Source organism: Tardiphaga sp. 215_C5_N2_1 (assembly GCF_052076055.1).
GTDB classification, from domain to species: domain Bacteria; phylum Pseudomonadota; class Alphaproteobacteria; order Rhizobiales; family Xanthobacteraceae; genus Tardiphaga; species Tardiphaga robiniae.
In genome coordinates this window covers 797,198-853,354 of sequence record NZ_CP197240.1, presented here as the reverse complement: position 1 = coordinate 853,354, position 56,157 = coordinate 797,198, and the positions used below count along the sequence as shown (strand labels likewise).

The 56,157-nt window shown below is 61.5% G+C and carries 57 protein-coding genes and 1 tRNA gene (2 of these 58 only partly in view); 31 read left to right on the top strand and 27 right to left on the bottom strand.

The window, feature by feature from the left end; translation table 11 throughout:
• Positions 1 to 987, bottom strand: partial view of a polysaccharide deacetylase family protein gene (locus AB7828_RS03915; protein WP_441229459.1) — the 5' portion only. Its footprint begins 51 nt before the window's first position; the window shows 987 of its 1,038 coding nt (coding positions 1-987); it begins with the start codon at positions 985 to 987; the stop codon falls past the left edge of the window.
• Positions 988 to 1,113: 126 nt separating this feature from the next.
• Between AB7828_RS03915 and AB7828_RS03910 the strand changes: the two genes are divergently transcribed.
• The gene (locus tag AB7828_RS03910; RefSeq protein ID WP_441229458.1) at positions 1,114 to 2,295 is read left to right on the top strand and encodes a GNAT family N-acetyltransferase; all 1,182 of its coding nucleotides are present in this window, start codon (positions 1,114 to 1,116) and stop codon (positions 2,293 to 2,295) included.
• 194 nt (positions 2,296 to 2,489) lie between these two features.
• Here AB7828_RS03910 and AB7828_RS03905 read toward each other — a convergent pair whose 3' ends face one another.
• Entirely contained in the window at positions 2,490 to 4,793 is a 2,304-nt protein-coding gene (locus AB7828_RS03905) for a GumC family protein (protein ID WP_441229457.1), read from the bottom strand.
• Between the two features lie 233 nt (positions 4,794 to 5,026).
• Here AB7828_RS03905 and AB7828_RS03900 point away from each other — a divergent pair, with 233 nt between their 5' ends.
• The 3 genes from AB7828_RS03900 (at position 5,027) to AB7828_RS03890 (ending at position 9,138) form a co-directional block, all read left to right on the top strand.
• Entirely contained in the window at positions 5,027 to 6,160 is a 1,134-nt protein-coding gene (locus AB7828_RS03900; protein WP_441229456.1) for a glycosyltransferase family 4 protein, read from the top strand.
• A 108-nt stretch (positions 6,161 to 6,268) separates the two neighbouring features.
• Complete coding sequence (locus AB7828_RS03895) at positions 6,269 to 7,807, top strand: undecaprenyl-phosphate glucose phosphotransferase (protein ID WP_439071491.1); 1,539 nt, start codon at positions 6,269 to 6,271, stop codon at positions 7,805 to 7,807.
• A 62-nt stretch (positions 7,808 to 7,869) separates the two neighbouring features.
• Positions 7,870 to 9,138: an O-antigen ligase family protein gene (locus tag AB7828_RS03890; RefSeq protein WP_441229455.1), complete on the top strand. Its 1,269-nt coding sequence runs from the start codon at positions 7,870 to 7,872 to the stop codon at positions 9,136 to 9,138.
• Between the two features lie 64 nt (positions 9,139 to 9,202).
• On the opposite strand, the gene AB7828_RS03885 is transcribed toward AB7828_RS03890, so the two are convergent.
• Positions 9,203 to 9,448 (bottom strand): hypothetical protein, encoded by a 246-nt coding sequence (locus AB7828_RS03885; RefSeq protein WP_089264595.1) that lies wholly within the window; start codon positions 9,446 to 9,448, stop codon positions 9,203 to 9,205.
• Between the two features lie 68 nt (positions 9,449 to 9,516).
• Here AB7828_RS03885 and AB7828_RS03880 point away from each other — a divergent pair, with 68 nt between their 5' ends.
• Together AB7828_RS03880 and AB7828_RS03875 are read left to right on the top strand one after the other, a co-directional pair.
• Positions 9,517 to 9,804: a hypothetical protein gene (locus tag AB7828_RS03880; RefSeq protein WP_184520300.1), complete on the top strand. Its 288-nt coding sequence runs from the start codon at positions 9,517 to 9,519 to the stop codon at positions 9,802 to 9,804.
• Positions 9,805 to 10,150: 346 nt separating this feature from the next.
• Positions 10,151 to 10,432, top strand: coding sequence for a hypothetical protein (locus AB7828_RS03875; protein WP_184516113.1), 282 nt, complete (start codon positions 10,151 to 10,153; stop codon positions 10,430 to 10,432).
• Between the two features lie 121 nt (positions 10,433 to 10,553).
• Here the strand turns inward: AB7828_RS03875 and AB7828_RS03870 are convergent, their stop codons facing one another.
• Entirely contained in the window at positions 10,554 to 10,691 is a 138-nt protein-coding gene (locus AB7828_RS03870) for a hypothetical protein (protein WP_165826964.1), read from the bottom strand.
• A gap of 641 nt (positions 10,692 to 11,332) precedes the next feature.
• On the opposite strand from AB7828_RS03870, the gene AB7828_RS03865 reads away from it, so the two are divergent.
• The 12 genes from AB7828_RS03865 to AB7828_RS03810 all read left to right on the top strand — a co-directional run bounded on the left by AB7828_RS03865 (position 11,333) and on the right by AB7828_RS03810 (position 21,204).
• The gene (locus AB7828_RS03865; RefSeq protein ID WP_441229454.1) at positions 11,333 to 12,709 is read left to right on the top strand and encodes a tyrosine-type recombinase/integrase; all 1,377 of its coding nucleotides are present in this window, start codon (positions 11,333 to 11,335) and stop codon (positions 12,707 to 12,709) included.
• 349 nt (positions 12,710 to 13,058) lie between these two features.
• Positions 13,059 to 13,271 (top strand): hypothetical protein, encoded by a 213-nt coding sequence (locus tag AB7828_RS03860; protein WP_441229453.1) that lies wholly within the window; start codon positions 13,059 to 13,061, stop codon positions 13,269 to 13,271.
• 139 nt (positions 13,272 to 13,410) lie between these two features.
• The gene (locus tag AB7828_RS03855; protein ID WP_441229452.1) at positions 13,411 to 14,052 is read left to right on the top strand and encodes a hypothetical protein; all 642 of its coding nucleotides are present in this window, start codon (positions 13,411 to 13,413) and stop codon (positions 14,050 to 14,052) included.
• A 2-nt stretch (positions 14,053 to 14,054) separates the two neighbouring features.
• Positions 14,055 to 14,810 carry a hypothetical protein gene (locus AB7828_RS03850; RefSeq protein ID WP_441229451.1) on the top strand — a complete coding sequence of 252 codons (756 nt, stop codon included), beginning with the start codon at positions 14,055 to 14,057 and terminating at the stop codon, positions 14,808 to 14,810.
• A gap of 110 nt (positions 14,811 to 14,920) precedes the next feature.
• Positions 14,921 to 15,232, top strand: coding sequence for a hypothetical protein (locus AB7828_RS03845; RefSeq protein ID WP_441229450.1), 312 nt, complete (start codon positions 14,921 to 14,923; stop codon positions 15,230 to 15,232).
• Between the two features lie 26 nt (positions 15,233 to 15,258).
• On the top strand, positions 15,259 to 15,564 hold the full coding sequence (locus AB7828_RS03840; RefSeq protein ID WP_441229449.1) for a hypothetical protein: 306 nt from the start codon (positions 15,259 to 15,261) through the stop codon (positions 15,562 to 15,564).
• A complete protein-coding gene (locus tag AB7828_RS03835) occupies positions 15,561 to 17,681 on the top strand; it encodes a phage tail length tape measure family protein (protein WP_441229448.1) in 2,121 nt (706 codons plus the stop codon). Before AB7828_RS03840 ends, AB7828_RS03835 begins: the two co-directional genes overlap by 4 nt.
• A 129-nt stretch (positions 17,682 to 17,810) precedes the next feature.
• A complete protein-coding gene (locus AB7828_RS03830) occupies positions 17,811 to 18,068 on the top strand; it encodes a hypothetical protein (protein ID WP_441229447.1) in 258 nt (85 codons plus the stop codon).
• A 13-nt stretch (positions 18,069 to 18,081) separates the two neighbouring features.
• Complete coding sequence (locus tag AB7828_RS03825; RefSeq protein WP_441229446.1) at positions 18,082 to 18,885, top strand: hypothetical protein; 804 nt, start codon at positions 18,082 to 18,084, stop codon at positions 18,883 to 18,885.
• 7 nt (positions 18,886 to 18,892) lie between these two features.
• Positions 18,893 to 19,081 carry a hypothetical protein gene (locus AB7828_RS03820; RefSeq protein WP_441229445.1) on the top strand — a complete coding sequence of 63 codons (189 nt, stop codon included), beginning with the start codon at positions 18,893 to 18,895 and terminating at the stop codon, positions 19,079 to 19,081.
• Between the two features lie 144 nt (positions 19,082 to 19,225).
• Positions 19,226 to 20,053: a hypothetical protein gene (locus tag AB7828_RS03815; protein WP_441229444.1), complete on the top strand. Its 828-nt coding sequence runs from the start codon at positions 19,226 to 19,228 to the stop codon at positions 20,051 to 20,053.
• Positions 20,050 to 21,204, top strand: coding sequence for an AAA family ATPase (locus tag AB7828_RS03810; protein WP_441229443.1), 1,155 nt, complete (start codon positions 20,050 to 20,052; stop codon positions 21,202 to 21,204). Before AB7828_RS03815 ends, AB7828_RS03810 begins: the two co-directional genes overlap by 4 nt.
• Before the next feature lie 33 nt (positions 21,205 to 21,237).
• Here the strand turns inward: AB7828_RS03810 and AB7828_RS03805 are convergent, their stop codons facing one another.
• Positions 21,238 to 21,594: a hypothetical protein gene (locus AB7828_RS03805; RefSeq protein ID WP_441229442.1), complete on the bottom strand. Its 357-nt coding sequence runs from the start codon at positions 21,592 to 21,594 to the stop codon at positions 21,238 to 21,240.
• Positions 21,595 to 21,822: 228 nt separating this feature from the next.
• On the opposite strand from AB7828_RS03805, the gene AB7828_RS03800 reads away from it, so the two are divergent.
• From AB7828_RS03800 to AB7828_RS03785, 4 genes are all read left to right on the top strand, one after another.
• Positions 21,823 to 22,011 carry a hypothetical protein gene (locus tag AB7828_RS03800; RefSeq protein ID WP_441229441.1) on the top strand — a complete coding sequence of 63 codons (189 nt, stop codon included), beginning with the start codon at positions 21,823 to 21,825 and terminating at the stop codon, positions 22,009 to 22,011.
• Complete coding sequence (locus AB7828_RS03795; RefSeq protein WP_441229440.1) at positions 22,008 to 22,598, top strand: hypothetical protein; 591 nt, start codon at positions 22,008 to 22,010, stop codon at positions 22,596 to 22,598. The genes AB7828_RS03800 and AB7828_RS03795 overlap by 4 nt, the downstream gene beginning before the upstream one ends.
• 194 nt (positions 22,599 to 22,792) lie before the next feature.
• Entirely contained in the window at positions 22,793 to 23,398 is a 606-nt protein-coding gene (locus tag AB7828_RS03790; protein WP_441229439.1) for a hypothetical protein, read from the top strand.
• An 8-nt stretch (positions 23,399 to 23,406) separates the two neighbouring features.
• On the top strand, positions 23,407 to 24,666 hold the full coding sequence (locus AB7828_RS03785) for a DNA-packaging protein (protein ID WP_441229438.1): 1,260 nt from the start codon (positions 23,407 to 23,409) through the stop codon (positions 24,664 to 24,666).
• Here AB7828_RS03785 and AB7828_RS03780 read toward each other — a convergent pair.
• From AB7828_RS03780 to AB7828_RS03745, 8 genes are all read right to left on the bottom strand, one after another.
• Positions 24,663 to 26,096, bottom strand: a complete 1,434-nt coding sequence (locus tag AB7828_RS03780) for an SEFIR domain-containing protein (RefSeq protein WP_441229437.1) — start codon at positions 26,094 to 26,096, stop codon at positions 24,663 to 24,665. The genes AB7828_RS03785 and AB7828_RS03780 overlap by 4 nt on opposite strands.
• Before the next feature lie 559 nt (positions 26,097 to 26,655).
• A tRNA-Pro gene (locus AB7828_RS03775) sits at positions 26,656 to 26,733 on the bottom strand.
• Between the two features lie 80 nt (positions 26,734 to 26,813).
• Positions 26,814 to 27,629, bottom strand: a complete 816-nt coding sequence (locus tag AB7828_RS03770; RefSeq protein ID WP_441229436.1) for a MerR family transcriptional regulator — start codon at positions 27,627 to 27,629, stop codon at positions 26,814 to 26,816.
• Positions 27,630 to 27,666: 37 nt separating this feature from the next.
• A complete protein-coding gene (locus tag AB7828_RS03765) occupies positions 27,667 to 28,002 on the bottom strand; it encodes an integration host factor subunit alpha (protein WP_068730933.1) in 336 nt (111 codons plus the stop codon).
• Between the two features lie 145 nt (positions 28,003 to 28,147).
• The gene (locus tag AB7828_RS03760; RefSeq protein ID WP_441229435.1) at positions 28,148 to 29,125 is read right to left on the bottom strand and encodes a beta-ketoacyl-ACP synthase III; all 978 of its coding nucleotides are present in this window, start codon (positions 29,123 to 29,125) and stop codon (positions 28,148 to 28,150) included.
• Positions 29,122 to 30,183, bottom strand: a complete 1,062-nt coding sequence (gene plsX, locus AB7828_RS03755) for a phosphate acyltransferase PlsX (protein ID WP_093759130.1) — start codon at positions 30,181 to 30,183, stop codon at positions 29,122 to 29,124. The genes AB7828_RS03760 and plsX overlap by 4 nt, the downstream gene beginning before the upstream one ends.
• A 202-nt stretch (positions 30,184 to 30,385) precedes the next feature.
• Positions 30,386 to 30,976 (bottom strand): YceD family protein, encoded by a 591-nt coding sequence (locus AB7828_RS03750; protein ID WP_093758804.1) that lies wholly within the window; start codon positions 30,974 to 30,976, stop codon positions 30,386 to 30,388.
• Entirely contained in the window at positions 30,973 to 31,515 is a 543-nt protein-coding gene (locus AB7828_RS03745; RefSeq protein ID WP_184516102.1) for a ubiquinol-cytochrome C chaperone family protein, read from the bottom strand. Before AB7828_RS03745 ends, AB7828_RS03750 begins: the two co-directional genes overlap by 4 nt.
• Before the next feature lie 140 nt (positions 31,516 to 31,655).
• Here AB7828_RS03745 and AB7828_RS03740 point away from each other — a divergent pair, with 140 nt between their 5' ends.
• The gene (locus AB7828_RS03740) at positions 31,656 to 32,126 is read left to right on the top strand and encodes an outer membrane protein assembly factor BamE (RefSeq protein WP_420882329.1); all 471 of its coding nucleotides are present in this window, start codon (positions 31,656 to 31,658) and stop codon (positions 32,124 to 32,126) included.
• Between the two features lie 157 nt (positions 32,127 to 32,283).
• Positions 32,284 to 33,288 (top strand): Bug family tripartite tricarboxylate transporter substrate binding protein, encoded by a 1,005-nt coding sequence (locus tag AB7828_RS03735; protein WP_175367122.1) that lies wholly within the window; start codon positions 32,284 to 32,286, stop codon positions 33,286 to 33,288.
• A 74-nt stretch (positions 33,289 to 33,362) separates the two neighbouring features.
• Here the strand turns inward: AB7828_RS03735 and AB7828_RS03730 are convergent, their stop codons facing one another.
• The 4 genes from AB7828_RS03730 to AB7828_RS03715 form a co-directional block, all read right to left on the bottom strand.
• Complete coding sequence (locus AB7828_RS03730) at positions 33,363 to 33,605, bottom strand: DUF2171 domain-containing protein (RefSeq protein WP_089264607.1); 243 nt, start codon at positions 33,603 to 33,605, stop codon at positions 33,363 to 33,365.
• 82 nt (positions 33,606 to 33,687) lie between these two features.
• On the bottom strand, positions 33,688 to 33,843 hold the full coding sequence (locus AB7828_RS03725; RefSeq protein WP_165826963.1) for a hypothetical protein: 156 nt from the start codon (positions 33,841 to 33,843) through the stop codon (positions 33,688 to 33,690).
• A gap of 88 nt (positions 33,844 to 33,931) precedes the next feature.
• Positions 33,932 to 34,765: an arylamine N-acetyltransferase family protein gene (locus tag AB7828_RS03720; protein WP_441229434.1), complete on the bottom strand. Its 834-nt coding sequence runs from the start codon at positions 34,763 to 34,765 to the stop codon at positions 33,932 to 33,934.
• 1,161 nt (positions 34,766 to 35,926) lie between these two features.
• Positions 35,927 to 36,727 (bottom strand): hypothetical protein, encoded by an 801-nt coding sequence (locus tag AB7828_RS03715; RefSeq protein WP_441229433.1) that lies wholly within the window; start codon positions 36,725 to 36,727, stop codon positions 35,927 to 35,929.
• Positions 36,728 to 36,885: 158 nt separating this feature from the next.
• Between AB7828_RS03715 and AB7828_RS03710 the strand changes: the two genes are divergently transcribed.
• The 3 genes from AB7828_RS03710 (at position 36,886) to AB7828_RS03700 (ending at position 40,382) form a co-directional block, all read left to right on the top strand.
• A complete protein-coding gene (locus AB7828_RS03710) occupies positions 36,886 to 37,368 on the top strand; it encodes a YaiI/YqxD family protein (RefSeq protein WP_093758808.1) in 483 nt (160 codons plus the stop codon).
• A 9-nt stretch (positions 37,369 to 37,377) separates the two neighbouring features.
• Positions 37,378 to 39,189 (top strand): ABC-F family ATP-binding cassette domain-containing protein, encoded by a 1,812-nt coding sequence (locus AB7828_RS03705; protein ID WP_184516090.1) that lies wholly within the window; start codon positions 37,378 to 37,380, stop codon positions 39,187 to 39,189.
• Positions 39,190 to 39,302: 113 nt separating this feature from the next.
• On the top strand, positions 39,303 to 40,382 hold the full coding sequence (locus tag AB7828_RS03700; RefSeq protein ID WP_441229432.1) for a D-TA family PLP-dependent enzyme: 1,080 nt from the start codon (positions 39,303 to 39,305) through the stop codon (positions 40,380 to 40,382).
• Between the two features lie 127 nt (positions 40,383 to 40,509).
• Here AB7828_RS03700 and AB7828_RS03695 read toward each other — a convergent pair whose 3' ends face one another.
• The 9 genes from AB7828_RS03695 to AB7828_RS03655 form a co-directional block, all read right to left on the bottom strand.
• A complete protein-coding gene (locus AB7828_RS03695; protein ID WP_439079917.1) occupies positions 40,510 to 41,694 on the bottom strand; it encodes an NAD(P)/FAD-dependent oxidoreductase in 1,185 nt (394 codons plus the stop codon).
• An 84-nt stretch (positions 41,695 to 41,778) separates the two neighbouring features.
• Positions 41,779 to 42,696, bottom strand: coding sequence for an SDR family NAD(P)-dependent oxidoreductase (locus AB7828_RS03690; RefSeq protein ID WP_231080845.1), 918 nt, complete (start codon positions 42,694 to 42,696; stop codon positions 41,779 to 41,781).
• A 12-nt stretch (positions 42,697 to 42,708) separates the two neighbouring features.
• A complete protein-coding gene (locus AB7828_RS03685; protein WP_439076970.1) occupies positions 42,709 to 43,170 on the bottom strand; it encodes a MaoC family dehydratase in 462 nt (153 codons plus the stop codon).
• 107 nt (positions 43,171 to 43,277) lie between these two features.
• Positions 43,278 to 45,020, bottom strand: a complete 1,743-nt coding sequence (locus tag AB7828_RS03680) for an AMP-binding protein (protein WP_175366052.1) — start codon at positions 45,018 to 45,020, stop codon at positions 43,278 to 43,280.
• Positions 45,021 to 45,033: 13 nt separating this feature from the next.
• The gene (gene mmsB, locus AB7828_RS03675) at positions 45,034 to 45,921 is read right to left on the bottom strand and encodes a 3-hydroxyisobutyrate dehydrogenase (protein ID WP_441229431.1); all 888 of its coding nucleotides are present in this window, start codon (positions 45,919 to 45,921) and stop codon (positions 45,034 to 45,036) included.
• Positions 45,922 to 46,003: 82 nt separating this feature from the next.
• Entirely contained in the window at positions 46,004 to 47,074 is a 1,071-nt protein-coding gene (locus AB7828_RS03670; protein WP_441229430.1) for an enoyl-CoA hydratase/isomerase family protein, read from the bottom strand.
• Positions 47,071 to 48,216, bottom strand: a complete 1,146-nt coding sequence (locus AB7828_RS03665) for an isobutyryl-CoA dehydrogenase (protein ID WP_175366055.1) — start codon at positions 48,214 to 48,216, stop codon at positions 47,071 to 47,073. Before AB7828_RS03665 ends, AB7828_RS03670 begins: the two co-directional genes overlap by 4 nt.
• Before the next feature lie 88 nt (positions 48,217 to 48,304).
• Positions 48,305 to 49,801, bottom strand: a complete 1,497-nt coding sequence (locus AB7828_RS03660) for a CoA-acylating methylmalonate-semialdehyde dehydrogenase (RefSeq protein ID WP_120290210.1) — start codon at positions 49,799 to 49,801, stop codon at positions 48,305 to 48,307.
• Between the two features lie 163 nt (positions 49,802 to 49,964).
• Positions 49,965 to 50,660, bottom strand: a complete 696-nt coding sequence (locus tag AB7828_RS03655) for a TetR/AcrR family transcriptional regulator (protein WP_441229429.1) — start codon at positions 50,658 to 50,660, stop codon at positions 49,965 to 49,967.
• A gap of 176 nt (positions 50,661 to 50,836) precedes the next feature.
• Between AB7828_RS03655 and AB7828_RS03650 the strand changes: the two genes are divergently transcribed.
• From AB7828_RS03650 to fabF, 4 genes are all read left to right on the top strand, one after another.
• A complete protein-coding gene (locus AB7828_RS03650) occupies positions 50,837 to 51,607 on the top strand; it encodes an enoyl-CoA hydratase (protein ID WP_441229428.1) in 771 nt (256 codons plus the stop codon).
• A 109-nt stretch (positions 51,608 to 51,716) separates the two neighbouring features.
• Positions 51,717 to 52,913 (top strand): acetyl-CoA C-acyltransferase, encoded by a 1,197-nt coding sequence (locus tag AB7828_RS03645; RefSeq protein ID WP_441229427.1) that lies wholly within the window; start codon positions 51,717 to 51,719, stop codon positions 52,911 to 52,913.
• Positions 52,914 to 52,987: 74 nt separating this feature from the next.
• Positions 52,988 to 54,271 carry an MFS transporter gene (locus AB7828_RS03640; RefSeq protein WP_441229426.1) on the top strand — a complete coding sequence of 428 codons (1,284 nt, stop codon included), beginning with the start codon at positions 52,988 to 52,990 and terminating at the stop codon, positions 54,269 to 54,271.
• A gap of 50 nt (positions 54,272 to 54,321) precedes the next feature.
• A complete protein-coding gene (gene fabF, locus AB7828_RS03635; RefSeq protein ID WP_441229425.1) occupies positions 54,322 to 55,584 on the top strand; it encodes a beta-ketoacyl-ACP synthase II in 1,263 nt (420 codons plus the stop codon).
• Position 55,585: 1 nt separating this feature from the next.
• Here the strand turns inward: fabF and AB7828_RS03630 are convergent, their stop codons facing one another.
• Positions 55,586 to 56,157, bottom strand: the end of a protein-coding gene (locus tag AB7828_RS03630; RefSeq protein ID WP_184516056.1) for an acyl-CoA carboxylase subunit beta. 985 nt of this gene lie beyond the right edge of the window; 572 of the gene's 1,557 nt are visible here — the last part of the coding sequence; its start codon lies off the right edge, out of view; the stop codon is at positions 55,586 to 55,588.

Below are 56,157 nucleotides of genomic sequence, written 5' to 3'. Positions count from 1 at the left end.
GGCGCGCAACGATTGTCGGCGGCCGTCCCAGGCGAGCCGCGGCAGCGCATGCGCGTCCGATCCACCATTGGCCTCGATGATACCGGGGAGCGATGTCACGGCGCTGGCAAACCCGACTTGCGCCACCATCGCGACGTGACGCCTGTCGAACGAAGCCCCATGACCGAACGGATAGGCGAAATGCCGTGGCTCATAGGGCAGCGCAGCCTGTGCCACGGCCCGCCCCATGGCGATCTCGCGCGACGCCGCGCTGTCGCCGAGATTGGCGAGCGCCGGATAGTTGACCGTGCTGCTGCCGATCGTCGCCCGCGGATTGCCCGCGAACGTTGCCACATCGTCCCAATGCATCGCCGCATGATGTGACAGGGTCGCACTATCGACCGAATAGCGTTTGCAGAGATCGTCTGTCGCAACGGCCAGTTCGTGCGGCGGCAGCGTCCGCAGCCAGCTATCGAGATAGTAATAGGCGCGATATTTGTCGGCGACCGAGGCGGTTTCGAAATGCCGCTGCCGGTGATCGATGATCAGGCTGATGCGATCATGCGTCGCGATCGCCTGCTCCAGCGCCAGCCACCACATGGCACCGAGCCCGTCGGCAAAGGCGCTCGGCAGATAGAGCGTGAACGGCACCTCATGCGCCGCCAGCAGCGGATAGGCGAAATCGACGAAGTCGCGGGTGCCGCCATCGAAGGTCAGCGCAACGAAGCGCCGTCCCGCACGCGGCGCGCTGGCGCGGCGACACACCTCGTCCATGCCGACGATATCGACGGGCCAGCGCTTCAGCGCGCGGATCGTGCGGTCGAGAAACCACGGCGTGATCTCGTGGGCTTTCAGCGGCTGGAATGCATCCTGCCGGGGCGGTCGCACGCGTTCGAATTTGAGGATGATACCGGCACCGCCGTGGCTGCGTTCTAGCAGACGGTGCATGCCGCTGAGATAAGTCAGCTCTAAGCCCAGCGCTGCGCGCCAACCGGTCTCGTATGACACCGCAGATTCCCCCAAGCGGCGTCATGCCTCTCGCCAGTCGGCTATTGTCATTACTGTTTGTTGACATTTCTTTGCAAAGGTCGGCCCAAACCTAAAAATCTAAACAAAATCTGAAACAGGCTCGCGATGACCATGGCTGCTGTGATGGAAACACCTGTGGCGATGGCAACTGCGAGCTGCATCGTACGCGTCGATGTGATCAGCGATTTCAGCGCCGCCGAAGCCATCTGGCGCAGCCTTGAGACGTCCGAACAGCTCTCCACGCCCTATCAGCGCTTCGACTTCCAGTCGGCCTGGCAGACCCATATCGGCATCCAGGAAGGCTTGAAGCCCTTCATCGTCGTCGCCTATGACGCCGCGCATCAGCCGCTGATGCTGCTGCCGCTCGCCGTCAGCCGCGAAAACGGCATGCGCGTCGCCGGCTATCTCGGCGGCAAGCACGTCACCTTCAACATGCCGCTGTTCCGGCGCGACTTCGCGGCGCAGGCGACAAAGGCAGATATCGACGCGCTGCTACGGGGAATTCAAAAGCACACCGAGACGGTCGACGTTCTCGCGCTGGTCCGTCAGCCCAAAAGCTGGATCGGCATTGACAATCCGCTCGCGCTTTTGCCGAGCCAGGCCTCGACCAATGACTGCCCGGTGCTGAAGATGGTGCCCGGCGAAGCGGCGACCGATCGGATCAGCAATTCGTTCCGCAAGCGCCTGAAGACCAAGGAAGGCAAGTACCGAAATCTTGCCGGCTATCGCTACATGCACGCGAAGACGGAGGCCGAGGTCAAGCGCGTGCTCGACGCCTTCTTCGCCATCAAGCCGCTGCGCATGGCCGAACAGAACCTGCCCAACGTATTCGCCGAGCCCGGCGTCGAAGCCTTCATCCGCCAAGCCTGCGCGACGCCGCGGGCGGATGGCTACACCATCGATATCCACGCGCTCGCATGCGACGAGGAAGTGATCGCGATGTTCGCCGGTGTCGCCGACGACAACCGCTTCTCGATGATGTTCAACACCTACACCATGTCGGAGAATGCCAAATACAGCCCCGGCCTGATCCTGATGCGCACCATCATTGATGCCTATGCCGAGCGCGGCGTGACCTCGCTGGATCTCGGCATCGGCGGCGACGATTACAAGCGGATGTTCTGCAAGGATGACGAACCGATCTTCGACAGTTTCGTGCCGCTCACCACGCGCGGCAAGCTCGGCGCCATGGGCCTGTCATCCTTCGCCCATGCCAAGCGGATCGTGAAGCAGACACCAGCCCTGCTGCAAATGGCACAGATGCTGCGCCACGCATTTCAGCGGTAGGAGGCTCGGCCTTCCTTACCTCTCCCCGCTTGCGGGGAGAGGTCGAAACCAGAGCGAAGCGAAGGTTTCGGGTGAGGGGCGGCCAGTGAGACTCGCGAACTCCCCCTCACCCGGATTACTCGCTACTCTCGCAATCCGACCTCTCCCCGCCCGGCGAAGCGAAGCTTCGCTAGGCGGGGCGAGGTAAGTAAGCATTACGCCGCAAACACGCGGCCACCCGGCCCGACCGGGTCGTTGGCCGGCGGCGCAGAGCGCAACATCTTCACATCCGCAAAGCCCACGGCCTTGAGCTGTTCGGCCATCAGCTCGCGTGCATCCATGCTCATCGTCACTTCCGGCACCACCACGGCGCGGGCCTGATCGGTCAGAAGTCCCGCCGGCAGATCGGCGGCCGTACCGGCATCCAGCAACACGTGATCGTAGACGCGCAGCAGCGCATCGAGCGCCATGGTCAGGCGCGGCGACTGCAACAGCGAACGATCGGCGCCGGCGCGGCCGGCGGCGACCATATGCAGGCCCGACATCCGGTCCTTGGTGATGACCTGGCCGAATGACGCCTCGCCCAGCATCAGTTCCGCCAGTCCGGGGGCACGCGGATCGTTCGACACCGCTTCCAGCGTCGGCGACGACGCGGCCAAATCGACCAGCACCACTTTCGCGTCGCGCGACAGGATGCGCGACAGCGTCAGCGCGGTGAGCGCGATGTTGTCGTTGTGGCCGGTGCCGAGGATCGTGATCTTGCGCGCCGATTTGCCAGCCGCACGGAATTCCTGGGCAAGCTGTTCGATTTCGCTGACGCCAGCGGCCAGTTCGGGATGGGTATCGCGCACCACGGGCTGCGGCACGGCAACGGGAGCCGGCTCAGGCACGATGCCCGGCGCAACGACAGTGTCCGGCTCACGCACGGCAACAGGCACCTGATCCACGAACGGCTTGAACGCCGGCTCGGTGACGCGAGCCTGTGCAACAGGCGCCATCGACGCAGCACCGCGCGGCGCGGTCATGCGCAGCAGCTCGCTGGTCACGATGCCACCGGCGGTCAGCATCAGCGTCGCCAGTGTCGCGATCAGCACGATCGGGAGTTTCTTCGGATAGGCTGGCGTGTTGGAGACGATGGCGCGGGAGATGATGCGACCATCGGTCGGTGCCGCCTCGATATTCTCACGCGTGGACGCCTCGCGGTATTTCGCCAGATAGGATTCGAGCAGATCGCGCTGCGCCCTCGCCTCACGCTCCAGCGCCCGCAACTGCACGTCCTGGCCATTGCTGGATGTCGCCTGGCGCTTCAGCTGTTCGAGATTGTTGGTGAGGCCATCGACGCGGCCGCTGGCGATGCGCGCATCGTTCTCGAAGATGCGCGACAGTTTTGCGGCTTCGTCACGCAATTGCTTGTCGAGATCGCCGAGCTGGGCCCGCAGCTCCTTGATGCGCGGATGCGCGTCGAGCAGCGTCGAAGACTGTTCGGCGAGCTGCGCACGCAGCGTCACGCGCTGCTCGGACAGCCGGCGGATCAGGTCGGAATTCAGCACTTCCGAAAATTCGATCGGCTTGCCGGTCTGAAGCATGTCCTTGATGAGCCGCGCCTTCGATTCGGCATCGGACTTCAGCGAACGCGCATTATTGAGCTGGCTGTTGATCTCGCCGAGCTGCTGGTTCGAGAGCGACGTATTGTTGGTGCCGATGAACAGGCTAGACTTGGAGCGGAATTCCTCCGCGCGCGCTTCCGCCTCGACGACCTTCTTGCGCAGGTCATCGATCTCGCCGGACAGCCATTGCCCGGCCGAGCGTGCCTGGTTCTGTCGCGCATTCTGCTGCATCACCAGATAACCGTCGGCGATGGAATTGGCGACGCGGGCGGCAAGCTCGGGATCGCGCGACTGGAATTCAACGACCATGACGCGCGACTTGTCGACCGCATAGGCCGTCAGACGCTCGTAATAGGCATCGAGCACGCGCTCTTCAGGTGTCATCGAGAACGGATCGCGGCCAATGCCCATCAGGCCGAGCAGCGACCGCCATGGCTGCGCGCCCTGCAACACCGGATCGAACTCCGGGCGCTCCGCGAGCTTGTTCTTCTTGATGATCTCCCGGGCGAGATCGCGCGACAGCAAGAGCTGCACCTGGCTGGTCACGGCTTCCGCATCGAGAGAGGTGCGCTCTTCGTTGCGCTCGCCGCTTGGCCGCAGGAAAACGTTTTCACGCCCGTCAATCAAAATGCGTGCTTCCGACTTGAAGCGCGGCGTGATCATGTTGACGATGACGAGCGAGCCGACAAGTGCCAGCACCGTCGGAACGAGGATCCACATCTTGCGGCGGATGAGCGCCTGCCACAGCGCGCGCAGATCGAGGTCGCCGAGATCGGGCGCCGGCGCTGCGATCACGCGCTCTGCTTTCTTCTCCGGATTTTTGCGAGAAACCGGGTTTGGCATGGTTGGCGCCTTGATGGCCCGTTCGACCGACGCATCGCCCTTGCCTGCACGCCAGAATGCCAAACGCATCGCCTACCCCACCCAAACGCCACTGCGTCTACTCAACGGAATCGATTAAAGACGATTAAGGTTGCCGCGCGGTTAATTGGCAGGCTGATACCGGGACGTTGCAGTGGAAGCCTGAATCCACACGTTTTTTTAACGACGAAGGCTCTTATTGGATTCAATTGCTTCAGGGATTTTCCGATGTGCGTTCCAGCTCCCGGCGACGCCCTCCTCGTCAGCGAATGCCGATTCTGATCATGAGCGCACCTTCGGACAAGCCGCTTCGCATCCTGCACGCTGTCCGCGCGCCGGTCGGCGGCATCTTTCGCCACATCATCGATGTCGCCAACGGCCAGGCCGATCGCGGCCATGAAGTCGGCATTGTCGCCGACAGCCTCACCGGTGGCGACCGCGCCCGCGATGCACTGGCCGAGATCGCCCCGCGCCTGAAGCTGGGCACCTATCGCCTGCCGATCCATCGCGAGCCACATCCGGGCGACGTGCTGGTCTGGATGCAGTTCATGCGCCTCGTCAGCCGGCTGAAGCCAGACGCGCTGCATGGCCACGGCGCCAAGGCCGGCGCCTTCGTGCGCCTGAAGGCAAAGTCGAGCAACGTCATCCGCATCTACACGCCGCACGGCGGTTCGCTGCATTATCCGCAAAATACGGCGAAAGGCGCCTTCTACAGCCGCCTCGAACGCGCCCTGATGAACCGCACCGAACTGTTCCTGTTCGAGAGCGCATTCGCCCGCGACACCTATCAGCGCATGATCGGCACACCGTCAGGCCTCGTGAAATGCGTGTTCAACGGCGTAACATCTGGCGAATTCGACCCCGTCGAGCCCGCCGATGACGCCACCGATATCTGCTATGTCGGCGAGTTCCGCCGCATCAAGGGCGCGGATCTGCTGGTCGATGCCGTCGCGCGCCTGCGTGCCGACGGCCAGCCCGTCACCTTGACGCTGGGCGGCGACGGCGAAGAGACCAGCGCATTGAAGGCTCAGATAACGCGCCTCGGTCTCACCGACGCCGTACGCTTCATCGGCCATGTCAAACCGCGTTACGGGTTTTCGAAAGGACGCCTGCTGGTGGTTCCATCGCGCGGCGACTCGATGCCCTATGTCGTGATCGAGGCCGCCGCCGCGGGCATTCCGATGATCGCCGCCAATGTGGGCGGCATCCCAGAAATCTTCGGATCGCACACCTCCGCCTTGTTCCAGTCGAACAATGTCGATGCCATGGCCGCGGCGATCAAAACTGCTCTCGATGACATCGCCGCCGCGCGCGCCCGTGCACAATTGCTCCGTGAGCGCATCGCGGAACATTTCTCGCAGGACGCAATGGTCGAGGGCGTCATCGAAGGCTATCGCAGCGCATTTGCGAAACGTTAACTCTCCTTAACCTGTAACCAAATCTTCCGATTTGTCCGGTAATTCTCACGAAAAGCGGTAGGCTTGACGTGCGACATCGCATGCCAGCGCAACAACGGACATTTCACCTTGGACCCGATCAACGCACGCTCAATGATCGACGCGGCCGCGACGGACGCGCCCGGCGAACGCCGGTTCGAACGTCGTCGCAGATTGACGCCCGCGGCGCTCGCCGTCGCCGATCAGAAGGTGCGCGCCGCCTACTCGCCCGTCGTCATCACCGGCGTCGTGCGCGTGGTCGATTTCCTGATGCTCAGCATCATCGGCATCGCGCTCAACCTGCTCTATGTCGCGCCAGAAGCTGGCTTCAGATGGGAATACTTCGCCGCGATCGTCGCGATGGCTGCTGCTGCCGTGGTGTGTTTCCAATCTGCCGACATCTATCAGGTGCAGGTCTTCCGCGGCCACATCAAGCAGCTCACGCGCATGATGTCGGCATGGGCCTTCGTGTTCCTGCTGTTCATCGGCGTCTCATTTTTCGCCAAGGTCGGCGGCGCGGTGTCGCGTGTCTGGCTGTCCTCGTTCTTCTTCGTCGGTCTCGTCGCCCTGATCGCGGAACGCGCCGTCGTGCGTGCGCTGATCAAACGCTGGGCGCATCAAGGTCGTCTCGACCGCCGCACCATCATCGTCGGCGCCGATTCCAATGGCGAGGCGCTGATCAGGGATCTCAATGCCCAGGAAGATTCCGATATCCAGATCCTCGGCGTGTTCGACGACCGTAACGACAAGCGCTCGATGGACACGATCTCGGGCGCGCCGAAGCTCGGCAAGGTCGATGACATCATCGAATTCGCACGGCGCACCCGCGTCGATCTCGTGCTGTTCGCGCTGCCGATCTCGGCCGAGACGCGCATTCTGGAAATGCTGAAGAAGCTGTGGGTGCTGCCGGTGGATATCCGCCTGTCCGCGCATACCAACAAGCTGCGCTTCCGCCCGCGCTCCTACTCCTATCTCGGCAAGGTACCGACCCTCGACGTGTTCGAGGCGCCGATCACCGACTGGGATCTGGTGATGAAATGGCTGTTCGACCATATCGTCGGCGGCCTGATCCTGATCGCCGCACTGCCCTTCATGGCGCTGGTCGCCATCGCCATCAAGCTCGACAGCCCGGGTCCGGTGCTGTTCCGGCAGAAGCGCTTCGGCTTCAACAACGAGCGCATCGACGTGTTCAAGTTTCGCTCGCTCTATCACGACCAGGCCGACCCGCTGGCCAAGACCGTCGTGACCAAGGGCGACAAGCGCGTCACCCGCGTCGGCCGCTTCATTCGCAAATCCTCGATCGACGAATTGCCGCAACTCTTCAACGTGGTGTTCAAGAACAACCTGTCGCTGGTCGGCCCGCGTCCCCACGCCGTTCAGCAGAGGGTGCAGAGCCAGCTGCTGGACGAGGCCGTCGACGGCTATTTCGCTCGCCACCGCGTCAAGCCCGGCATCACCGGCTGGGCGCAGGTCAATGGCTGGCGCGGCGAAGTCGACAGCGAGGAGAAACTGCAGAAGCGCGTCGAGTTCGACCTCTACTACATCGAGAACTGGTCAGTGCTGTTCGACGTCTACATCATGCTGAAAACGCCGGTTTCAATGCTGACGAAGAACGAGAACGCGTATTGAGGCAGGCCTCAGCCTCTACCCTACACCACTCGTCAACCCTGCCTGCGTAGAGTGATGCCGCCATGAGCACTCACGCCACTGCCGATCACTACATCGCCTCACCTGCGGCGCCTCCCGCCGTGGTGACGCTGCAGCGCGCGCTGCTGTGGGCGATGGGTTTTGGCGGCGCCATCGTCTTCATCGAGCCGAGCCCCTTCGAGATCGCCACCCTCACGGCGATGGTGGTGTTCTTCGCGTCGGGCCTGCGCATGCGGCTGGTGTTCATGCCGCTGCTGCTCATGCTGTTCCTGGTCAATCTCGGCTACACGATCTGCGCGGCCTATCTGCTCGACAAGGCGCCAATCGTGAACTGGATCCTGACCTCCTGGTACATGGCCATCATGGCGATCTTCGTCGCACTGGTGATGTCCGAGGACACGCTGGCGCGCATCGATCTGCTGCGCCGCGGCCTGATCGTCGGCGCACTGGTGACATCGCTGGCCGGCATCCTGGGCTATCTGCATCTGATCCCCGGCGCGGAGATGTTCACGCTCTACGGCCGCGCCGCCGGCACGTTCAAGGATCCCAACGTGCTCGGCGCCTTCCTGGTGCTGCCGGCGCTGTTCTGCCTGCAGAGCGTCGTCAGCGACGGTTTCGGTCGCTCGCTCCGCAGCGCCATTGCGCTCGGCATCATTGCGCTCGCCGTCCTGCTCGCTTTCTCCCGCGCCGCCTGGGGCCTGCTGGCGATCACCTCGGCCTTCATGCTGATGCTGATGGTGCTGACCAGCCAATCCAACAAACAGCGCTCGCGCATCATCATCATGGCACTGGCCGCCGTCGCCGTCGTGGCGCTGGTGATCGTGATCCTGCTGCAGTTCGACTTCATCGCCGACATGTTCAAGCAGCGCGCCTCGTTCGATCAGAAATATGACGAAGGCCGCTTCGGTCGTTTCGGCCGGCACGTGCTCGGCGCGCAGATGGCGCTCGATCTGCCCTTCGGAATCGGCCCGCTGCAATTCACGCGCTTCTTTCCGGAAGACACCCACAACTCTTATCTCAACGCCTTCATGTCCGGCGGCTGGATCTCCGGCGTGTGCTATCCCGCGCTGGTGTTCATCACCGCCTTGCTCGGCTTCCGCTATATTTTCGTGCGCGTGCCATGGCAGCGCGCCTATCTCGCGGTGTTCGCAGCCTATCTCGGCACGGTCGGCGAGGCCTTCATCATCGATACCGATCACTGGCGCCATTTCTGGATGATGCTCGGCATCATGTGGGGCATGTTCGTCGCCACGCAGCAATACTTGGCAACGGCGCAATTGCGTGCGGCCTCCGCGCCGCCAGGCAGCGTCTGACAAGCTCGCAAACGAAAACAGCCCCGCTTGCGCGAGGCTGCTTTGTTAAGACGACCGATTGCTGTTAGCGAACGATCACAGTCTTGGTGCGCGAACCCCGGCGATCCCAGCCGTGATGGCGGTGCCCGTAGTCGCGGCGCACATAGGCGCGGCTCTGGCGATAGCCATGACCGCGATGATAGCCACGATCCTGATGGTGATAACCACCGCCGCCGATCTGCACATTGATGCCCTGCGCAGACGCGGGGCCTGCGGGTGCTGCGACATAGAGAACGGCCGCAGCCGCCAGCAAAGCCAGTTTCTTGATCATGACAATTTATTCCTTCCTTTAAAAGTATCGCGGGACAAGCCATTACCGCCCGGAAGGTTCCGCACGAAATGAAGCACATCGACAAAGGACCCGCGCATGTTCGAGCCGTGCCCGATTCTCTTGTGATTTGCGATGGACATCCATCATCAAAGGGAACACGCGAGGAACTGAGCCGTTCTCTTTGCATGACACAGCAAGCAAAGAACCGCGCCTTCGACAAACAGCCGAAGCCCGATCAGAAAATTCCGCCGGCCGGCCCGCACGACAAGCCGGAACTGACCGACGAGAACAAGACGCCCGGCAGCGGCGTCTTGCCTGACAAGGATCACAAGGAAGTCGAAGGCCCGACGGGATGACCGCGATCGGTCATCATGTCGTCACGCATCACCGTTAGACATTTATTAACCTTCTCGACTCACTGTGGAGTCAAGGAAGCGCAGACCGGATGTACGTCTGCGTTTGATGGCCCGGAGTTCGCTCCGGGCCATTATCTTTTCTGGACCCACCATGAGCTGCGAGATGATCGACGCTGCACGCGCATCTCGCTTTCGGTTGCAACGCGTAAAGCGGAACGCCGCTCGCTGATCACGCGATATTATTCGTTCCCCCATCGCGGCAAAATTTGTGGTCGATATGCCGTGAATTGGAACTGAACCTTCAAAACACCGACACGTTGACTTCTCGATACGAAGGAGAAGCAGCATGAAGAAGACAGCACTTATTCTTGCCACCGTCGCTGCCGTCGGCGCGGCGTCGATCGCATCGAAACCCGCAGAGGCCCGTGGCGGTCGCGGCGCCGCGATCGGACTCGGCATTGCAGCCGGCGCATTGGCGGCCGGTGCATATGGCGCTTACGGCCCCGGTTACGGATATGGTTATGGCCCGCGCCATTACGGCCCGCGTTATGCCTATGGTCCGCGCTACGGTTACGGCGACGGCTACTATGGCGGTCCCCGCTACTATCGGAGCTACGGCTACTACTAACCCCGGCTGACTGAATTGACGAAGGCCCGGAGCATATGCTCCGGGCCTTTTTCGTCACCATCATTCAGCGTTCGCGCGCATCGCTGCTGCGTTGTCGCAAGGGCTTCAGTTACGCAGTGGGCTAGATACCAAACAGCCAAACAGCCGTGATGGTCGCAACCACCGCTAACCCGCTGATGGTCCAGCCACCGTAGTAGCCGATATCATCGTCATGCCGGATCTCCGACGGGCCATCTGCGGTATGCCAGTGACTTGCCATGCGAGCCTCCTGTTTTCAGGATAATCGGTTCGATGGCGAAGGGTTCCATTGGCGCAAAAACGACACATCCGGTGCCACTCCCTGCCGCTATTCCAAACGCGACGTCGGCATCTGTGGCCAAAGGGTCACGACGGCAAGGATTCATTAAGGAGTGCGGCCGGGGCAATTGACGGAACCCGGAGCCGGGAGAAGTCTAATGTTTTCAGCGTAGAGTAGATATTATGTTAGAGATTATTGTCCTCGGCTTCCTTGCCTGTGCAGCGGCTTATGTCGGGCTTCTCTGGTTCGCCGGACGGAAAGACGACGTGATTCACGGTGATTTCGTCGAACCGAAATCGTAACGCCTGCGTCGCGCGCGCTTGATCGAGGCCACCCTATTCAGGCGGCACCGCTCGCGTGCGAGACCACTAATATCTTGAAATGATTTGGAAAAATGGTCGGAGCGAGAGGATTCGAACCTCCGACCCCTAGTCTCCCAGACTTAGCTGATAACGTAACGAACCGTAACGAGACTAAACGTCCGGCCGCCAACAAACCCCTAAAAGTATTGATTTTATTAGGTTTGTGAGATATCGTTATCCCCGCGGGGTAACATACCCTAACGGTGACTAATCGTTACCCCGCCTACTCTCGGGGTAAACATGGCTGGCCTAACTGGCAAGGCGATCGAACAAGCAAAACCTACGGCAAGCCGATACGAGAAGCCGGACTCCGTCGCAGGGCTTTACCTGGTAGTACAACCGAGTGGCGCGAAATCGTGGGCACTTCGGTTCCGCTCGCCAGTCGAGCGCGGCAAGGATGGTCAACGGAAGGCGAAGAAGCTGACGCTGGGCACGCTGGCTCTAGGGAGTTCCAACGGTAAGCCACAGATCGGCCAGCCCCTCACGCTTACCCAAGCCCGCATGCTGGCGACTAGCGCTCTTGAATCAGTCCGCCAAGGTGTGGACCCGACCGCGACACGACGAGTCGAAGTGGCCAAAGCCAAGGAAACTGCAATCGCAGACAACACCGTCGATGCGGCGATGATCGAGTTCCTAAAACGCTACAAGGGGAAGAAGAAACAGGGCCTGCGAGACTCGACGCGCAATCTCACCGCCACCTATTTTGGCCTACGGGCGGATCCCGACAATAAGGGGGGTTGGAAAAAGACAGGGAGCGGCGTTCTGAAGCGTTGGTCGGGCAAATCGCTGGCCTCGATCACGAAGCACGATGCAATCGTCTTGCTGGATAAGCTGGTCGACGCGGGACAAGGCGTCACCGCAAACCGAACCCTGACAGTATTGAAGACCTTCTTCGCGTGGTGCGTACAACGCGACATGCTCGCCGCCTCCCCCGTTGCCGTTCTAAACGCTGTTGCTGAAGAACACAGCCGCGAGCGCATTCTTTCGGATGTGGAACTCTTGGCCCTTTGGCGCGCCGCTGAAGCCGAAAGCTACCCCTTTGGGAAGCTCATGCAGATGCTGGCCCTCACCGGCTGTCGTCGCGATGAGGTGCGAAACGCCCCCTGGTCCGAGTTCGAGATGGAATCCGCTTCGATCCCCCTGCCCAATGGTCAAACCTGGCGCGGGCCGCTCTGGGCGCTGCCGGCGCCGCGCACAAAGAACAATCGCGACCACTTGCTGCCGCTTACGCCGTTGACTGTATCGGTTTTGCAATCGCTGCCGTCGATCGGCGAGAACAAGCTATTATTCACCCTCACCGGCATCACGCCTATCAGCGGGCTATCAAAAGCAAAGCGACGATTAGACGAAGCCATGGTGGCCGAACTGAAAAAGATCGATCCCGGTGCGACGTTCCAAAGCTGGTCCCCGCACGATCTTCGCCGCACCCTTTATTCCGGGCTTCAACGTCTCGGGTTTTCGATCGAAGTCGCCGAAGCTTGCGTCAATCACAAATTGGGAGGCGTCGCTGGCGTCTATGGCCGCCATCAGTACCTAGCCGAGAAGACCGCCGCGTTCGAAGCGTGGTCCCGGCACGTAGACGGGTTGGTCAACGGCAATGCCGGTGCGCGGTCATGAGCAAGCGCCCGGGTCGACCGTCTCGCAATATAATCGTGCCGCACCCTTTGAAGGGTGACCAATGGCTGCAGGTCGGCGGATACGACCAGCATTGGCCAGCGGTCAGTCGTTATTGGATTCTTGTGCGTGAGGGTGTCTCTCGGAAGGACGCTCTGATAAAGGCCGCCGCCGAGTTTAAAGTGGAAGAGCAAAGCATTGTCGACTGGTTGCGGCGATCTCGCAAGCGCGGTCCGATTGCTCAGTCCGAATATGGTCCAGATGATTAACTGCTGCAAAATCGGGAATTAGCTGTTGGCTACATTCCCGATGATCCGTGGCCTACTGCTAACGTAAGAGCAGGAGTTACCACATGTCGGGATCCGACGACGCGACCCTAATCCCTACGGCCCGTTTGCGCGCTCGCTTCGGTGGCGTCAGTCACATGTGGGTCGAGCGTCGTTTGAAGGACGACCCTACCTTCCCCAAGCCGATTTACATCACTAACCGACGTTTTTGGCGCGTCTCGGATTTGGTTGTCTGGGAACGCGGACAGATCGCGCGTCCGGTCATGGCGGCCGCGTAATCGGCGCCGCCCGAAACGAACTACCCCACAACCCCGGCGAAGATCGTAGCGGCACAGCGGAGACGCTTGTCAGCTCAGGAGAAGTCATGCCCGCAATCAACGACCACGGACGTCCTGGCGTCGAACAAGGGGCGCCTCAATGAGCGTGACTAACATAATCGGTCAGTCCAACGCGGTGCATGTCATCACGGATGGGCTGATGAAGCGTGAAGACGGCACGTTCGCGAACGTCAGCAAGGCGGTTGCGCTCCCCACGTTGAACGCGGTCGTTACGGTCAATGGCAACTGTCTGGGACCTGGGTTCTTCGCGGCGGCGATCAACGTCGAATGCGCGTCGGTCGCGACGCTGCAGGTTGATATGCTCCGAGCTGTCAAAAAGATGGTGGATCTGGCGCCCTTCCTTGTCGAGGGTAGCGGATTCTCTATCACCGTGACCGGCTGGGGAGACGGCGAGGCATTCGGCTACGGGCTGTCGACCAATGCAAACTTCGGTACGCCGTGGGAAGTCACGCCGCTGTCGGTTCACAAAAGGATCGTCATGCTGCCGTGCTCGGAAGAATGGGCCGGGGACGTGAGAAAGATATTCCCGAGCAAGGTCGACGTGGACCAGATCGATGTTGATCGCGTCGCAAATGAAATTGTTCTGATGCAGCGGCGCCGTGAGCCTGACGGCGAAAACGTCATCGGCGGCATGGTCTCTATCGCCTCGGTTTCGGCGGCCGGCATCCAAACCAGAATCACAACCCGATGGCCAGGCCATCTTAAGCAGCTGAGGAACTAGACATGAAAATTTCCAAGAGCATTCAGGGTATCGCGTTTGCCGGCGCGCTCGCGCTATGCGCCGCTTCCGGCGCTTCGGCCACTACGACGGTCGGTGATGGCTGGGGCCGCGACATCAAGAATATGTCGACCGGCGTTTGGACAATTGATCCGAGCGGCTCGGAAACCGTGAACGGGCAGGCAACATTCAACGTGTATCCGGGCGAGAGTTTTCGGCTCATCTGCGACGGAACTGGATTTAGTTTGATCGGCCTCGGAACCGGGCTCGTCCTGATGGATACGAAGGTCGGGAGTGCATCAGCCGCACTGGACTTTACGCGCTTCGACTCCAACAGATTTGCGAAGTACGAGTTCATTTTCGACGGCGTTTATCCGGTCACGGCTGGCGACGGACTGTGGATGCGAGCTTCCACTAACGGCGGAAGTTCGTTTGACACCGCGGCAAGCTACGCGAGCGGCATTCTGTATGCGCTTGGTACTGCCAACGGCGCACTGCAGAACTTAGCTCAGACGAAAATCGACCTTACGACAACTCAAGGAAACGATCCCGGCTATGCGATTTCGGGGCGGGTTGGCGTCAGCGTACTCGCGGCATGGACTTATATTGATAGTACCCATGTGTCAGTCGATAACACTTCGCTATCCAGGCGAGAAATCCAAGTATCAGGCCAGTATTCAGGCGCCGCGAACGCATTGCGGTTTCTATACTCGACCGGAAACCTCAACGGCACCATCCGGCAATATGGCTACACGAAGTAGCGACCCACAATCAATTCAGTCGCGCCTCGGACGTACAGGCCGGCAGATAAGCGAGCGAACTGTTTCCCCTCGGTTCGCTCGCTCCACTTTCTCCAACGAAGGACCGACAAATGGCAGATCTCGATATCAAATTGAACGACAAGACCGTGACTCTCAAGTGGAAACTGAGCGTGCAGAAGAAGATCAGTACCGAATTCGGCGGACTTTTGCCCGCGCATCGCGCCATCATGGAATTCGACCTCGACGCTTTCGCTAAGATCGTGGCGATCGGCACCGAAAAGGTTCTGCCCGACTCACTCGACGAAGTCTGCGGCGATGTGTTCGCCACCGGGATGGAAACACTGCAACCCGATCTGCTCAAGTTTCTGAACCGCCTGGTCAGCGGCGGCAAGGATCCCGAACCTGCCGCGATTGCGGCCTGATCAAACAAGTCGCGGATATCTCGTCGATGGCCAAGTTCAAAATCCAAATCGAAACTGTCGGCGAGATTGATCTGCGCTTCACGCTCGACGCCTTTCTGACTATCGGTAGTGACTTCGGCGGTTTTGAAGGCGCACTGGCGAAGGTCGTGGCGTGCGACCTGGACACAACCCACCGCATCATTGCTGCGGCTGCTGATCAGTCCCCTTCTCAGCAGGCAATCTTCGCGACGGGCGTGCTCACGCTGCGCCCGCGCATCCTCGAATATCTCGAACTACTGCAGGGCGGATCAGTTGCGCGGCAAGCCGCGGGATACGCGGAGACGACCGTTTGAGCGACATAGCAACTCTTGGTCTCGCTTTAGATTCCCGCCCCATTGTCGCGGGTACCAAAGCGCTTGACGGTTTCACGGCCGCGGCGAAGCCAGCGCAAGCTGCTACCACTGCGCTGGAAAAGGCGGTGGCCGACGTTGGTAAAGCTACCAGCGCGCTTGGTGGGAAGCTCAAGCCCACGAACGATGTGCTGACGGCGGTCACCAAGAACGCAGGCCTCTCAAGTAACGGTCTGCTCAATCTGTCGCGACAGTTCCAGGATGTTTTTGTATCGCTGCAGGGAGGCCAATCACCTCTCACAGTCATAGCGCAGCAAGGTTCGCAGATATATGACGTGTTCGCATCGTCCAAGACGGCGACTGTTGGCGGCGCACTGAAACAAATCGGTAGCGGTATCGCGTCTGTTCTCACACCCGCGCGCCTCCTGGTCGGCGGCGTTCTAGCGATCGGCGCCGCAGGTCTTTACACCGCAAATGCCCTTGGTAAGAGTGCTCTTGCCGCTGCCGACCTCGCCAAAGTTTCCGGCACGAATATTGGTAGCGTGCGCGGCTTTCAGACCGCAGCAAACTACAAAGGCATCGGCGACGACGAGTCGTCGAAGGCGATGGCGCAATTTGCGCGCAATGTCTACGATGCCAAGAACAACATGGGCGGCCTCGCGGAGGTTTTCCGCGCCAACAACATGTCGGCCAAGGATTTCAACGGCTACCTCGACGGCGCCAGCGAACTGATCCGACGCGCCAAAGGGGACACGCAGCTTCAATTCCAGTTGCTGCAATCGATGGGCCTGCCTGCGACCGAGAAGTGGGTGAAGCTGCTCGAACAGGGCGGCGCCGCTCTCCGAAGCGCGATCAACGCGAACCAGGGCAATCCCGGTGCCGAAGATAAGTTGGCGAAGGCTGCACAGAGGTTTGACGACGCTTGGAATAAGGCGACCACGAACACCAGCAATTACGTTAAATCATGGGCACTGTCTGCGTGGGACGCGCTCGATCGGCTGATTGACAAGGCTTCGAACGGCGCGGGCGCGTTTACGCGTGCGCTCACCGGTCAGCCAGAACCTTCGCCGTCTCGCCCTCGTGTTCTCATCACTGGTGGATCGATTGACGCAAAGCCGGTGGATCCCGCCGCGGTTCAACGGGCGCTCGCACTGGAGCAACAGCGGCTCGGATTGCTTGGTCAGGTCGCGACGATCAACGAGACGGTGCGTCTGCAAGAGTTGGCTATCCAACAGGCTCGCGCAAGCGGTGTCAGTGTCAGCACGGCCGAGGCGAAGCGCATCCTGGATAATGCCAGGGCGAATGCACTCGGCACGACGCAGATTCGCGCGCAGGCTGATGCATACGCGCTTGAAACGTCGACTCTGGGTCTAAGTACGGGGAATGCACTGGCATACGCCGCGGTTCAGCAGCGCATCAATGAAGAGACCCGGAAGGGCAATGTATTGAAGCCCGAACAGATTGCGGCGCTGCGCACCGAAGCAACAGCGCTCGGCGAAGCGGCATCGCGCGCCGAGAACATGCGATTCGGTTACGACTCATTGACCAACTCCGGGCAGACGTTCCTGTCGACCCTCCGCAACAGCGGGACAGTATGGGATGCGTTCAAAGCCGCGGGTGTCTCCGCGCTCGATGCCGTGTCGCAGAAACTGATGAAGATCGCGACTGACAATCTCTGGACATCTGCCTTTGGTGGATCCTCTGGTAGCGGCATTCTTGGCTCGCTGTTCGGTGGCGGAAGCAGCGCCGCGCCGAACAGCGTCATGGTAGGTGATTATGCCATGCCAAAATTCGCGAGCGGCACGAACAGTGCTCCGGGCGGTTTGGCGATGATCAACGAGCGGGGTGGCGAAATCGTCAACCTACCGAGCGGCGCGCAGGTCATCCCACACGATGTTTCTATGGCCATGGCGAACCGGATTCGCCTGCCCGCCGCCCCGCAGTTTCAGTCAGCGCCCGCAAGCAATGTCAGCGTGCCGATCAACATCAGCATCGATGCCACCGGCGCTGACGCGGCGGGCCTCGCTCGAGTACAGCAGCAACTCGCGCAATTGAACGCGGAGCTGCCCGCACGCGCCGTAGCGGCTCTTAAAAAGGCCCGGCGCGGAAGGGACTTTTGAACGACTTTCGCGTCAGCGGGATGCTGCGCAAAATAGCTCGGCGTGATGCCGATCGAACAGCCGCGCGTGATGCGCAGCAACCGTAGGTTAAGGGCATGACGCTCGCACCATACTCAGAGAGAGAACACAATGACCGTACTTTCCGACATCTCCAAGGCCGCTAACACTCGAATGGTTCTGGCGCAGATCGACCATGCCAAACGCACTGGCGCCAATCAAACCCCCGCGTTCAATTTCGACATCGATAGCATCGTGAAGCTCCATAAAACCAAAATGGACAATCTTCACGCGCTCGACGGCACGAGCGTCGCCGATGCAAAGGCCGCGCTTGACGTTCTGGCAACGGCGGTAAAGGCAGCCGGCCCGGTTGTCCCGGCCGCAGCGTAAAGGGAGCGAAATAATGGCAACGAACTCAATCCGAGCACTACTCGAAGGCAAGGTTGCGCGCGTCTCCGCGTCCAATTCTGCCACCTCGAAGTCGCTGACATCCGCAATCAAGCATGCGCTGTCGATCCATAACGCCTTGGGGAACGTCAAAGAACCGCTCGCCAAGCGCGCGAAGGACGAGCAGCGCAATGCCGAATGGCTTGCCACTGAGACGCGCAAGGCGTTCGGCGAACGACTCCGCGAACTGGCACGACTGCGCGTTGAAGTGGAGTCGACGGCTCGGGCGCATGCCGCAAGCAAGCCGACGCTGCCCGCTTTCGACAAGTCCGATGTACTCGCCGCTATGGAAACGATCGCCGTTGCACAGCGCGTGGCATCGACGAAAGCAAACGAATATCACAAGCTGAGTCCGGCCGAACGTTTGGCGGCGCTCCGTGTACCGACACTGGCCAATATCCCGCCGAGCGTCGCCGAGCGCTGGACCGAGGAGGCTATCAGCAACATCAGTCCGGAACGGGCGGCGATTTATCGGACCGATCAAGAACTAATCGAGGAAGCCACGTCTGCACTGGAAATCGTCAAGCACTCGATGGCCCGCGAAGTGGGCATGGTCGATCCGGATTCCGGCACTGCGAACTACGCGTGGCAGGCGTTTGAGCGTGAGCACCTCGAGCCGATCAAGCGGGATCTTGAAAGGCAGGACTTGGTGCGAGCTAACGGTCGAAATCTCGACGCCGTAGCTGAAGCTGAGCAGGCCTTGCGAGCAGCGCAGGCAATACAGTCTCAGCAGGAACGTGAACTCTTAAAATCGCTCTGAGGTAACCATGGCACTCCGCATTTTCGAACCGGATCTGCACGACGTCAAACGCTCGCTGCACCACTTGTACGAACGGCAGCCGGACGGCTCATTCATGCTCGAACTGTCCGACTTGGAGACCTACGTGCAAGGGCTGAAATCGGCGCTCCGAAAAGAGCGCGAAACCGTAAAGGCGCTGCGACCGCAAACTTACTGATTCAAAACGAAATCGCCCCGCGCACGGCCAGGTGCAAACGGGGCGGAGTATCGTATTCGTGTCGTCGCTAAACCATGTCTACTATACTTCGTCGCTTTTTGCAAGGGGAATCGTGCTTCGGGCTTCATCCATGGAGCCTAAATCTTGTTACACGATCCGATCAAACCGAATGAGTGGCAACCGCTCACCGATGAACGCTTCGATGCGCTTCACAACGACTACTGCTCGTGGATCAGTGACCTCACCGATATCCGCCAGCGAATGGAGATGTTGCGCGACGAGGCCCGCGTCGGTTGGACGCCGAGCGCAGAAATCAGCGCATCTCTCGACAACCTGAATACTGACGACGAACGCTTTGCCGCGCACGATATGGACGCCGCGCGTCGCGTTCTGGACGCCGCGGAAGCCGACGTTGCCGCGACGAAACCTCACCGCACGGCACGCATCGACCGTGCGAAAGAACGTATCGCTGCACTAGAGAAAGCGTGCACTGAGGGCTGGAAGCCGACTCCCGGACTAAAATGGCCGCACCCGAACGTCGTGATCTGGTGTGGCTTGTTCTCGGGGTTCCGATGGCGGCACCTCGACGAGACCGAGCGCGCCATTGAATTCTTTGAAGGAAGGTTGGCAGTCGAACCTGCGAGCGAAGCGCAGTTGGTCGCATTTGATAAGCGCCTTGCCTTGCTGCGTGATCGATACCGGTTCGGCTGGCGCCCTTTCGGCAACGATCGGTCTGCGAGTCGAGCCGCAGAGGAATTGGACCATTGGTGTGGTGACGGGCATCGGGAAATTAATGGTCGCCCGCTTCGCTGGTATACTTATTCCGGCCTGCCCCCTGGTCAGTGGCCGCAGACCGCAGCGCAGATTGAAGCTTGGTTCGCGCACTTCGAAGAACAGCGAGAAGCACCCGGACTCAACATTTCGTTGAAGCTTGGTCCGACATTGCTCGGCAAGAAAGGTCTCCGCAAATGACGGCATTATCGCTTCGATTTTTTGATGACTGTCGCTCTGAGCCGGCGAAGCCATGGCTCATTAAGGGCGTCATGGCGATGGATGAGGACTCCTCCTGGTTTGGGCCGGCGGGATCTCTGAAGTCGACGCTGTTGACCGACATCGCCGTGCACCTCGCAGCAGGCGCAGATTGGCGCGGGCACAGAACGAAGGGCGCGGTTGGTGTCATCTATTTTGCTTTCGAACGGGCGGCTCTGACCCGTCGCCGGCTCGCTGCGTATGCGGTGCGCGATCAGTTCGAGAAACTGCCTATCGCGGTCGCCGGAGACATGATCGACCTGGTCGACAGCGGCAGTGTGCAAACGATCGTTGAAACGGTCTGGGCTGCGGAGGCTCGTTTCGGCATCCCGGTCGGTCTGATTATCGGCGACACCTATGCGAAGGCCGTGGCGGCGGGCGGCGGCGACGAGGACAAGGCGCAGCATGCGAACGTCGTCGCGGCAAATCTAAAGCGGGTCCATGAGATCCTAGCCAATCCTGCGACCGCTGGTCAGCCAGAAATAGCGGGACATGCAGTCCACATCGCAATGATTGGACATACGGGTCACGACGGCACGCGGGAACGCGGTAGCAGCGCCAAACTAGGTCACGTCGATCTGGCGGTGAAAATCTCGGGCGTGGGCAAGGTCAAGACGGCCGAAGTCACGAAGGGCAACGATCAGCCGGAGCATGCACTGACGGCGTTCGAGGGCGAGGAGATCGTCATTGGTCAGGACGAAGACAACGAGCCCCTAACGGCCTTCATTGTGTCAGGGCGCATCGTTCGCGCCGGTAAGACCGTCAAGCGAACGCAGCGGCAGGAACTGGCGCTGAACGCGCTGGATCACGCGCTGGCAGCGGACGGCCAATCCCCGCCCGCCGGCTCAGACGTGGGTCCTTGGCTGCGTGTGGTGCGTGTCGATGCGTGGCGGCAAGAGATGATGCGTCGAGGCGTCATCGAGGCAGACGCGAAGAACCCGCGTTCGGCCTTTAAACGAATCAAAGATGATCTGCTGGCGAGCGATGCGATCGTCGAGCGTGACGGTTTCGTATGGCCGGTGCAGCCGGGCGGCATCCCGATGCCACCACCGATGGTGCTGGCGCCGTCGCTTGTCCCGGCACCGCCAGTCTAGTTGACGCCCTGCCCCGATCGCAGCACCTGTCGACTAAACCACACCCTTGCACTTGCCGTGATAATAGACGTCGGTGACAAACGGGGTGCGCTTCACCCCTTGGCGCGACACGATTTCATAGCCAGTACCGCACATGCTGTTATTAGTCAGCCAGCCTTGCAGCATCTCCATGCGGGATGCCTCACCCGATTCGTTGTCGGGATACTGTGGCGCGATCAGCGTTTTGAATTTGAACCGTCCCGGTCCTGTCGGCTCGAAATCGGTCGCCGTGACCCTGTCCATCGTTTGCATGCAGCCGCTCAGCAAAAGCGCCGCACCAATCGCCCAAAACCGCATCTGAATTCCTCCCCGCTCGAGCACAGGTTGCGCCAGGTCGAGCGGGATTGGCAAGGAACTGTCATCGCAACGACGGGCAATCTCTCATGTAGATTCGATTTCCAGTGTAGCAGCACCGTCCCCGCGTCCCCGTCTATAGAGACGGGGGACGGACGGGACGCTTGGGTGCCGTCGCAATGGGACGGTTTGGGACGCGACGGGACGGTGGGACGGCAATGTTGACATACACCAAGCGCGGTGTAAGTTTACATAACTATTTGATGTTGCTAATGAAATTTAGATGTGTCACGTTTGTTGCCGACCGATGGTGGTCTTATGGGGGAAGCAATGCCTGACTCAACGGATAAGTTTATCGGACGGTGTGAAATGCAGTTGGCAGAACGTCGCGCTGAGCGCGATAGGTTGAATGCGGACATTGCTCTGCTTGAAGCGACCATTCTGGTGGAACTTGCACGCGAAAAGCGGCAGTGACGCACAACGCCTTTTGGCGGCGTGGCTACGAGTCGCTCGTGTTGAATGACGTGAGCGACTTCGTTGCGGCCATTGAGGGTGGCGAAGCAGGGTCAGTACGATGTGCCATGTTCGAAGCGCGAATGACCGGTCGCCTTCACTTGGTGTTCCGTGCGCTATCAGCGATACCGTTACCCTCGACCGCTTCCCGCATCGCCTTTCGTGCTTTCCTCACTGAACAAGGTCTGCACATTCGTGATGCTCTGCGCGACGACGGGTTGATGCTGGAAGTTCTCAGGAACTGGCTTCCCTTCCACAGAGGTTCGGATGTGGTCTTGTATCGAGGCGAGACCGGTCATAATCACGTGCGTCGAAGTTACGGTGTGTTCTGGACCTCAGATCGTGAGATTGCGTCTATGTTTGGACGGGGCGTGAACCGGTGCCGATTTAGCGGCGGTGTTCTGCTAACCGCTGTCGTCTCAGCCGGGGCCATTCTCACCGATTTCACAGCGGACAGCGATTATATGGGTGAATCCGAATATATCGTAGATCCCTCGCACCTATCTATCAGCGTGCTCGAAACCTACTCACCAATTTTAAGCTTGTAGCTTCTGCCTCCGCATAGGTATTCTAGCCTATACGCGAATAGAATCTGAGGGCCACTTGTTCATATGACTTGTGGCCCCGATCTTTTATTCCATTGAAATCATCGACTTATGGCAGAGCTTGACTCTATTCCTTATTTGGGGTAAACATAAGGGTAGCGGAAACATCCCGCGCCAGTATTTTGCGAGTTCAATCGATGGCTAAACGCGGCCCACGCTGCAGCATCTGCGACCACGATGAACGGTGGCGTATTGAGATGCTGCGGGCTGGCGGTGCCAGCCTGGACTCCCTCGCCGCCAAGTTCAAATGCTCTGCCGACGCGATCGGTCGCCATTGGCGCCACCATGTGAGTGCAGAGGTGAAGGCTGGCTACCTCGCAGGACCGGCCCAGCTTGCCGACCTCGCCGCCACGGCGGCAGGTGAAGGCGCTTCCGTGCTCGACCACTTCCGCGTCGTTCGCACGATGCTCATGTCCCACCTGGACGCCACCACGCAGGCCGGTGACGCCCGCGGCGCGGCGATCGTGTCGGGATCACTGATCAATGTGCTGGAGAAGATCGGCAAGGTCACCGGTGAGATCGCGACGATCGCACAGGGCACGATCAATATTCAGAACAACGTCGCCATCGTGAACAGCCCGCAGTTCGCGGCGGTGCAGGCTGCCATCCTCCGCGCACTGGCGCCCCACCCCGCCGCTCGCATGGCCGTGGTGGACGCGCTCCGCACCTTAGACGACGAAGCGGCTGTCCCTGCCCCGCCTCGCTTGATCGAAGCCAAGGTCATCCCGCCACCGCCGATTTGAGAGACCGAATGAACGCCAGTATCGCCGCCGCCCTTGCCGACACACTGGAAGATGGGGGATGGCGTAGCAAAGCCCGACCTAATCAACTTCCGCCGGATGGCGATTGGAATGGGTGGCTTTTGCTAGCTGGCCGTGGATTTGGGAAAACATTCACAGGCGCCGGATGGGTCAACGACCTTGCCGAGACCCGGGCTGCACGCCGCATCGCCCTCGTCGCACCGACCGCCGCCGACGCTCGCGACACGTTGGTCGAGGGTCAGAGCGGCATCCTAGCCATGGCGCCATCGTGGAATCGGCCCATCTACGAACCGTCCAAGCGCCGTCTGACCTGGCCCAGCGGAACTATCGCGACAACCTTTTCCAGCGAGGAAGCTGACCGTCTACGCGGCCCCGAGCACGACGCGGCGTGGGCCGACGAACTGGCGGCGTGGAAGGATCCGCAGACCTGGGACATGATGATGTTTGGCCTGCGCATCGGCAAACGCCCGCGCTGGGTCGCAACGACGACGCCGCGGCCGACGAAGCTGATCAAGGAACTGGTTGCACGCGAGGGCAAGGACGTCGTCGTCACACGCGGCTCGACCTACGACAACATCGCCAATCTGGCCCCGGCAACGGTCGAATTTCTACGCAGTCGGTACGAAGGCACCAGGCTAGGTCGACAAGAGCTGAACGCTGAACTGCTGACCGACGTCGCCGGCGCGCTGTGGCAGATGGACTGGCTAGACCGTGATCGGGTGAAGGCCACGCCCGAGCTGCGGCGCATCGTTGTGGCGATCGATCCGGCGGTGTCGAACAACGAAGGCTCGGACGAGACCGGTATCATCGTCGCCGGTATCACACGGGACCAGCAGGCGTATGTGCTGGAAGACCTGTCCGGCCGCTACGCTCCGCACGAGTGGGCCGCCAAGGCGATCACCGCATATCACCGCCACAAGGCCGACCGGATCATCGCCGAAGTGAACAACGGCGGCGCTATGGTCGAGGGCACGCTTCGTGCCGTGGATTCACGCGTCAGCTACAAGTCAGTGCACGCCAGTCGAGGCAAAGTCGTGCGGGCGGAACCGATCGCAGCGCTGTACGAGCAGAAGAAGGTGCACCACGTCGGCGGCTTTGCGACGTTGGAAGATCAGATGTGCGGCTTTACCAGTGACTTCGATCGCGGCCGCGCTGGATACTCGCCAGATCGCGTTGATGCGCTGGTCTGGGCGCTGACCGAACTGAGCGAGCCGCCGAGGAGCGTCACCATATGGGAGCTGCGGCTTTAGGCGCGTGACGCGACCTTCGACACGCTCGCTAACGTCTCAACATTGACCGTGTCGAACTCCCAGCGGGGCAAGTAACGGTTCATCGGTCCGTTAGCCGAGAAAGCCGTGACTAGATTCTCCAGATCCTTTTTACTCGACACCCCCACAACGGGTGTCAGCTTCTTGAAATATGCCTCCGACTCACTTCGGGCAAACACTTCGAACGGCCCTCGGAACCGGAAGGTCGCGTATAGAAGACTTTCAGGATACCAATTACCTTCGGTTCCACCAAGCGAAGCGGCACGCAGGAATAGCACAAAGTCAGCCTGCATGACTTGCGCGAATTTTATTCCACTAGAGTGGCTACGCTGTTCAAGCAAATCAGCCCGCAGGGAAAGCCTGCGCATTTCTTGCCCCTTTTGCTGAAGAGAAGGCATGAAACGACGAATAACCGTAAAAGATTTCATCGTCTCCTGTCGGTCGTCGTCAACGACATAGAAGCGCAGCGACAGAAAATCCTGCAGAAGCGAGAAACGCTCATATCGCAGCAGTATTGCGACAGAGTACAAAAACAACTCGTGCACGATGAAGACGAAGTTGTCCCAGTCCCATCGGCTATACGACGTCACGGATTCTGGCCTATCCATAAATGGAATGGCTCGCTCAAAGAACCGCTGGAGGATTACTGGCAAGTCCGCGCTCGCTGACACGGCAGCTGCGTTCATGAATTCCACAAATTCATTTCGGATCGGTAGGAAAGCTTCGATGTTATCGAGGACCGCTTGTGGAAAGTCTGGGCTATCCTGAGGTATTCGAAAATCGTCCAGCGCGCTGATCACGGAGTCGAGGTAGCTCTCAATATAGACCGCGGACCGTGTAGAGCCAGCCTCAAGCGCATCAACTGCGCGCCGCGCCTTGCCGCGGGTTTTGCTCGTTGCCGGAGCGTGGCTGTCGCTCAGAAATTCGGGCATTTTGCCGATCGGCGGCTTAACGTAAGTGGGCTTCCCGTAAAGCCAGCGAAGCAACTGTTCGAAATTCGTCGCATATCGCGACTCGGTCATATCAATGTAAATGCGCGACACTAAAAATTTTGGCAGATAAGGCTCCCCATTCTCATCGACCTCGGAAACCACCGCGACAAACTTTGTCTGGTCTGCTTTTTTGTATATTTCCGGCGACATTATCTGCGACTCGGTGCCGACGCCGCCTTTGCGACTATCAGCCTTCTCGGCGTAAACTTTGTCGGAAACGATAATGACTTTCGTCACGGTCGGATCGGTCACCATCGATTCCATGAATTGGATGGCGTCGTGCCCCTCGTGAAGATCCCACTTGTCGAGCTTCACATCTACGCCGTTTTCGACAAGTTGCTGCGCCAGGTCGATCACCCACCGCTCATGCATTGGGTTTGTCCAGCTATACGAAATGAAAGTTTTCGGTGCGGTGGCCATGCTCATTCCTTGCAACCTTTGATTATGCCGCCATGGTTACTTCGGCGGTAAAGGATTGCAATTGATTTGAACGTTGCGGTTGTGCTCTGTTCGGCGTTGCCTGCAGATCAAACGGTGAGGAGACGAGGAGAAAGCGCGGCGGCGCGCCAATCAACGGCCGGGAGACGGGATCGACTAAGGGCTGCAACCCGAAGCGAAATCTAAGCCCAGCAGGCAGGAAGGAGGGTCAATGACCTTCGCTGAAACAGTTATTATCTGTCTGATGCTCGTTCAGATCTGTATCGATCTCAACTTGAACAAGGCTAAATAATAGCGGGGCGACCAGCACTCGCCGTCCGGGTGGCTGAGCCTTAAAATGGAAAAAGCCCCAAGGGCTGCAACCCTTGAAGCTCTTGAATTCCAGATCGAAGGATCTTCGACCCGCTGAAACAGGGGTTTTATAAACCAACGTTGGTCGCTTGTCACTAACTTATAGTTGCGGGCGACGTTCCGGTTTACCCTATCCGTTACCCTGGCGATTTTCTAATATTTCGACTTCCGGCTAAGTCGTTGATTTTAATGGTCGGAGCGAGAGGATTCGAACCTCCGACCCCTAGTCTCCCAGACTAGTGCGCTAACCGGGCTGCGCTACGCTCCGATGGGGCATCGTGTAGCTTCGATCCGCCCGAGGCGCAAGAAGGCTGAGCGGATTGAAACGGATTGGTTGTGAAGCAGCCTCTAGCCGTCCTTCATCGCCGTATCGAGTGCCTGACGCGCCGCCAGCAGCTCCTCGAGCACGGCTTCCAGCCGTTCGCGCTCCAGCCGGCGCTGCGGGTTTGGCCTTGGGCTCGGGACCGCAGCCGCTCTTGCGCTCTGCGTCGGAGCCGGCATCGCCGGTTCGGGCCGCGCCGCAACAGGATTTGCCAATACGGGGTTTGCCCGCGACGGGGCCCGCTGCAGCTGTGGATCCACGCGCGGCGACGTCGATGTCATCGGAGGTTCGCGGCGGGCGGCGACGGGAGCGGCAGCAGCTTCCTCCTCGTCTTCTTCCTCAGCCTCTTCGTCCTCCCCCTCTTCGCCGTCGTCTTCGTCGCCCTCTTCTTCTTCCTCGTCCTCGGCGCCTTCGGCGTCAGCCTCGTCTTCGGCTTCTTCCTCGATCTCCTCGTCGCGTTCCGCCTCGTCCTCGGCCTCTTCTTCCTCGTGATCCTCTTCGATCATGGGACGCTTCGCCTGGACGCGCGGCGCGATGGCGGCAGACGTCGGCGTGAAGCTCGGCGCAGCGTGGCCGTCGACCAGCCCCTGCACCGACTTGATACCGTTCTCTTTCAGGATTCGTTGCACGCCGCGGATGGTATAACCTTCGCCGTAAAGCAACCGGCGGATGCCGCGCAGCAGATCGACATCGTCCGGACGATAGTATCGCCGGCCGCCGGATCGCTTCATCGGTTTGATTTGAGTGAACCGCGTTTCCCAGAACCGCAGAACATGCTGCGGTATATCGAGATCGTCAGCGACCTCGCTTATGGTTCGAAACGCATCCGGCGCTTTGTCCAAGTGCAGGATCCCTGTGGTTCGCCCTGTGTGTCTCTAGTCAGTCGTCGTGATCTTTACCGTTGCCAACTGCGGTACTGTCGCCGTTGATCCGCTGTTTCAGGATCGCCGACGGCTTGAATACCATCACTCGCCGCGGCGAGATCGGTACTTCTGTGCCCGTCTTCGGATTGCGGCCGATGCGCTCGCCTTTTTTGCGCACCATGAAGGAGCCGAACGACGACAGCTTCACTGTCTCGCCCTTCTCCAGACAATCCGTAATTTCTTTCAAAACCAGTTCAACAAACGCGGACGACTCCGTGCGCGAGAGACCTACCTTTTGGTAGACCGCTTCGCACAGATCAACGCGTGTGACTGTTTTTCCCGTGCCCGTCATCGCCTGCCCCAACTACTCTCGGCGAACCAAATTCGCGTCAGAAATTAGGAGGTTAACGCGCTCCGGTCAACAGTCACCATCGATGCAAAGGCATGGAAAATCATGACAATTTGAGATGTTGTCGATCTGCATCATCACCAGCGCATCACCAGCGAACGAGTGCAGACCCCCAGGTGAAGCCGCCGCCCATGGCTTCGAGCAAGACGAGGTCGCCCTTCTTGATGCGGCCGTCGTTGACCGCCACCGACAATGCGAGCGGAATCGACGCCGCCGACGTGTTGCCGTGAAGGTCCACGGTCAGCACCACCTTTTGCGGTGCAATATGCAGTTTATGCGCCGACGCATCGATAATACGCTTGTTGGCCTGATGCGGCACGAACCAGTCGATAGTTTCGGCGCTGGCGCCGGTAGCTTTGAACGCATCGACGATCACATCGGTGATCATACCCACCGCATGTTTGAAGACCTCACGGCCTTCCATGCGCAGGTAACCCACCGTCTGCGTCGAGGACGGGCCGCCATCGACAAACAGCTTTTCCTTGTGCCGGCCGTCCGAGCGCAGATGCGTGGTCAGCACGCCGCGATCGCTGGCTTCGCCGGGCTGGGTCTGTGCTTCCAGCACCACCGCACCGGCGCCGTCACCGAACAGCACGCAGGTTCCGCGATCGGTCCAGTCGAGAATGCGCGAGAAAGTCTCCGCGCCGATCACCAGCGCGCGCTTGCCGGCGCCGGTGCGCAGCAGGCTGTCGGCGGTGGTCAATCCAAAGATAAAGCCGGAACACACCGCCTGCAGGTCGAATGCCGCGCCGTGCGTGATGCCGAGCGCGTTCTGCACCGCAACGGCCGTTGCCGGGAACGTATTGTCCGGGGTCGAGGTCGCCAGCACGATCAGGTCGATGGACTGGGCGTCAACGCCGGCATTGGCCAGCGCCGCCTGCGCGGCCTTGATCGCCAGATGCGAGGTGAACTCGCCGTCCGCAGCGATGTGGCGCTGCTTGATACCGGTGCGCTGGACGATCCACTCGTCCGACGTGTCGACCTTGGATGCCAGTTCGGCATTGGTCAGGATCCGCTCCGGCAGGTAAGAGCCGCAGCCGAGCACGACCGAACGTATCGCAGTCACGAGACAGCCTCCTGCGCAGCCGGGCTCGCAGGGAGCGCTTGGCCGTCGCGGTTGAGCATTTGATTGATCTTGGTGAGAAGGTCGTAGCGGACCATGTCGTAACCGACATCCACCGCATAGGCGAAACCATCAGCATTGGTGCCACCGTGGCTCTTCACCACGATGCCGCGCAGGCCGAGAAACACCGCGCCGTTGGACTTGTTGGGATCGACCTTGTCGCGCACCGCCTTGAAGGCGTTCTTGGCGAACAGGTAGCCGATGCGCGAGCGCCAGGTGCGGGCCATGGCATTGCGCAGATATTCTGCGAACTGGCGCGCGGTGCCCTCAGCCGCCTTGAGCGCAATATTGCCGCTGAAGCCTTCGGTGACGATCACGTCGGCATCGCCGCGGCCGATGCCGTCGCCCTCGACGAAACCGATGAATTCGAGCTGCGGCAGATTGGCGGTGCGCAGCAGTTCGGCGGCATCGCGGATTTCGTCGCCGCCCTTGATTTCCTCGACGCCGATATTGAGCAGACCGACCGTCGGCCGGGCCAGATCGAACAGCGCGCTGGCCATGGCGCTGCCCATGACAGCGAGAGTCTTCAGGTGGTTGGCGTCGCCGCCGATGGTGGCGCCGAGATCGAGCACGACGGAATCGCCGCGCGTGGTCGGCCAGATCGCGGCCAGGCCGGGACGCTCGATACCGTCAAGCATGCGCAGGCAAAAGCGCGCCATCGCCATCAGCGCGCCGGTATTGCCGGCGGAGATCGCGACATCGGCCTCGCCCTTCTTCACCGCCTCGATCGCCAGCCACATCGACGAGACCTTGCGGCCACGGCGCAGCGCCTGGCTTGGCTTGTCATGCATGCTGACGGCAACGTCGGTATGGATCACCTTCGATACGGCCTTCAGTGCCGGATGATTGGCGAGTTCTTTCTCGATCAGCGCGCTGTCACCGAACAGCAGGAACTCGCTGTCGGGATGCCGGGTCAACGAAATCGCGGCGCCGGGAATGACCACCGATGCGCCGATGTCGCCACCCATGGCGTCTAGCGCGATGCGAACCTTTTTCGGCATGGACGTTCCGGAAACCTGTCTCTTGCGGCCTGTGACGCTCGTGGCCGCGGACGAAGTCTGCCGCATTTGGCAGCAGACGGCGAAGTTATGGCATTAACCCGATTTCGGCCGGGGACAATAGCGTTTCCGTGACCCGATACAACATCTTGACCGGGCGCTTTTGTCCCGCCAGCCGCACGGGGCGTGGAATCGGACCTCGGTCTCAGCCCTTCCCGGGCTTTTTGGATTTGGGCGTCTCAGGGGCGGTTTTCAGCGCTTTCAGGGCCGCAAACGGGTGCTCTTCCGGGTCCGGAACCTCGACCACCGGCTCGAACACGGCATCCGGCTTACGGGGATACGGGTCCAGCCCCAGAAACAGCGCGTCGGTCGCCAGTTTGCCGAGGTCGATGAAGCCATTTTCGATCGGCTCCGGCGGATCCGGGGTCTCCTCGTCGCTCTCAACGTCCTCGTCCACCGATTCGGCGAGTTCGCGAATCTGCGATGGCGGCGCGAAAATCACGTCGATCTCTTCCTCGAAATCGGCAGCCAGTGGGTCCAGCGTCACCACGCAGGTCTGCTCGACCTTGCCCCAGATGCGACCGGTCACATGCACCGTACCGCCCTTCACGGGGCTCAGCAGGAGTTCGCCTTTCACGGCGCCCACGCTGACGAGGCCGCCGAGTTCGGCGATCCGCTTGCGCTCCTCGGGCGTGGCCTCGATGTCGCGCGCCAGCCCCGTTTCCGGGATCTGGATCACGGCGATGGGCACGCTCCAGGGCGGCGTGAGATCCACGGTGCGGTCGGGTTTGTTCATGTCGTTACCAAGGTCTCCGCAGGCGACGGGAAATGCCACGCGCCTGATGTCAGTGTCGTTGCATCCAGCGTGCCCAGACGGGCGTTCGCCGCTTCGACATAAACAGCGAGACGCCGGGCGTTCTCGATGTCCATGCCATAATAGATATTCTTCGACAGCGCCGCCGCCAGAGGCTCCCTGCCTGCGCCAAGCGCTGCGTCATAGGCGCCTGTCCGGCCGTAAAACGCATCGCCGAACTCCCGCATTTTCTTCGGCACCTTCATGTCGCTGGTACCGAGTTCGCGCAGGTTATCGTCCATATCGCCGCAGAACCTGTCGAAAAGTCCCTGCGACAACTCATCCTTGGGACTCATGCGGCGCAGCACCAGCCACAGGTGCAGCAGCAACATATCGAAACGCCCGTTTACCGTATCCGGTGCTCCCAAGTCCCGATAAAACAAGGGTTCTCGCGCCTGCGCCACGATCATGCCATAGATGGCTTCAATGGTGCCGCGCAACGGCGCCGGGGGCTTTCTGAAGTGACTGAACGGCCAGACCATCTTGGGTTCCTCAGGCGGGCCCCTCGGGCACGCGCATGTTGCATTCAGAGGTTCTGCCCGGTACGTCAACGCCTTCCGGGATGCAAGTCTTTCGGAAGCAAGGCCTTCCCGAGAATCAAGAGGATGGGACCCCCTCCGCTATGACAATTTCGACCTCCATCAGCGCGAAGGCGCGGCCGACACGTGGCTGGCGCGGCATGCGCGCCGTACTCGCGGTCGCGGCCCTGTGCGTCACGCTGGGCGCCTGCGCCGAGCAATTCCAGAAGGGCTACATCCTGCCCCCCGGCGCGCTGGAGCAGATCCCGATCGGCGCCAGCCAGGATCAGGTCCTGATCGTGATGGGCACGCCCTCCACCGTCGCCACGCTATCGGGCGAAGTGTTCTATTACATCTCGCAGCGCGCCGAACGCGCCGTCGCGTTCATGCCGCAGAAGGTCACCGACCAGCGCGTCATCGCGATCTATTTCGACAAGAACCGCAAGGTAATCCGGCTCGCCAATTACGGCCTGCAGGACGGCAAGATCTTCGACTTCATCAGCCGCACCACGCCGACCTCCGGCCAGGAGATGAGCTATCTCACGCCGCTGTTCAAGCTGATCAGCTTCCGCTAGGCGGAACTATCAAATCGCTGAATTGCAAAAGCCCCGCAGCACACGCTGCGGGGCTTTTCTTTACGCTGTGGCCAAGGTCGGCTTGCCCGCCACCATCTGCCTCACTACGATTTCAGCAAGATCAAAAACCAAAACGACACCATCGAGGGAAGAAGCTATGACCAATCTGGTTACCCGTCGCCGTGTACTCACCGGTGCGGCCGCGATCACCAGCGCCGCGATCCTGCCGCGCGCCAGCCTCGGCGCCGGCGAATGGAAGCCCACCGAAACCGTCCGCGTCATCGTGCCCGCCGCAGCCGGCGGCTCCACCGACGTGATGGGCCGCATGCTGGCTGCGCATCTGCAGCCGGTCTGGGGCCAGTCGGTCGTCGTCGAAAACCGCTCGGGCGGCGGTGGCACCATCGGCACCGCCGAAGTCGCGCGCCTCAAGGGCGATGGCCACACCATCCTGGTCGGCAATCCCGGCCCCAATGCCATCGCCTACAGCATCTTCAAGAACCTGACCTACAAGAGCGATCAGTTGCAGGCGGTCTCCAACATGATCAAGATTCCGAACATCGTCTGCGCGCATCCGAGCGTGCCGATCAAGACGATCCCGGAGCTGATCGCCTATATCAAGGCCAATCCGGACAAGCTGAACTATGGTTCGTCGGGCGTCGGCCAGAGCCCGCATCTCACCGGCGCGTGGTGGCTGCAGCTCACCGGCTTGAAGATGCAGCACGTGCCGTTCCGCGGTGCAGGTCCCGCGCTGCAGGCGGCCCTCGCTGGCGACATCCAGATCCTGTTCGACAATCTCTATCCGTCGCTGCCCCAGGTGCTCGACGGCAAGCTCACCGGCCTTGCCGTTACCACGCAGCAGCGCAACGCGCAGGCGCCGAACGTGCCGGCGATGCGCGAGACCGCGCCCGAGCTGGAGAAGTTCGACGTGGCGTCATGGTTCGGCGTGTTCTATCCGAAGAGCACACCGACCGAAGCCGTGACCTCGCTCAATGAGCAGATCAAGGTTCTGCTCGGCACCGACGCGACCAAGAAGACCATCGCAGCCATGGGCGCCGTGTCGGACTACGGCACACCTCAGCAATTCCAGACCTTCGTCGAGGCCGAGACGGCCAAGTTCAAGACCATCATCGACAAGGAAGGCTTGCAGATGGAGGTGAAGTGAGGCGCGCCTCACCTCGCTCCATCTGAGTGATCTGAACGAAAACCCCGCGGTTCATACCGCGGGGTTTTTCCGTCTTACTTCTCTTCTTCCATGGCAAAGGCGACGTCGCCATTGGCCGAGAGCCGCACCTTGTCGCCCTCAACCTCGGCAACCAGACCGCCATCGATAAAGTGATGGTGACCTTTGTGGCTGCCCTCGCCGCTATCCTTCTTGGTCAGCTTGATGCGATTGCCCTCGACCTTGTCGACCGTGCCGACGTGCACGCCGTCGGCGCCGATGACTTCCATATGTTCCTTGATCTTGCTGAGCGCGCTCATGTCGTATCCTCTGATGTGGGGAACACTGAACGCGCGGCTGCGCAATAGGTTCAATCGCGATCCGGGGAGATCGGCGTCCCGATCATGCGCCCTTGTTCATCTTCTTGATCTTGGCATCCTGCGCCTCGATCGCCAGTGTCAATTCCATGATCGCCTTGGACAAAAGCTCGGTGGCTTCCTTCTGATCCTGCGACTTGGCGGCGCGCAGCGCGTAGTTCTTGGCGGATGACAGCGACATTTGACGGTCCTCGTGATGATCCCGAGGGCGAATTAGCCGAAGGCGTCATTCGCTGCAATCGGGTCGAAATGGAGAGATTACGCAGCAGTCAACGGCGCTCCGCATTTGCGCTGATGACCGCGAATATCTCGTCGGCGGATGCCGGCGGCGTGACGCCAAAGGTCTCGTCAAGAACCTGCTGCAATTCCGCAGCGCTGCCGAGCACGCGTTCAGACACCGGTTCGCCGTCGCGTCCCTCCGTGATCAGGTGGCGATTGACCAGCTTATAACGCCGGCCGCTGCTGACGCGCTCCATCACCAGCGTCGAGGTGAAGGGCACGAAGGGACTGGTCGATGTGTACCAGTTGCCGAGCTCGTAATCCGACGGCAGTTGCGGCGCGAGGTCAAACACGTACATCGTCCGCCAGCCGTCCGCCCGCTTCGCGCTCAGCGACAACAGGCCATCGGCTTCAGTCAGCCGATAGGTCCCCATCGCCGTTTGCTGCTCGGTCCCCGCGAGGAGCCGTAGAGGTGCATCGAGTACGCAGGCGCCAAAGCCGGTATCGGCGAGATAGGGTCCGTCCGGAAGATCGACCTTCAGGAGCATGTGCGTCCTGGGGCCAAGCGGACTGTCCGGCGGCGCATTCCAACGCACCCGGGCGCCGAGGCCAGTGACCTTGAAGCCGATCGTCTCGAGCGCGGCCCGCAGCATCGCGTTCAGCTCATAGCAATAGCCACCGCGTCGGCCATCGATGAGTTTCTGCTGCAATGACGCCATGTCCAACTTGACCGGCAGATGGAGAAACGGATTGAGACCCTCGAAAGGCAGCGCATTGATGTGAGCGACATGAATGGCCGTCAGTGTCGCCAGATCCGGCGCAACCGATCCGTCAAAGCCGATCCGCGCGAGATAGCGATCCAGCCGAAAAACATCCGTCATCATTTCTGCCTCTTCATCTCTGCCTCTTCATCATCTCGCCCCTGACATAGCCCATCCGCCGGTAGCGGGCGACAACGTACCGCCTAAGCTGTCATTCCGGGGCAAACTAATTGGTTTGCCTGAGGGCGTGCGTCGCCGGCGAAGCCGGCAGAGCGCGAGCCTCGATCCACACTCGTCATTCCGGGGCGCACGAAAGCGGCGGAGCCGCTGTAGTGCGAACCCGGAATCCCGACGTGTTTGGCACGATCGGAGACTCCGATGTCGAGATTCCGGGTTCGCGATACGCCGCCTGCGGCGCCTCCCCGCGCCCCGGAATGACGAGCGTGGAGCTGGAAGACGTCAAACATTTTTTCCTATCTTCCGTTGACAACATCCCTATCAGGTTTATATTCCCCTCGTCCTGCCCCACCGAGAGGGGCGATCGCGATCGTCACGTTCGCGGGGTGGGATGCGGTGGACGCCGGAGATGCGGCGTCACGCGGTTCATGGGGGGACGTCTGTCTTCGGGCAGGACGGATCTGCGCCAGCACTGCCACTGGCAAGGAGACGACCGACCTTGGGATGGAAAGACGCCCTGGACAGTGTGACGGACGACCAAGTCAAAACGCGTTCGGCCAAGTGCTTTGCGGCTACCCTGTCCCTCCGCCCTGGGACATTAATTTTGGTGATGGGACCGTTCGCCATGGCAGATGTGCAAGCAACCGAAAAAACACCGCAGGCGGAACGTCGGGCACTTGCTCGGCGCCTCCGAAAGTCCTGATGCACTCTCAATTGCGGAAGACCGCATCGCATCAGGCCAAGGGTGCAACGGGCACCCGGCGTTCCGCACGCCCTCTCACAGGGGGTAGGGAATGCAAGCAACGACGGCGCCCCCGCGCCGCAAACAATGGGGGTGATGACGCATGTCTGAAGAGCAGTGGCTGTTTGACATTCACATCCGCAACGACGCACAGGCGTCAGAGGCATCCCTCCCTCAAGCAGCGAAGCGCAGTGGGGAGGGTCGGCCGATAGGCCGGGGTGGGGTCTCTCCCCACGTGAGAGCGGCGCCTGTTGCGCGACCCCACCCGTCACGTCGCTCGCAAGTGCTCGCAACGCGCCACCCTCCCCACTGCGCGGCTTCGCCGCTCGGGGGCGGGAAAGGAAGAGCGCCGCTACTCTACAACATCAAGCCGCCACGACCTCGCGCGGCTGAGTGATCGCGATATGCTGGCAATGCGCCACGGGCACCGTGCCGTTGGCAACGATGAGCGCATCGAGCTCGACGAACCGATGCCCCTTCTTCTCGTAATTGGCGGTCACCTTCGCCCGCGCGATCAACTCGTCATCGGTATTCGCGGTCGCCAGCAACTGCATCCTGCTGCCGACGTGAATCCACGGCCCGAGCAGCGCATTGTCCACCAGCACCTTGTTCATGATCCGCTGCAGCACGCCGGGATGCACGATACCCTCGCGCAAATACCGATCGTCGGCCTCGCGAACCTCACCCAGATATTCGGCAAGTCCATCCTCCGGCCAGACCCGCGGCGCCGTCCCGAGCCACTTGTCGAGCGCGTAGGAATTGGCATCCACCGGCAGCCGCTTCGACACAGCCGCCGTATCCGGGAATTTATCCAGCGACGGCACCACCGGGAAGGCCGTCAGCGATGCGGTCCCGGCCGCACGAATCTCGCCGCCGCCCTCAACACTCAGCGCGAGCCCCTCGCCGGCTTCCTCGGCGATCACCTCGACTGTCTCGCCGTCATAGACCGGCTTGGTGAAACGGGCCTCGATCAGGCCACGCTCCAAAAAATCCCGTCCCCAGTGCTGCACCGGCGGATGGATCATATAGGCCAGCACGTCGACGCCAGGCACCAATCCTCCGCTGAAACCGAATTTCCGGGCGACAGAATCGTCATGCATCTTGTTTTCGGACTGTTTGGCGGTGTTAAACGCCTCAACACGGTACGGTTCGAGCCGTTTGGTCATGATTCCTCCCGAAAACTGCGCGAAATTGAGTGTTCGCCTTGGCAGGAGATGATACCCGTCACCATGTTCGAGGCAAGGCGACGGGCGGGGAACTGTCCCGCGTCAGCGCCACATCGCCCACCCGCAAATGACTGCCTTTTCGTGGAACTTGTGCTCCCTTGACCACACGCATCTATATCGACGCCGACGCCTGCCCGGTCAAAGACGAGATTTACCGCGTCGCCGCCCGCTTCAGCCTGCCCGTCAGCGTGGTCGCCGGAAACTTCATCCGGGTGCCTGACGATCCCCTGATCGAGCGGATTGCCGCAGGTTCGGGCATGGATGCGGCCGACGACTGGATTGCGGAACGCGCCCAGAAGGGCGATATCGTGATCACGGCAGACGTTCCGCTGGCCAGCCGCTGCGTCAAGGCGGGCGCCGCGGTAATTGCCCCCAACGGCAAGCCGTTCACAGAACAATCCATCGGGATGACGCTCGCGGTACGCAACCTGATGACCGATTTGCGGTCGTCAGGCGAAATCACCGGTGGTCCCAAATCATTCGCGCCGCGCGATCGCTCGGCGTTCCTGTCGGCCTTGGATCAAACCATCCGCCGCATCCAGCGCGACCCGGCCTTTGCGCCCGCGCCGAAACAAAGTTGAACTGACCTTATGGCTCCTCCGCTTATCCAGCTGAAAGACATCTTCCTGACCTTCGGCGGCACGCCGCTGCTCAACGGCGTCGAACTGTCGGTGTCGCAAGGCGAGCGCGTCTGCCTGATCGGCCGCAACGGCTCCGGCAAGTCGACGCTCCTCAAGATCGTGGCGGGGATCGTTGAAAACGACAAAGGCAGCCGCTTCGTGCAGCCCGGTGCCACCGTCCAGTATCTGCCGCAGGAGCCGGACTTCTCCGGCTATGCGACGACGCTCGCTTATGTCGAGGCCGGCATGGGCGACGGCCACAACATCTATCAGGCGCAGTATCTGCTCGAACAGCTCGGCCTCACCGGCCACGAGGATCCAAACAACCTCTCCGGCGGCGAAGCGCGCCGCACGGCGCTGGCCCGCGTGCTGGCGCCCGAGCCTGACATCCTGCTGCTCGACGAGCCCACCAACCATCTCGATCTCACGACGATCGAATGGCTGGAAGGCGAACTGGCCAGCCGCCGCTGCGCGCTGGTGCTGATTAGCCATGACCGTCGCTTCCTCAGCAACCTCTCACGTGCGACGGCCTGGCTCGATCGCGGCCAGATCCGCCAGATCGATCGCGGCTTCTCGGCCTTCGAACAATGGCGCGATGACGTGCTCGCGGAAGAAGAGCGCGACCAGCACAAGCTCGACCGCAAGATCGTCAATGAAGAACACTGGCTGCGTCACGGTGTCTCCGGCCGCCGCAAGCGCAACGTCAAGCGCCTCGCCGGCCTGCATGAACTGCGCGCACAGCGCCAGGACTATCGCGGCGCCGCGGGCAACGCGACGCTCGCCGCCGCCGAGGCCGAGAAGTCGGGCAAGCTGATTTTCGAGGCCAAGAACATCTGCCGCACCTATGGCGACCGCAAGATCGTCGACGATTTCTCGATCCGCGTGCAGCGTGGCGATCGCATCGGTGTGGTCGGTCCGAACGGTGCGGGCAAGACCACGATGATCAACATGCTGACCGGTACCGAGCCGCCGGATTCGGGCACCATCCGCTTCGGCGCCAATATCGAAATGGCGACGCTGGACCAGCATCGCGAAAGCCTCAACCCGAAGACCACGCTGGCGGAGGCCCTGACCGGCGGCCGCGGCGACCATGTGATGGTCAACGGCCAGCCCAAGCATGTGGTCAGCTACATGAAGGACTTCCTGTTCTCGCAGGAACAGATGCGCACCCCGCTCGAAGTGTTGTCCGGCGGTGAACGCGGCCGATTGATGCTAGCGCGCGCGCTGGCGAAACCATCCAATGTGCTGGTGCTGGACGAACCGACCAACGACCTCGATCTCGAAACCCTCGACGTGCTCGAGGAAATGCTCGGCGACTACGAAGGCACGGTCATCCTGATCAGCCATGACCGCGACTTCCTCGATCGCGTCGTCACCTCGGTGATCGTGCCGGAAGGCAACGGCAAGTGGATGGAATATGCCGGCGGCTATACCGACATGCTGGCGCAGCGCGGCGCCGACCTGAAGCGCGAGGCGAAGACCGAAGCCGTGGCTGCCAAGAGCAACGGCAGCAAGTCGGACGCGTCGAAGCCCGCCGGCAAGCGCAAGCTGAACTTCAAGGACAAGCACGCGCTGGAAACGCTGCCGAAGGCGATGGACAATCTGCGCTCCGAAATCGCCAAGCAGCAGCGCCATCTCGACGATCCCAACCTCTACAAGAAGGATCGCAAGAAGTTCGACACTGCGACCGCCGCGCTCTCAAAGGCGCAGAAGGAATTGCAGGACTCGGAAGAGCAATGGCTGGAGCTGGAAATGCTCCGCGAAGAAATCGAGAACGCGTAACTGTCAGTCGTCATTGCGAGCGAAGCGAAGCAATCCAGAGGCAACAAGCGAAGACTGGATTGCGTCGTCGCTTCGCTCCTCGCAATGACGGTGGAAATGCCGGAGACGACACAATGACCACCACACTCGCCGCCAAAATCTCCCGCGACTACGGCACGCCTGCCCTCGTCATCGACATGGACCGCGTCGAGCGCAATATCGCGCGCATCCAGAAGGTCTGCGACGATGCCGGCATTGCCAACCGGCCGCATATCAAGACGCATAAGAGCCCTGTCATCGCGAAGATGCAGATCGAGGCCGGCGCCAAGGGCATCACCTGCCAGAAGCTCGGTGAAGCCGAGATCATGGCCGATGCCGGGATCGACGACATCCTGATCAGCTACAACCTGCTCGGCGACGAGAAGATGGCGCGGCTCGGCGCACTGCAGGCGAAGGCGAATGTCACCGTCGCCGCCGACAATTCCGTCGTCATCGGCGACTTGCCGAAAGCCGCCGCGATTTCGGGCCGGAATGTCAACGTCGTGGTCGAATGCGATACCGGCCGCAAGCGCGCCGGCGTCGAGACGCCGGCGGAGGCGATTGCGCTGGCCAAAGAGATCGCAGCCTCGAAGGGCCTGACCTTCGCGGGCTTCATGCTGTACCCGACCGAAACCGGCTGGCCCGACGCACAGAAGTTCTACGATGAAGCGCTGGCGGGCGTCCGCGCGCTCGGCCTCGAGCCGACGATCGTGTCCACCGGCGGTACGCCGAACCTCAGGAATGTCGGCTCGCTCAAGGGCGCCACCGAACATCGCTTCGGCACCTATATCTATAACGACCGCATGCAGGTCGCCGCCGGCTCTGCCACCTGGGACGATTGCGCGCTGAATGTCTATTCGACCGTGGTCAGTCGCGCCGGCCCGGAACGCGGCATTCTCGATGCCGGCTCGAAGACACTGACGCCCGACACCGGCGGCCTGGACGGCTACGGCCTGATCCTCGAACATCCCGAAGCCAAGATCGCGCGCTTCGCCGAGGAACACGGCTTCCTCGATCTCGGCCGCAGCAACACCCGTCCCAATGTCGGCGATGTCGTCCGCATCGTACCGAACCACGTCTGCGTGGTCGTCAACATGTTCGATGAAGTGGTGATGGTGCGCGGTGACGAGATTATCGGCACGCTGCCGGTGGCCGCGCGTGGGAGGCTGCGGTAACGCAACAGCGCTTACACTCGGGACCTCATCCTGAGGAGGCGCCGCTTGGCGCCGTCTCGAAGGATGGACACACATTCATGGTTCGAGACGCGCGCAAGAGCGCGCTCCTCACCATGAGGTCGGCGTTCTATCGGGGCGAAAAAGCCAGCCACCTCAAAACGCCCTCGCCCGCTGCAGCTCCTGTCGCAAAGGACGCCTGCAGTAGGTAACCGCCGGTCGGCGCTTCCCAATCGAGCATCTCGCCGGCGACGAATGTGCCCGGCATACGCTTCAGCATGAAGGCGTCATCGATCTCATCGAACGAGACGCCACCCGCCGTCGAAATAGCACGCGCGATCGGCGCGACGCCATTGAGCGTCACCGGCACGGCGTTGATCAAGGCAGCCAACTTCTCCGGCGGCAATGACGCCAGTTGAATGCCCTCTGGGACAGCGACTTCCTGCAGCAGCCCAATGGCCACCGGCGACAGATGGATCGCCTTGCGCAGGAAATTGGAGAAAGACTGCTTGCCACGCGATGCTGCCAGCTTCGTGGTCAGCTCCTTCGCATCGAGGTCCGGTCTAAGAGCAACGCGCAGCGTCGCCTTGCCATCCGCGATGACCGCTTCGCGCAACAGAGACGACAGCGCATAGATGCCACCGCCTTCGATACCGCCACGCGTGACCATCGCCTCGCCGCGCACGCTGTGTGCACCGAACGATAGCGCAACACCCTTCAGCGGCTGACCTTCGAAACGGTCCTTGAATATCTCCGACCACGCGACCGTAAAGCCGGAATTCGCCGGACGCAGCGGCGCGATGCTCAAGCCCTTCGCAGCCAACACATCGATCCAGGCACCGTCGGAGCCGAGCCGCGGCCAGCTTGCACCGCCGAGTGCAAGAACCGCGCTCTTGCAGGCGATCGCCCGCGAGCCGTCCGGCGTTTGGAATGTCAAACGCCCATCGCCGTCCCATCCTGTCCAGCGGTGACGAAAGGCAAACCGCACGCCACTCTCATCCAGCCGCCGCAGCCACGCGCGCAGCAATGGCGATGCCTTGAAGGCCTGCGGAAACACCCGGCCGCTGGACCCAACAAAAGTCGGCTGCCCAAGCGCCTCGCCCCAGTCGCGTAGCGCGGTCGGCGTGAAAGCCGAGATCGACGGCGCAAGCTGCGCCTCCGCCGCGCCATAGCGCTTGAGGAATTCCGGCAGCGGCTCACTATGAGTGAGATTGAGTCCGCCGCGTCCGGCCATCAGAAACTTGCGACCAGCCGATGGCATCGCGTCATAGACCGTGACGGCAGCACCGCCACGGCTCAGCACTTCGGCCGCCATCAGCCCCGCAGGACCCGCGCCGATCACCGCAACTTGGTTCTTCACAGGCTCAGTCACGGTCTCACGCAGTGGCGAAGCCGCCGATCAGGCCTTCACGCCCAAGCGAATGGCGGCCTGCTCGACATACTTCTGGGTCTGATGGAAAGCGCCTTCCAGCGCCTTGGCCTTGGACATATCACTAATGTCCGCGAAATGCGCGGCAATCGTATCCGGGCTCCAGTCAGCTTCGGCGAAATTGACACCTTCGCTTTCGAGAATCTTGATGACCGCGAAGGAGCCTGCGCCGGCGCCCATGATGGTCTTGGTCGGTGCATTCTCGCTCAGGAGATATTCGACCGCCGGCGTGATCGCTTCCGGCTTCATCAACTGCAGCGCCTGCGCTGGCAACAGTTCCTCGGTCATGCGCGTGGCTGCCGTGGGTGACACGATGTTGACGCGGATGTCAGTCTTGCGACCTTCCTCGGCGAGCACATTCATCAGGCCGACCATGCCGGTTTTGGCCGCGCCGTAATTGGCCTGACCGAAATTGCCATAGAGGCCGGACGACGAGGTGGTGAGCACGATACGCCCATAGTTGCGCGCGCGCATACCTTCCCACACGGCCTTGCAGCAATAGAAAGTACCGGTGAGATGCACGTCCAGCACCTTGGCGAAGTCGGCGAGCTCCATCTTGGCGAACGACTTGTCGCGGAGAATGCCGGCATTGGCGCACATCAGGTCGACGCTGCCCCACTCCTTGGTCGCCTTGTCGACCATCGCTTTGACCTGTTCGAAGTTCGAGACATCCGCGCCATCGGGCATCGCCGTGCCGCCGGCTGCGCGGATTTCCTCGACCACGGATTCCGCTGCCGTCAGCGAACCGCCGGTGCCATCGCGCGCGCCGCCGAAGTCGTTGACCACGACCTTGGCGCCGAGCTTCGCGAGGCCGAGCGCATGGGCGCGGCCCAGTCCATTGCCGGCGCCGGTAACGACGGCGACGCGGCCGTCAAATCGAATGGTCATGTAGCTTGCTCCTTAATTGAAATAGACAAGGCCGAGCCAGTCGGCGACCAGCGCCGGCTTGTCCTCGCCTTCGATCTCGACGGTCACATGGGTGCGTGTGAACAATTCTTTCGGCTTGCGCAACGTCGCCTCGGTGAGCGTGAAGCGACCGCGGATGCGCGCGCCGGCTTTCACCGGCGACACGAAACGTATTTTATCGGTGCCGTAATTGACGCCCATGGCGACATCGGCGAGTTGCGGCAGAGCCTCATAGGAAAAGACCGAGAGCATCGACATGGTCAGGAAGCCATGCGCAATTGTCGAGCCGAACGGCGTCGCCGCTGCGCGCGCTGGATCGACATGGATGAACTGAAAATCCTCCGTCGCCGCAGCGAACGCATCGATACGCTTCTGGTCCATGACATGCCAGGGCGACACGCCGACTTCCTTGCCTACCATGGCGATATAGGCATCACGTTCGATCATCGCGCTCATTCAGTCTCAGTCCTCAAAATCCAGTTGCGTTGCGGGGCGCAGATTCCACAGCGCACACCCTGACGCCAAGCGAAATTGTGCGCTGCAGCCATGCAAAGCGCGATAAATTACCGCTCGCCCTCTTGCGATCCCGCCGTACGGAGTGCCTGCAATTCGGGGAAATCCTCTTCGCGAAACTCGACGCCGCGCAAAGGATCGCTGCGATCGTCGGCATGTTCGAGCCGACGCAGGTGGACCCTGCGAATCTTGCCCGAAATCGTCTTCGGCAGCTCGGTCACGAACTCGATCCGCCGTATACGTTTGAACGGCGCCAGACGCACATGTAGATGCTGATAGATCGACAGCGCCGTCGCCTTGGACGGCGCGGTATCGCCGATCAGCAACACATAGGCCTTGGGGATGGCGAGCCGGATCGGATCGGGGCTCGGCACAATGGCGGCCTCAGCCACGGCATCGTGTTCCAGCAGGATACTCTCCAGCTCGAACGGGCTGATGCGATAGTCCGAGGATTTGAACACATCGTCGGAGCGACCGACGAAAGTGAGATAGCCATCGTCATCGGAAAATACGACGTCGCCGCTGCGATAGATCTCACCGCTTGCACCGCTGACGCTACCGTCTTCGGCCTGATAGCCCTGCATCAATCCTGCCGGGCGATCGACGCCAAGCACGAGACTGACCTCGCCCTCCTTCGCCGGATTGCCATCGGCATCGACAACGCGAACCTTCCAGCCCGGCAGCGGACGGCCCATGGAGCCCACCTTGACGGTCTGGCCCGGCGAATTGCCGGCCAGCGCGGTGGTCTCGGTCTGGCCGTAGCCGTCGCGAATGGTGAGACCCCAGGCCGCCTTGACTTGATCGATCACTTCCGGATTGAGCGGCTCACCGGCGCCGCAGACCTCGCGCAGCGCGACCTTGAAGGTGGCAAGCTTCTCCTGAATGAAGAGCCGCCACACTGTCGGCGGTGCGCACAGTGTCGTCACGCCGCAGCGGCCGATAGTGGCAAGCAGGCCCTTGGCGTCGAAACGCGGCTGATTGACGACAAACACGGTGGCGCCGGCATTCCATGGTGCAAAGAAGCAGCTCCAGGCATGCTTGGCCCAGCCCGGTGAAGAGATGTTGAGATGCACGTCGCCCGGCTGCAGTCCGATCCAGAACATCGTCGAGAGTCCGCCGACGGGATAGCTGCGCTGGCTGTGCCGCACGAGCTTCGGCTTCGCCGTGGTGCCCGAGGTGAAATAGAGCAACATCGGATCGTCAGCCCTGGTTGGGCCATCCGGCGTGAAGATCTCGGAGAAGTCTGCTGATGTCTCGAAGGCGAGCCATCCGGCGTGAACTGACGCGGCGTTGACGACGATCTGACCAATGCCCGCGGTCTTCAAGCTGCCGAACTTGGCGACCTGGTCCTCTGCCGCCACCACGAGCTTGGCGCGGCCGCGATCGAGCCGGTCCTGCAATTCATCCGAGGTCAGCAGCGTGGTGGCAGGAATGATGACGACGCCGAGCTTGATCGCCGCCAGCATGGTCTCCCACAGCGGCACCACATTGCCGAGCAACAGCAACAGATGATCGCCGCGCTTCAGCCCCTGCGCGCGCAGGAAATTGGCAACCTGATTGGAGCGGCGTGACAGCACCTCGAACGACAGCTTCGTCTCGCGGCTGGCGGCCGCATCGACGATCCAGAGCGCAGTCCGGTCCTTGCTGACGGGATCATGGGCGAGTTCGGCGTCGAACCAGTCGAGCGCCCAGTTGAAGTCGACCGGATCGGGCCAGCGAAAGCCGGCAACGGCAGTGTCGTAGTCGGTGCGGTGTTCGAGGAGGAAGGCGCGGGCCTGCTTGAACGTGGTCATGCCGACGCTCCCGCTATTTCGGCATCAGATGCCGCAGATGATGAATGATCCCGGAAAAGTCATCGCCGCCGTGACCTTCCTTCTCATAGGTCTCATAGATGCTCTCGGCATGGGCGCCGAGCGGCGTCCTGGCGCCGGCGGCCTTGGCGGCTTCCTGCGACAGCCTGAGATCCTTGAGCATCAGCGCCGCGGCAAAGCCGGGCTTGTATTCGTTATTGGCCGGCGATGTCGGCACCGGTCCCGGCACCGGGCAATAGGTGGTCAGCGACCAGCACTGGCCTGACGAGGTCGACGCCACATCGAACAGCGCCTGATGCGACAGACCTAGCTTCTCGGCGAGCACAAAGGCCTCGCTGACGCCGATCATCGAAATGCCGAGGATCATGTTGTTGCAGATCTTGGCCGCCTGCCCCGCGCCGGCATCGCCGCAATGGACGATCTTCTTGCCCATGGCTTCGAGGACCGGCTTGGCTGACGCGAACGCCTTGGCATCGCCGCCAGCCATGAAGGTCAGTGTCGCGCCCTTGGCGCCGCCAGTGCCGCCCGAGACCGGCGCATCGACCGACGGCAGCTTCTGCGCAGCCGCCAGTTCATGCGCCTTGCGTGCGCTTTCCACGTCGATGGTCGAGCAATCGATCATCAATGCACCCTTGGCGACCACGGGAATGACCTCGCTCCACACCGACACCACGTGTTTGCCGGCCGGCAGCATGGTAATGATGACCTCGGCGCCCTTCACGGCATCGACCGCCTTGCCAGCAATGGTCACGCCATCCGCCCTCGCCTGCGCGCGGGACGCCTCGACGAGATCGAAGCCCGTCACCTTGTGGCCCGCCTTGACCAGGTTGGCGGCCATCGGGCCACCCATATTGCCGAGACCGATGAATGCAATGCTGGTCATGTCCTGCCCTCGTGATCGTTTGTTTGTTTTTAAAGCCCGATGAAAACGGCGAAATCCAACTTTCGTTCAGAACGCTCGACCTTCAGAAGGTCAGCTCAACATCGCGTTTGGCCAGATAGCGCGCGACAATCTCCGGTGTCACGCCCTCGAGATTCGGTGGCTGCCATTTCGGATTGCGATCCTTGTCGATGATGGCCGCACGCACGCCCTCGACGAAATCGGCGCTATCAAACACCTCCAGCGCCGCGAGATATTCGCGCGACAGACATTCCTCGAGCGACTTCGACGCGCGCGCGAGCCGCAGCAGCTTCAGGGTAACCTTGAGCCCCCGCGGTGATTTGTCGGACATGGCCTTGAGCGTCGCCAGCGCAAACTCCGAACCGTCCTGCTCAAGCGCAGCCACGATCTCCTCGACGCTGTCATGGGCGAAAGCGCGATCGATCAGCGCACGCTGCGCCGTGACTGGACCGGTTTGTTCCGGAGCTCCGAACTTCTTGAGTGTCGTCATCACCGACGCGGCATCGGCGCCCGCCGACAGCTGTGTCAGCGCCTCGCGCAATGCCGGCCATTTGACGGTGTCGATCAGGACGTCCGCCATATGTGCAGCAAGCGCATCGGCACCATTTGCCGTCAGTCCGGTCAGACCGAAATACGTCCCGAGTTCGCCCGGCGCGCGCGACAACAGCCATGTGCCGCCGACATCCGGAAAGAAGCCAAGGCCCACTTCCGGCATCGCCATCCTGGTCTTCTCCGTAACGATGCGGTGGCTGGCATGGCCGGCCAGACCGACGCCGCCACCCATCACGAAGCCATCCATATAGGCCACATAGGGCTTCGGAAATTTTGCGATCCGCGCGTTGACGATATATTCCTCGCGCCAGAAGATCTTGCCGAGATCGCCTTTGACCTTGGCACTCTCATAAAGACCGCGGATATCGCCGCCGGCGCACAATCCGCGTTCACCCGCACCTTCGAGGATAATCAGCGCGACTTGCGGATCTTTCTCGAACACGTCGAGCGCCGTCGCGATCTCGCGGGTCATCTCCAGCGTCAGGGCATTCAGCGCCTTCGGCCGGTTCAGGCGGATCACACCGGCCGCGCCTTCCCGCGCGACGATGAGGTCGCCAGTCTCCGTTGCGACGTCTGAACTCATCGCGCGCCCTCGATCAATTTGCGCGACACGATCAGCCGCATGATTTCATTGGTGCCTTCGAGGATCTGGTGCACCCGCAAATCGCGCACGATCTTCTCGATGCCGTATTCGGCGAGATAGCCATAGCCGCCATGCAGCTGCAGCGCCTCGTTGGCGACCTCGAAACCGATATCGGTGCCGAAGCGCTTGGCCATCGCGCAGAGCATGCCGGCATCGGAATCCTTGCGGTCCAGCGCCGCGGCCGCCCGCCACAGGAAGGTGCGTGCGGCTTCCAGTTCGGTCGCCATATCGGCGACACGAAATTGCAGCGCCTGGAATTCGTCGAGCCGCTTGCCGAACGCCTTGCGCTCTTTCATGTAGCTCAGCGACTTGTCGAGCGCAGACTGCGCGCCACCGAGCGAACATGCTGCGATGTTGAGACGACCACCGTCGAGGCCGGACATGGCGATCTTGAAGCCGATGCCTTCGTCACCGAGCCGGTTCGCGATCGGCACGCGGCAATTTTCGAAGATCACGGCGCGTGTCGATTGCGCGTTCCAGCCCATCTTGCGTTCGTTATTGCCGAACGACAGACCGGGCGTGCCGGCCTCCACCACGATGGTCGAGACGCCGCCGGCCCCCTCGCCGCCCGTACGGACCATCACGACGTAGACGTCGGTATCGCCGGCCCCAGAGATGAATTGCTTCTGGCCGTTGAGCACATAGTGGTCGCCGTCGACGACAGCGCGGGTGCGCAGCGCTGCTGCATCCGATCCCGAGCCGGGCTCAGTCAGGCAGTAGCTCGCCAGCAGCTCCATAGTGCAAAGTCGCGGCAGCCACTTCTGGCGCTGCGCTTCGCTGCCATAGGAATCAATCATCCACGACGCCATGTTGTGGATCGAAATGAAGGCCGAGGTGGTCGGGCAGCCGGTCGCCAGCGCCTCGAAAATCAGCGCGGCGTCGAAACGCGTCAGTGCGGAGCCACCGACATCGTCACGGATATAGATGCCGCCCATACCGAGCAGCGCCGCCTCGCGCATCACCTCTTTCGGGAAATGCTTGTCCTCGTCCCATTTGAGCGCAAAGGGAGCGATCTTTTCCGCAGCGAATTCGCGCGCCATATCGCGAACGGCGGTCTGTTCCTCATCGAGAGCGAATTGCATCACGCCCTTCTTGTTGATTGTTGATCAGCCGGGAAAATGAAACGGCCCGGTGCACCACCTTTGGGAGCGCCGGGCCGCTTGCGTGTTCTTACTTCATCAACGGGATCGAGAACTCGGCGCCTTCCTTGACACCCGATGGCCAGCGCGCGGTGACCGTCTTGGTCTTGGTGTAGAAGCGGATCGAATCCGGACCATGCTGGTTGAGATCGCCGAAGCCGGACTTCTTCCAGCCACCGAAGGTATAATAGGCGATCGGCACCGGGATCGGCACGTTGATGCCAACCATGCCGACATTGACCTTGGCGGCGAAGTCGCGCGCAGCATCACCGTCACGGGTGAAGATCGCAACGCCGTTGCCGTAGTCATGATCCGACGGCAGCGCGAGAGCTTCTTCGTAATCGTGGGCACGCACTACCGACAGCACGGGCCCGAAGATCTCTTCCTTGTAGATGCGCATGTCCTTGGTGACGTTGTCGAATAGACAGCCACCCATATAGAAGCCGTTCTCGTAGCCCTGCATCTTGAAGCCGCGGCCATCGACGGCCAGCGTGGCGCCTTCCTTGATGCCGATATCGACATAGTTCTTGACGCGGTCGACGGCTTCCTTGGTCACCAGCGGACCGAAGTCAGCCGACGGATCCACGGAGGTGCCGATCTTCAGGCTCTCGACGCGCGGGATGAGTTTTTCCATCAGGCGGTCGGCCGTGGTCTTGCCAACAGGTACCGCCACCGAGATCGCCATGCAGCGCTCGCCAGCCGAGCCGTAGCCGGCACCGATCAGCGCATCGACGGTCTGGTCCATATCCGCATCAGGCATGATGATGGCGTGGTTCTTGGCGCCGCCGAAGCACTGCGCGCGCTTGCCGGTCGCAGCGGCGCGCTCATAGATGTACTGGGCAATCGGCGACGAGCCGACGAAGCCGACAGCCTTGATGTCTTCGTCGTCGAGGATGGCGTCGACGGCTTCCTTGTCGCCGTTGACGACATTGAGGATGCCCGGCGGCAGACCGGCTTCGATCATCAGTGCGGCGAGCATCATCGGCACGCCCGGATCGCGCTCCGAGGGCTTCAGGATGAAGGCGTTGCCGCAGGCGATGGCCGGACCGAATTTCCACATCGGGATCATCGCCGGGAAGTTGAACGGCGTGATGCCCGCGACGACACCGAGCGACTGGCGCATCGAATAGATGTCGATGCCGGGACCTGCGCCTTCGGTGTATTCGCCCTTCATCAGATGCGGAATGCCGCAGGCGAATTCGATCACCTCCAAGCCGCGCTGGATATCGCCCTTGGCGTCCGGCACAGTCTTGCCATGCTCACGCGCCAGGCAATCAGCCAGCTTGTCGTAGTCGCGATTGGCGAGTTCGAGGAATTTCATCAGCACGCGGGCGCGGCGCTGTGGATTGGTGTTGCCCCAGGCGACCTGCGCCTCGGCGGCATTGAGCACCGCGGCGCGCATCTCGGCCTTGCTGGCCAGCGCAACCTTGGCCTGAACTTCGCCGGTCATCGGCTCGAAAACGTCGGCGAAACGCCCCGACTTGCCCTCGACCTCACGGCCGCCGATGAAATGTCCGATCGTGCGCATGCGTTTCCTCCTGGGAGCCAAATTTGGCCCGATGTTGATCAGGCTTTATGGCGTTTGGAAAGGCCCTGCACGCGCGGCGGATTTGCGAAATTGCAGGCTCACTGCAGTTTCGCCCTGTCAGAATGTCACCGCCGCGACAATGTCGCAGGCAGTGTGCCAATTATCAGTTCTTGGCTGGAGATACGGCCTTGGTTGCCGCCTTCTTTGCAGTCGGCTTTCTAGCCCCGCGCTTGGGAGCCTCAGCCTTGGACGCTGCAGGGTTGGACGCTGCAGGCCTCGGCGCTGCAGCACGGCCCAGCACGGCCTCGCGGCCAGCGCTCAAAAGCTCTTCGGACAACTCGCCATTGCCGGCGGCGCGGGCCAGCACGATGGTGCCCATCATGGTGGCAAGCGCCGCCATCGCCTGTTTGCGCGCCGATTTGCTCGGTCCGCCATGAAACTGCTCGGACATCATTTCGATCATCTGATCGAGCTTGGCGGCAAACACCTTGCGCGTCTTGGGGCTCTCGCGCGCGATCTCCGCGCCCAGCGCCGGGACGGCACAGCCATGACCTGGGTTGTCGCGGTGCTGCGGCGACAGGTAGGAGTCCACGATCGTCGCCAGACGCTGATCCGGCGCCGCCTGCCCGGCCAGCTGACGCCAGCGATCTGTCGATCGGTCCATTGCATAGGCAAAGGCTTCGATCACCAGTGCCTCGCGCGAATCGAAATGCGCGTAGAAGCCGCCGTGGGTGAGACCCGCGTCTTTCATGAGGTCGGCCACGCCGATGCCATGCGCGCCCTTTTCGCGTAGACGCACGGAAGCCTTCTTCACGATCCGCGCATGCGTCTCGAGCTTGTGTTCCTTCGAATAGCGCATCGGCGGTCCATTCAAGACAAATAGATGATGTCGATCATATTACTCACGCTGCTCCGCATGCGCAACGCACACCTGGCCGCAGGCCTTGACAACACCGCAGTTTGACGCGGAATTGATAGGAGCAAGACCGGCGATCCGCGCCGGCCCAAGGAAATGCCAAGGGACGAGACGATTTCATGCATATGCTCAATCCCCATTGCGGTGTCGAACGTGACCCGCGAGGTATAGTTCGGCTGACGATCTGCAACGCCGGCTCACTCAATATTCTCAATTCAGCCGCAATCAAGGGTATTCGCGAAGGCATTGAGGTATTGGCCACGGAACGCGCCATTCGCGCGCTTGTCATCGCCGGCCAGAGCGAAAAGAGCATGATTGGCGGCGCCGACATCAAGGAAATGGCGACGCTGGATCAGGCCTCCGCCGAGAAGTTCATTTCCGGCTTGCGCGATCTTTGCGAGGCTGCGCGCGCATTTCCTGCACCCGTGATTGCCCGCATCCCGGGCTGGTGCCTCGGCGGCGGCCTCGAATTCGCTGCCGCCTGCGATTTCCGGATCGCGTCGCATGATTCCAAATACGCCATGCCCGAGGTCAGGGTCGGTATCCCCTCGGTGATTCACGCTGCCCTCTTGCCGCGCCTGATCGGTTGGGGCCGTGCGCGCTGGCTGATCATGACTGCCGCCACCATCGATGCACCGACCGCGCTCAATTGGGGTCTGGTCGATGTGGTTGCGGCCGAAGGCGCACTCGATGCCGAAGTCGAAAAAACGATCGAAGCCATACTCGAGTGTGGACCCGAAGCCATGCGGTCGCAAAAAGCCCTGCTGAAACAGTGGGAAGAGCTGCCGCTGAAAGAATCCGTCGATCTCAGCGTCGGCGTGTTCGGCGAGGCCTATCTGACCGGCGAGCCGCAGCGACTGATGCAGGGTTTCATCAACCGCAAACGCTAGCAGCTCGACCTCACGAGAATTTTGCACAGGCCGGCATTGCGTATCTTGCAGCGCATCATATGATGAGTGTCATCCAAATGACCCGCGCTTGCGCGAAGGAGCCTCCATCATGTCCGCAGCTTCAGATCCGGTCGTCATCGTCTCGGCCACCCGCACCCCGCTCGGCCGCTTCCAGGGCGAACTATCGCCCTTCTCCGGCCACAAGCTCGGCAGCCACGTCATCGGTGCCGCCGTGGCACGCGCGAAACTGGCACCCGAGCGCATCGACGAAGTCTTCATGGGCTGCGTGCTTCCCGCCGGCCAGGGTCAGGCGCCCGCCCGCCAGGCCGCCCGAGGTGCCAAGCTGCCGGATGCCACCGGGGCCACGACGATCAACAAGGTCTGCGGCTCCGGCATGAAGGCGACCATGCTTGCCCACGACATCATCCATGCCGGTTCGGCCGAGATCGTCGTCTCCGGCGGCATGGAGAGCATGACCAATGCGCCCTATTTGCTGCAGAAGGCACGCGGCGGTTACCGCGTCGGCCATGATCGCATCATCGATCACATGCTGATGGATGGGCTTGAGGATGCCTATGAGGTCGGTCGCTCGATGGGTGACTTCGGCGAAGCCACCGCTGAGGCCTATCAGTTCACGCGTGGAGATCAGGACGCCTATGCAATCGAAACCCTGACCCGCGCGCGAAAGGCGGTGGAGAGCGGCGCCTTCAAGGCCGAGATCACGCCACTGACCATTGTCGAGAAGTCCGGACCGCGCGAGATCGCCAATGACGAACATCCGCTGAAGGTCGATCCCGCCAAGATCCCGAACCTCAAGCCAGCCTTCCGCAGCAACGGTACCATCACGCCCGCTGCTTCGTCCGCCAATGCCGATGGCGCTGCTGCCCTGGTGCTGGCCAAGCGTTCCCTCGTGGATCGTGAGGGCCTGCCCGCGCTGGCCGTGATCCATGGCCACGCCACGCACAGCCAGGAACCGCAATGGTTCACGACTGCGCCCATTCCGGCAATCCGCAAATTGCTCGACAAGGTCGGCTGGAGCGTCGGCGATGTCGATCTGTTCGAAATCAACGAGGCCTTTGCCGTGGTGCCGATGGCCGCGCAACGCGACCTTGGAATTCCCCGCGAAAAACTGAACGTCAACGGCGGCGCCTGCGCGCTGGGCCATCCCATCGGCGCCACCGGCGCGCGACTGATCGTGACGCTGCTGCATGCACTGGAAGCCAGAGGCCTGAAACGCGGCATCGCGGCACTGTGCATCGGCGGCGGCGAAGCCACCGCGGTTGCCATCGAACGCATCGTTCGCTGAACCACCTTTCCCAGATATAATCGTCGCGGCGATGGTCGTCGCGACGCCTACTCTCATTGATTGCAGGACTCGCAATGATTTCCGGATGGCTCTCGACTGCCCTCGCCCGCCGCAATATCCATTACGGATGGGCGATGATCGCCGTAACCTTCGTGACGGCGCTGGTCAGCGCTGCCGCGGTTGGCGCGCCCGGCGTGTTCATCGTGCCGCTGCAGAAGGAATTCGGCTGGAGCACCGCCGAGATTTCCTCCGCCATGTCGATCCGCTTCGTGTTGTTCGGCCTGATGGCGCCGTTCGCCGCGGCGCTGATGAACCGTTATGGGTTGCGCAACGTCACGCTGATTGCCCTGCTCGTCGTTGCAGCAAGCCTCATATTGTCGCTCGGGATGACGCAGGTCTGGCAGTTGATGGCGCTCTGGGGCGTCGCCGTTGGTATCGGCACCGGCATGACGGCGCTGGTGCTCGGCGCCACCGTTGCAGCGCGCTGGTTCAGCGCACGCCGTGGCCTCGTCGTGGGTATCCTCACCGCGAGCGCGGCCACCGGTCAGCTGATCTTTCTGCCGATCCTCGCCAGCATCACCGAGCACAGCAACTGGCGCTGGGCACTGGCGCTGATGTGCGTGATGCTGGCCATAGCCGCGCTCGGGGTGCTGCTGGTGATGCGGGACCGTCCCAGCGACATTGGCATTCGCCCCTATGGCGACACCAGCACCGAACCGCTGGCGGTTCCGCCACTGAACACCTCGCCGATCATGGCGGCAGCACTCGGTGCCCTGCGCGATGCTGCCCAGACCAAGGTGTTCTGGATCCTGTTCGCCACGTTCTTCATCTGCGGGGCCAGCACCAACGGACTGGTGCAGGTGCACCTGATCCCGATGTGCCTCGACTTCGGCATCCCGCAGATTCAGGCGGCCGGACTGCTTGCGGCGATGGGCGTGTTCGATTTCGTCGGCACCATCGCGTCAGGATGGCTATCCGACCGGTATGACAATCGCTATCTGCTGTTCTGGTATTATGGGTTGCGTGGCCTCTCGCTGCTGGCGTTGCCGTTCACCGACTTCTCGTTCTATGGCCTGTCGCTGTTCGCGCTGTTCTATGGCCTGGACTGGATCGCCACCGTGCCGCCGACCGTGCGCCTCACCGCGTCCAAGTTCGGTCCCGAACGCGCGGGTCTGGTGTTCGGCTGGATCTTCGCCGGCCATCAGTTAGGCGCAGCAACGGCGGCATTCGGCGCTGGCCTGTCGCGCACGGTACTGCTCAGCTATCTGCCTGCCTTTTTCGCGGCAGGTGCGCTATGTATTATTGCAGCGCTGATCGTGCTGGCGATTTCAAAAGACAAGAAGGTCGCGACCGCCTGATCCCCGCGGGATCAGGCCGCTCGCCACTCATATCAGAACGGGAATTCATCATGCGCCGCGTTGTAATTACGGGGATGGGAGCGGTATCGCCGCTTGGTTGCGGCGTCGAGATCAACTGGTCTCGGCTGCTCGCGGGCCAATCCGGCCTCCGCCTGTTGCCGGAGGCCATGACCGCTGATCTCGCCGCCAAGGTCGGCGGCCAGGTACCCGACATCGCGAACGATCCGGAAGGCGGTTTCGATCCTGACAAGGCGGCGCCGCGCAAGGATCAGAAGAAGATGGATCGCTTCATCCTGTTTGCGCTGATGGCAGCCGATGAAGCCATCACGCAGGCCGGCTGGCAGCCCAAGGATGCACGGGAACGTCAGCGCACGGCCACGATCATCGCCTCCGGTATCGGCGGCTTTCCAGCCATTGCCGACGCCGTCCGCACGACAGATACCAAGGGCATCCGCCGGCTGTCGCCATTCACTGTACCCTCGTTCCTGGTCAATCTCGCCGCCGGTCATATCTCGATCCGTTACGGCTTCGAAGGCGCACTCGGCGCACCCGTGACGGCCTGCGCCGCCGGCGTGCAGGCGATCGGCGATGCAGCGCGTCTCATTCGCTCCGGCGAAGCGGATGTCGCCATCGCCGGGGGGGCCGAGGCCTGTATCGACCGCGTCAGCCTCGGCGGCTTCGCCGCCGCTCGCGCACTCTCCACCGACTTCGTTGCCAATCCGGAGCGCGCCTCGCGTCCGTTCGATCGCGACCGCGACGGCTTTGTCATGGGCGAAGGCGCCGGCATCGTGGTGCTTGAGGAACTGGATCATGCCTTGGCGCGTGGCGCGAAGCCGATCGCCGAACTGATCGGCTACGGCACGACGTCCGATGCGTTCCACATGACAGCCGGTCGCGAGGACGGCGACGGCGCCAGGCGTGCGATGGATATCGCTCTGGCACAGGCCAACATCACGCCTGCCGATGTCCAGCATCTGAACGCCCATGCCACATCGACGCCGGTCGGCGATCACGGCGAGCTCGAAGCGATCAAGTCGATCTTCGGAACGAACGGCGGAGTCGCTGTAAGCTCGACCAAATCCGCCACGGGCCACCTGCTCGGTGCAGCCGGAGGGCTTGAGGCGGTCTACGCAATCCTCGCGCTGCGTGACCAGATCGCTCCGGCCACGCTCAATCTCGAAAATCCCGATCCGTCTGCCGATGGCATCGATCTGATCCGTGGCAAGGCGCGGCCGATGGCCATGGAGCACGTGCTCTCGAATGGCTTCGGCTTCGGCGGCGTCAACGCCAGCGTGCTACTGCGGCGAATATAGCTTACGGCCGCATCGCGAGCCGTGACGGACCTGCCGTGCGGAGCGGTTCGGCAAGACGTGCAAACTCACACAGCAGCGAGCGCGTCTTCGTGGGGTTGATGACTTCCTCGACCCAGAACTTCTCGGCCGAACGGAATGGCGAGCGCAGCTTGTTGAGGCGCTCCTCGATTTCCTGCTGCTTGAGCTTTGGATCGTCCGCCGCGTCGATCTCGGCGCGATAGGCCGCCTCGATGCCACCTTCCAGCGGCAGCGAGCCCCAATAGGCCGAAGGCCATGCGTAACGCATCGAGAACCGGTTGGCCGGCTGATGCACCACGCCAGCGACGCCGAACGCATTGCGGATGATGATCGTGCACCACGGCACCGTGGTCTGATTGACCGCGGCCATGGCGCGCACGCCGTGACGGATGGTCGCTGCCTTCTCCGCATCGAGCCCGATCATGAAACCCGGGCAATCCATGAGATAGACGACAGGCAGATGGAACGTCTCAGCGAGGTCGACGAAGCGCACGACCTTCTGGCAGGCTTCCGCGGTCCACGAGCCGCCATAGTGGAACGGATCGCTGGCAAGCA

What these genes read in the sequence shown, in the direction of transcription:
- AB7828_RS03910 (WP_441229458.1), top strand. Translation starts at nt 1,114, where the DNA reads ATGACCATGGCTGCTGTGATGGAAACACCTGTGGCGATGGCAACTGCG.
- AB7828_RS03905 (WP_441229457.1), bottom strand. Translation starts at nt 4,793, where the DNA reads ATGCGTTTGGCATTCTGGCGTGCAGGCAAGGGCGATGCGTCGGTCGAA.
- AB7828_RS03900 (WP_441229456.1), top strand. Translation starts at nt 5,027, where the DNA reads ATGAGCGCACCTTCGGACAAGCCGCTTCGCATCCTGCACGCTGTCCGC.
- AB7828_RS03890 (WP_441229455.1), top strand. Translation starts at nt 7,870, where the DNA reads ATGAGCACTCACGCCACTGCCGATCACTACATCGCCTCACCTGCGGCG.
- AB7828_RS03885 (WP_089264595.1), bottom strand. Translation starts at nt 9,448, where the DNA reads ATGATCAAGAAACTGGCTTTGCTGGCGGCTGCGGCCGTTCTCTATGTC.
- AB7828_RS03880 (WP_184520300.1), top strand. Translation starts at nt 9,517, where the DNA reads ATGAAGCACATCGACAAAGGACCCGCGCATGTTCGAGCCGTGCCCGAT.
- AB7828_RS03875 (WP_184516113.1), top strand. Translation starts at nt 10,151, where the DNA reads ATGAAGAAGACAGCACTTATTCTTGCCACCGTCGCTGCCGTCGGCGCG.
- AB7828_RS03870 (WP_165826964.1), bottom strand. Translation starts at nt 10,691, where the DNA reads ATGGCAAGTCACTGGCATACCGCAGATGGCCCGTCGGAGATCCGGCAT.
- AB7828_RS03865 (WP_441229454.1), top strand. Translation starts at nt 11,333, where the DNA reads ATGGCTGGCCTAACTGGCAAGGCGATCGAACAAGCAAAACCTACGGCA.
- AB7828_RS03860 (WP_441229453.1), top strand. Translation starts at nt 13,059, where the DNA reads ATGTCGGGATCCGACGACGCGACCCTAATCCCTACGGCCCGTTTGCGC.
- AB7828_RS03855 (WP_441229452.1), top strand. Translation starts at nt 13,411, where the DNA reads ATGAGCGTGACTAACATAATCGGTCAGTCCAACGCGGTGCATGTCATC.
- AB7828_RS03850 (WP_441229451.1), top strand. Translation starts at nt 14,055, where the DNA reads ATGAAAATTTCCAAGAGCATTCAGGGTATCGCGTTTGCCGGCGCGCTC.
- AB7828_RS03845 (WP_441229450.1), top strand. Translation starts at nt 14,921, where the DNA reads ATGGCAGATCTCGATATCAAATTGAACGACAAGACCGTGACTCTCAAG.
- AB7828_RS03840 (WP_441229449.1), top strand. Translation starts at nt 15,259, where the DNA reads ATGGCCAAGTTCAAAATCCAAATCGAAACTGTCGGCGAGATTGATCTG.
- AB7828_RS03830 (WP_441229447.1), top strand. Translation starts at nt 17,811, where the DNA reads ATGACCGTACTTTCCGACATCTCCAAGGCCGCTAACACTCGAATGGTT.
- AB7828_RS03825 (WP_441229446.1), top strand. Translation starts at nt 18,082, where the DNA reads ATGGCAACGAACTCAATCCGAGCACTACTCGAAGGCAAGGTTGCGCGC.
- AB7828_RS03820 (WP_441229445.1), top strand. Translation starts at nt 18,893, where the DNA reads ATGGCACTCCGCATTTTCGAACCGGATCTGCACGACGTCAAACGCTCG.
- AB7828_RS03810 (WP_441229443.1), top strand. Translation starts at nt 20,050, where the DNA reads ATGACGGCATTATCGCTTCGATTTTTTGATGACTGTCGCTCTGAGCCG.
- AB7828_RS03790 (WP_441229439.1), top strand. Translation starts at nt 22,793, where the DNA reads ATGGCTAAACGCGGCCCACGCTGCAGCATCTGCGACCACGATGAACGG.
- AB7828_RS03785 (WP_441229438.1), top strand. Translation starts at nt 23,407, where the DNA reads ATGAACGCCAGTATCGCCGCCGCCCTTGCCGACACACTGGAAGATGGG.
- AB7828_RS03780 (WP_441229437.1), bottom strand. Translation starts at nt 26,096, where the DNA reads ATGGCCACCGCACCGAAAACTTTCATTTCGTATAGCTGGACAAACCCA.
- AB7828_RS03765 (WP_068730933.1), bottom strand. Translation starts at nt 28,002, where the DNA reads ATGACGGGCACGGGAAAAACAGTCACACGCGTTGATCTGTGCGAAGCG.
- plsX (WP_093759130.1), bottom strand. Translation starts at nt 30,183, where the DNA reads ATGCCGAAAAAGGTTCGCATCGCGCTAGACGCCATGGGTGGCGACATC.
- AB7828_RS03750 (WP_093758804.1), bottom strand. Translation starts at nt 30,976, where the DNA reads ATGAACAAACCCGACCGCACCGTGGATCTCACGCCGCCCTGGAGCGTG.
- AB7828_RS03745 (WP_184516102.1), bottom strand. Translation starts at nt 31,515, where the DNA reads ATGGTCTGGCCGTTCAGTCACTTCAGAAAGCCCCCGGCGCCGTTGCGC.
- AB7828_RS03740 (WP_420882329.1), top strand. Translation starts at nt 31,656, where the DNA reads ATGACAATTTCGACCTCCATCAGCGCGAAGGCGCGGCCGACACGTGGC.
- AB7828_RS03735 (WP_175367122.1), top strand. Translation starts at nt 32,284, where the DNA reads ATGACCAATCTGGTTACCCGTCGCCGTGTACTCACCGGTGCGGCCGCG.
- AB7828_RS03730 (WP_089264607.1), bottom strand. Translation starts at nt 33,605, where the DNA reads ATGAGCGCGCTCAGCAAGATCAAGGAACATATGGAAGTCATCGGCGCC.
- AB7828_RS03725 (WP_165826963.1), bottom strand. Translation starts at nt 33,843, where the DNA reads ATGTCGCTGTCATCCGCCAAGAACTACGCGCTGCGCGCCGCCAAGTCG.
- AB7828_RS03720 (WP_441229434.1), bottom strand. Translation starts at nt 34,765, where the DNA reads ATGATGACGGATGTTTTTCGGCTGGATCGCTATCTCGCGCGGATCGGC.
- AB7828_RS03715 (WP_441229433.1), bottom strand. Translation starts at nt 36,727, where the DNA reads ATGACCAAACGGCTCGAACCGTACCGTGTTGAGGCGTTTAACACCGCC.
- AB7828_RS03705 (WP_184516090.1), top strand. Translation starts at nt 37,378, where the DNA reads ATGGCTCCTCCGCTTATCCAGCTGAAAGACATCTTCCTGACCTTCGGC.
- AB7828_RS03700 (WP_441229432.1), top strand. Translation starts at nt 39,303, where the DNA reads ATGACCACCACACTCGCCGCCAAAATCTCCCGCGACTACGGCACGCCT.
- AB7828_RS03695 (WP_439079917.1), bottom strand. Translation starts at nt 41,694, where the DNA reads ATGGCGGCCGAAGTGCTGAGCCGTGGCGGTGCTGCCGTCACGGTCTAT.
- AB7828_RS03690 (WP_231080845.1), bottom strand. Translation starts at nt 42,696, where the DNA reads ATGACCATTCGATTTGACGGCCGCGTCGCCGTCGTTACCGGCGCCGGC.
- AB7828_RS03685 (WP_439076970.1), bottom strand. Translation starts at nt 43,170, where the DNA reads ATGAGCGCGATGATCGAACGTGATGCCTATATCGCCATGGTAGGCAAG.
- AB7828_RS03680 (WP_175366052.1), bottom strand. Translation starts at nt 45,020, where the DNA reads ATGACCACGTTCAAGCAGGCCCGCGCCTTCCTCCTCGAACACCGCACC.
- mmsB (WP_441229431.1), bottom strand. Translation starts at nt 45,921, where the DNA reads ATGACCAGCATTGCATTCATCGGTCTCGGCAATATGGGTGGCCCGATG.
- AB7828_RS03670 (WP_441229430.1), bottom strand. Translation starts at nt 47,074, where the DNA reads ATGAGTTCAGACGTCGCAACGGAGACTGGCGACCTCATCGTCGCGCGG.
- AB7828_RS03665 (WP_175366055.1), bottom strand. Translation starts at nt 48,216, where the DNA reads ATGCAATTCGCTCTCGATGAGGAACAGACCGCCGTTCGCGATATGGCG.
- AB7828_RS03660 (WP_120290210.1), bottom strand. Translation starts at nt 49,801, where the DNA reads ATGCGCACGATCGGACATTTCATCGGCGGCCGTGAGGTCGAGGGCAAG.
- AB7828_RS03655 (WP_441229429.1), bottom strand. Translation starts at nt 50,660, where the DNA reads ATGCGCTATTCGAAGGAACACAAGCTCGAGACGCATGCGCGGATCGTG.
- AB7828_RS03650 (WP_441229428.1), top strand. Translation starts at nt 50,837, where the DNA reads ATGCATATGCTCAATCCCCATTGCGGTGTCGAACGTGACCCGCGAGGT.
- AB7828_RS03645 (WP_441229427.1), top strand. Translation starts at nt 51,717, where the DNA reads ATGTCCGCAGCTTCAGATCCGGTCGTCATCGTCTCGGCCACCCGCACC.
- AB7828_RS03640 (WP_441229426.1), top strand. Translation starts at nt 52,988, where the DNA reads ATGATTTCCGGATGGCTCTCGACTGCCCTCGCCCGCCGCAATATCCAT.
- fabF (WP_441229425.1), top strand. Translation starts at nt 54,322, where the DNA reads ATGCGCCGCGTTGTAATTACGGGGATGGGAGCGGTATCGCCGCTTGGT.